The sequence below is a fragment of the Edaphosphingomonas fennica genome (assembly GCF_003034225.1).
GTDB lineage: Bacteria > Pseudomonadota > Alphaproteobacteria > Sphingomonadales > Sphingomonadaceae > Sphingomonas_E > Sphingomonas_E fennica.
Genome location: NZ_PHHF01000035.1, coordinates 57,291 through 111,831, shown reverse-complemented (window position 1 = coordinate 111,831; position 54,541 = coordinate 57,291). Strand labels below are relative to the sequence as shown.

Here is a 54,541-nt window from a genome sequence, read left to right as displayed (position 1 = left end):
CATGGCGGGGCGGTGTTCCTGGCGGGCGTCGCGCTGCTGCTGTTCACCTTCTACAGCTGGTGGTCGGACGTGATTCGCGAAGCGCATGCCGGTGATCACACGCCGGTCGTGCAGCTCCACCTGCGCTACGGCATGATCCTGTTCATCGCTTCGGAAGTGATGTTCTTCGTCGGCTGGTTCTGGGCGTGGTTCGATTTCGCGCTGTTCCCGGCGCCGGTGGAAGTGACCGACGGCGCGGTGAGCCTGGTCCAGACGGCGGGCGTGTGGCCGCCCAAGGGGCTGGAGGTGATCGATCCCTTCCACCTGCCGCTGCTCAACACGCTGATCCTGCTCTGCTCGGGCACCACCGTCACCTGGGCGCATCACGCGCTGCTGGAAGGCGACCGCAAGGGCCTGAAGACCGGCCTGTGGCTCACCATCCTGCTGGGCCTGCTGTTCAGCAGCATCCAGGCTTATGAATATGCCCATGCGCCCTTCGCCTTCAAAGGCCTGAACTATGGCGCCGCCTTCTACATGGCGACGGGCTTCCACGGCTTCCACGTGATCGTCGGCACGATCTTCCTGATCGTCTGCCTGATCCGCGCCTATCGCGGCGATTTCACGCCGAAGCAGCATTTCGGCTTCGAGGCGGCCGCCTGGTACTGGCACTTCGTGGACGTGGTGTGGCTGTTCCTGTTCGCCGCCGTCTATGTGTGGGGCGGCTGGGGCGCCCCGGTCCACGGCTGATGACGATCATCGCCGCCCTGGTGGATCGCGCCGGGGCGGCGCTGGCATGACCAGCCCGACACCCCTCGAATCCGGCCTTCGCGGCCTCTGCCCCCGCTGCGGCGCCAAGACGCTGTTCGCGGGGGCAGCCAGTTTTGCGCCTTCCTGCCGGGCATGCGGCCTTTCCTTCGCCAGCTTCAACGTGGGCGACGGGCCGGCGGCCTTCCTGACGCTGGGGGTGGGCGCCGCCGTCACCGCGATGGCGATCCTGTTCGAACTGGCCGTCCATCCGCCATTCTGGCTGCACCTGATCCTGTGGATACCGATCACCGCCGGCGCCGTGCTGGGATCGCTGCGCGTCGCCAAGGGCATGTTGCTGGCGCTGGAATATCGCAACGCCGCGCGCGAGGGCCGCATCGTCGAGGAAGCGGCACGGGACGAGCAGCCGTGAGGCGGCTGCCCTTCTGGCCGACCCTGTTCGTGCTGGCGATGGTGGCGCTGATGGTGGGGCTGGGCATCTGGCAGCTCCGCCGCGCCGAATGGAAGGAAGCGCTGCTGGCGCGTTACGCCGCCGCCGAAGGCCTGCCGCCCACAGCCTTTCCCGCCGTGCCGGTGCCGGACGAGAACCTCGTCTTCCGCAGGGCATCGGGCCATTGCCTGGAGGTGACGCACTGGGATGCGCGGGCAGGTCGCAACCGCAAGGGCGAGCAGGGCTGGCGCCACATCGCCTCCTGCCGCACGGGCGGCGGCGAGGGGCCGGGCATGGCGGTCGATTATGGCTGGTCGCGCAGCTCCGAAGCCCCCAAGGCTCCGGCGCTCGGCGGGCCGGTGAGCGGCTTGATCGATTTCGACCGCGACCGCGTGTTCATCCTCGTCGCCGACACGGCCGCGCCGGGGCTGGAGCCGAGCGAGAAGCCTTCACCCCTGAACGTGCCCAACAATCATCGCGCCTATGCCGTGCAATGGTTCCTGTTCGCCCTGGTCGCGCTGGTGATCTACGCCATCGCCGTCTGGCGCCGCCCGCCGGCCGGGCCGGGGGCGAAGCCGCAGGGTTGAACCGCAAGCTTCGGACAGAAGCGGGTTTCATCTGCTTTGGAATCACCGGCCGGTTCGGCAGCCCTCGCTCGGCCTGCACCGACATTGCGTGCCGCCTGATGGACTCTGAAACGAGTATTCCCTAGCGCCGCCGAACCGCCACTCTCCGCGTGGCAACCCGCCCTAATCCCTCACCCAGCGGGCGAAGATGGCGGTGGGAAGCAGCAGGCCGCGCGCTTCTTCCCGCACGGTCATCTCGCCGGCTTCGATCCGGCCGCCGAGATGGGCGGTGGCCTGGCGGAGCAGCTCCGCGATGGCGATCGCGGACATGCGCACCGCATAGACGGTGAGCACGAGGAATTTGGAGCGTTCGTCCAGCAGGTTCACGCAATGGGCGATGAGGCCGGGCAGATGCTCCTCCAGCCGCCACACCTCGCCATCCGGCCCGCGCCCGAACTTGGGCGGATCGAGCATGATGCCGTCGTAACGGCGGCCGCGACGCACCTCGCGCGCGGCGAATTTCACGGCATCGTCCACCATCCAGCGGATCGGGCGGTCCACCATGTCGGACAGCAGGGCATTGGCCTTGCCGGCCTCCACCGATTTCTTGGACGCATCGACATGGGTGACGCGCGCGCCCCTGGCCGCGAGCGCCAGCGTGCCGACGCCGGTATAGCCGAACAGGTTGAGCGCCTCGTCCCCCTCGGCGATGCGATCGCGCATCCATGCCCATTGCGGTGCCATGTCCGGGAAGAAGGCGAGGTGGCGGAAGGGGGTGTTCTGCGCGTTGAAGCGCACATCCTCCCATTTCAGGTGCCAGCCGCCGCGCGGCACTTCGCGATCGAGGTGCCACTTGCCGCCGCCATCCTCGTCCGACGCGGCGATGAAATCGCCGTCGGCGCTCCAGTTGGGATCGGCGGGCGCCCACATCGCCTGCGGTTCGGGGCGGATGAAGCGGAAACGGCCATAGCGTTCCAGCTTCCGGCCATGGCCGGAATCGACGAGGCCGTAATCGGCCCAGGGTTCGGTTACGAGGGTGATGAGATCGTTCATGCCGCCTTCGCCAGCTTGCCGCCCACGGTGGCGATCGCCCGTCCGCCGGAAAGCGCCCGTGCCCCGGCTTCGCGCGCCGCCGCCAGATCGACCGCGTCGAGCGCGGCCACGGTTTCCGCTACCGGCACGATGCGGCCGTGGACCTGGATCTGGCGGGCGAGATGATCGCAGCGCGCCGCCGGGCCTTCCAGCCCCATCAGCAGCCCGGCCTTGGCCTGGACGCGGGCGCGCTCCAGCTCCGCCTCGGTCAGCCCTTCGGCGGTGCGGACCAGCACTTCCTCCGCCAGCGCCAGCGCTTCCGCGCCCTGATCGCGCTGGGCCGCGCAATAGACGCCGAACAGGCCGGTCTCGGCATAGCTCTGCGCCCAGGCATAGACGCTGTAGGCCAGCCCGCGCTGCTCGCGCAGTTCCTGGAACAGGCGGGATGACATGCCGCCGCCCGCCGCCGTGGTGAACAGGCTGAGCGCGTGGACGGCGGGATCGCGATAGCCGACCCCCCGCCAGCCGAGCGCCAGATGGATCTGGTCGAAACGGCGCCGGTCATGCTTGGCGCCGGCCGCGAAGCTGGCGGCGGGCGGCGGGGCGGGCGCGCCGGGGGCCATGTCGCCGAAATGCGCCTCGGCAAGGCGGAGCAGCTCCGCCTCGTCCACCTTGCCGGCGGCGGCGAGGACGAGGCCGTCTGGGCGATATTGCCCCGCCACCCAGGCCCGGAGCGCATCGGCGTCGATCGCGGCGATGCTGGCTTCGTCGCCCAGCACGGGCCGGCCGAGCGGCTGGCGCGGAAAGGCGGCGAGCTGGAGGTGATCGAAGACGATATCGTCCGGCGTATCCCGCGCCTCGCCCAGTTCGGACAGGACGACGCCTTTCTCGCGCTCCAGCTCGTCGGCGTCGAAATGGGGCGCGCGGACGAGATCGGCGATCATGCCGACGCCCAGCGCCAGGTCGCCCGCCAGCAGGCGGCCGTGGAACACGGTGTGATCGCGCGCCGTCCAGGCGTTCAGCGATCCGCCGACATCCTCGATATCCTCGGCGATGGCGCGGGCGTCGCGATTGCCGGCGCCCTTGAACACCATATGTTCGACCATGTGGGCGAGGCCGCTCAGCCCCTCCGGCTCGGACCGCGCGCCGACATCCGCATAAAGGCCGACCGCCAGCGTCTCCACCCCGTCCATCGGCTCGATGGCGACGGTGATCCCGTTCGCCAGCCGGTGGAGGCTGGCGCTCATGCGGGGACGGCCGCCGTCGCGCGTTCGGCGATATGCGCCTCGATCGCCTCGAGCGTGGCGGGAAGGGTGGCATAGCGCTCCTCCCGCTCGAACAGGCCGCCGACGCGGGCGGGCAGGTTGGGGCGCTGGCCGGTGGCGCGCTCCACCGCATCGCGGAATTTGGCCGGATGCGCGGTGGCGAGCGTGACGATCGGGACCTGCGGATCGAGATCGGCGCCATGGGCGGCGGCAAGGCCGATCGCGGTGTGCGGATCGATCACCTGGCCGCTGCGCTCGGCGGCGTGGCGCATGGCCAGCGCCATGCCGTCCGCATCGATGCGCGCGCTGGTGAACAGGCGGGCGGCGTCGTCCCGCATGGCTGCGGGGATGGCCAGCCGTTTCGTCGCCTCGAATCCCGCCATCGTCCGCGCCAGCGCGGCGCCGTCGCGCCCGTGCAGGTCGAACAGCAGCCGTTCGAAGTTGGAGCTGACCTGGATGTCCATCGACGGCGCGGCGGTGGGCGTGACGGTGCCGACCGAATAATCGCCTTCCGCCAGCGCGCGGTGGAGGATGTCGTTCACGTTGGTCGCGACGATCAGCTTCGCCACCGGCAGGCCCATCCGCGCGGCGGCATAGCCGGCGAAGACGTCGCCGAAATTGCCGGTGGGCACCGAGAAGGCGACAGGCCGGTCCGGCGCGCCCAGCCGGACGGCGGCGTAGAAATAATAGACGATCTGGGCCATCAGCCTGGCCCAGTTGATCGAATTCACCGCGCTCAGGCGGAAGCGGCCGGCGAAATCGCGATCGGCGAACATCGCCTTCACCAGGGCCTGCGCATCATCGAAGCTGCCGTCGATGGCGATATTGTGGACGTTGGGGGCGAGCACCGTCGTCATCTGCCGGCGCTGGACGTCCGACACCCGGCCCAGCGGGTGGAGCATGAAGATGTCCACCTTGGCGCGGCCGGCCAGCGCGTCGATCGCCGCCGATCCGGTATCGCCCGAGGTGGCGCCCACCACGGTGAGGTGGGTATCGCGCTGCGACAGGAAGCGTTCGAACAGCAGGCCGAGAAGCTGGAGCGCCACATCCTTGAAGGCGAGCGTGGGGCCGTGGAACAGCTCCAGCAGCCAGTTGCGCCCGTCGAGCTGGACCAGCGGCGTCACCGCCTCATGATCGAAGCGGCCATAGGCTTCGGCGCAGAGCGCGCGCAGCTCGTCCCGGCCCAGCGCGTCGCCGACGAAGGGGGCCATCACCTCGACCGCCGTATCCACGTAGGAAAGGCCGGCCAGCGCGCGGATCGCTTCGGGCGTGAAGCGCGGCCAGCTTTCCGGCACATAGAGGCCGCCATCGGCCGCAAGGCCGGTGAGGGTGACGTTTTCGAAGTCGAGCGCGGGCGCCGTGCCCCGGGTGCTGATATAGCGCATAGTGCGCCGCGCTTAGCGGCGTGCGCGGCCCGGAGCAACTTTTGACATGAAAGGGCGTTCCGAAACGGTCAATATGTGCGCGAAAAACATGAGCCCGGGGTGCGCTTGCGAACATCGCGAAGCCCAGCGGCGGCGCCCGGCCGACAGGATGCCTGCATGACGGATGCCGAGGGCGCGGACTGGTGGAACGAAAGCGGGGATCGCCTGCGCGCCTATATCGAACATGCCCCGCGCAAGATGTGGGCGACCGACACGGTCGGCAGGGTGCGCTTCTTCAATCGCGAATGGCGCGATTATGCCGGCCTTGCCCCGATGACGGACATCAGCAACTGGAAGGATATCGTCCATCCCGACGATCAGGCCGATCTGGTGCGCATCCGCAACGAAGGCTTCGCGCGGGGCGCCCGATACGACATGCACGTGCGGCTGCGGCGCGCGTGCGACCTCATGTATCGCTGGCATAGCGTGAGCGTATCGCCGGTGCCGATCGACGGCAGGGTCGTGGGATGGATCGGCGCCGCCGGCGATATCCATGACGAGCGCGAATTGCAGGAACGCCAGCGGCTGATGGCGCAGGAGATCAGCCATCGCGTGAAGAACAGCCTTTCGCTGGTGGCGGCGCTGCTGTCGATGCAGGCGCGCGATGCCGAGGATGAGGCGAGCCGGAAGGTGCTGATGGATGCCTATTCGCGCGTCCAGACCATCGCCGACGTGCACGCCCATCTGTGGCGGCAGAGCGATTCGAGCATCACCAATATCGGGGCCTTCCTGGAGGAATTGTGCCTGCGCCTGGCCGAGACCGCACCGGAACATGAGATCAGCTTCGCCGGCGGGCGGATCATGGTGCCGACCGACCGGGCGATCCCGCTGGGGCTGATGCTGAACGAGCTTGTCACCAACGCGCTGAAATATGCCTATCCGGACGGGAAGGGCGGGCCGATCGCGGTGGTGCTGCATGATCGGACGGAGGGCGGGCCGGAGAGCGGCCGGGTGGTGCTGGAGGTGGCCGATCGCGGCGTGGGCCTGCCGGAGGGGTTCGACATCCACGCCCGTGGCCAGAGCCTGGGGATGCGGCTGATCGCCAATATAGCCCGCCAGCTGGATGCGACCGTGACCGTCGCGAGCGCCGATCCGGGCGCCCGCTTTTCCATCTCCATCCCCCGGCGCCCCGCTTGAAAGGGGCGTTTCCCGCGTCCTTGCCGCGCCTTGCCAGCGGACCGGCTTGGCTTATAATGAATCCTGTTCAGCGATGCGTGGCACGACCGGCGCCGACCGCCGGCGGGAAGCGACATCGCCTTTTGGGGGAGGCGAATAATGGCAAGCCACAGGCCGATCGGAACCGCTTTCATCACCGGCGCCAATGTCGGGCAGGGCAATCTGCTGGCCAAGCGGCTGGCCGACAGGGGCGTGCGCGTCTTTGCCGGCGTGCTGCCCGGCGCGCCCACCGATCTGGAAGGCGACAACCGCATCACGCTGGTCGAACAGGATGTTTCGGACGGCGAATCCGTGCGGAAGAGCGCGGAGATCGTCGATGCGGCCCTGAACGGGCAGGGCCTCGATCTGCTGCTGAACGTGGCGGGCGTGGCCAATATCGCCGTGGGCGTGATCGAGGGCGTGAAGATGGAGGAGGTGGAGCGCATCTTCCAGATCAATACCTTCGGCCAGCTCCGCGTTGTCCAGGCCTTCCTGCCGATGTTACGCCGGGCCAAGGCCGCGCGGATCGCCAATTACAGCTCCGGCGCGATCATCGCCAATCCGGTGGGCTCCGGCCCCTACAACATGACCAAGCACGCCATCCACGGCATGACGCTGACCTTGCGGCACGAACTGGCCGCCTTCGGCATTCAGGTGACGTCGATCCTGCCCGGCGGCGTGCTGACCGGCATGTCCGCCAATGCCCATGCCAACACGCTGAAGACCTGGCACGCCCAGCCGGATGCGGTGCTGGCCGTCTATGACAAGCCGCTGGGCAATACGGTGAAGCAGGTGCTGCCCGACATGCTGGAAAAGAGCGGCAGCACGCCCGACGAGGCGGTGGACCAGATGATGGCGATTCTGGACCAGCCGAAGTGGAAGCCGATCTCCTATGTCGGCAAGGACGTGAAGCCGATGGGGCTGATGCGCCGCCTGCTTTCGGACAGCCAGCTCGAAAAGGCGATCCGTTCGACCTTCAAGATCCCGACGGCGAAGATCCCCTCGCCGATCTGATCCCTTATTCCCGGCCGGCGCGCAGGGCCGCGCCGGCGGCGAAGGGGGCCAGCGCCACCAGGATCAGCGAGGCGGCGGCCAGCAGCTTGAGGCCGCCATTGTCCGCCGCGCCCAGCGATCCCGCGCCGAAGATCAGGATCGGCACGGCGAGCGGCAGCATGACGAGGCCGGCCAGCGCGCCCGCGCCGCGCAGGCCCAGGGTGAGCGCGCTCGTCATCAGGGTGAGCGCCGCGAGGCCGGGCGTGCCGAGCGCAAGGCCCATTTCCAGCCGGGCGAGCGTGGCGCCGTCCAGCTTGAGGAGCGCGGCGGCGGGCAGGGCCGCGATCAGCAGCGGCGGGCCGAAGGCGAGCCAGTGGGCCGCGAGCTTGGCCAGGGCGACCGCTTCCTCGCTGATCCCGCGCAGCGCCAGCTGATCGAGCACGCCGGCCTCCGCATCGGGCGCGAGCAGGCGATCCACCGGCAGCAGCGCCGCCAGCAGGGCCGCCATCCACAGCGCGCCGCCGCCGGTGGCGGCCAGCAGCCGGGCGTCCGGCCCGACCGCGAAGGGGAAGAGCGTGGCGACCAGCAGGAAGAAGATCAGCGGCAGCAGCACGCCGCCGCCGGCATAGGCACGGGCGAGGTCGCGGGCGGCGATGCGGGCGAGCGCGCTCATGGCGCCAGCCCGATCGCCTGCGCATCGGCGAGGCCCAGCGGCTGGTGGCTGGCGGCGAGGACGATGCCCCCGCCAGCGCGGTGCGCGGCCATCGCCCCCGCCAGCCGATCGAGCGAGGCGGCGTCGAGGCCGTTGCCGGGCTCGTCCAGCAGCCAGATCGCCGCGCCGCCCGCGATCAGGCGCGCCAGCCCGGCGCGCCGCGCCTGCCCGGTGGACAGCATCCGCACCGGCACTTCGGCGATGGCGGCAAGGCCGGTGGTATCGAGCGCCGCTGCGACGGCATCGGCCCCCCGCCCGTCGATCGCTGCCCAGAAAGCGAGCGCGCGGCCCAGCGGCAGGCGGGGATCGAGCGCGTGGCGCTCATCCGCCAGCGCGATCGCGCCCTCGCGCCGGATCGCGCCGGCCGCGGGCGCGAGCAGGCCGGCGGCAAGCCGCAGCAGGCTGGACTTGCCGGTGCCGTTGGGGCCGGTGACGAGCGCCGCCTCGCCGGGGCCGAGCGCGAAGCTCAACCCCTCGAACAGCAGCCGGTGTCCGCGCAGGCAGGCCACGCGATCGAATTCCAGCCGGGCCGCGCCCCCCGCCGCTGTCATCCGACGGCATCCTCCAGCGCGTGCATGTCATCATCCGAAAGGCCGAAATGATGGCCCACCTCGTGCACGACGACATGGGTGACCAGCGCTTCCAGGCTGACGCCGGTTTCGACCCATTCGTCCAGCAGCGGCCGGCGATAGAGGGTGATGCGATCGGGCATGGCGGCGACGTCGCTGATCGATTTCTGGCCGATCGGCGTGCCCTGGTAGAGGCCGGTCAGCTCGAACGGGTCCTCGAAGCCCATGGCATCGAGCGTCTCGTCGTCGGCGAAATCCTCCACGAACAGCGCGATGGTGCCCATATGGTCGCGGAACGGCTGCGGAATGCGCGCCAGCGCGCGGCGGGCGAGGGCCTCGATCTGTTCGGCGGTGGGGGCGAAGGTGCCGGTCATGTTCGTGGCATAGATGGGAAACGTGCGGCTTCCAATCGCCGGGCTGAACTTGTGCCCGCAAAAGCGCGCGCTAGGGTGCATCCCTGACAGTTTCTGGAGTGGACGATGATCGAGGCCCTGAACGAGACCGAGCGCGCCGATGCGCTGGAGGCGCTGGACGAGTGGGATTATGACGAGGGCCGCGACGCCATAACCCGCACCATCACCTTCGCCGATTTTTCCGAAGCCTTCGCCTTCATGACGCGCGTGGCGCTGCTGGCGGAGAAGATGGATCACCACCCCGAATGGTCCAACGTGTGGAACCGGGTGGAGATATTGCTGACGACCCACGATGCCGGCGGGCTTTCCACCCGCGATATCGTGCTGGCCGAGGCGATCGACGCGATGGTGGGCTGAAGCCGGGGCGGGTCGATCCCGGCTGGCTAATCCTTCCTTAACCATATCGGCGGCAGGAAGGCGCATCTGCCAGGGAAGGACCGTCCTTGACCGCGCCATATCTGAGAGGGACCGGATCGATCCGCGCCTCCGCCGACAAGGCGGCGGTGCGCGACGCGATCGGCCGCGCGGCGGAGCGGACGGGCGCGGACTTCACCTATCTGTTCAACCAGGCCAAGAGCGAGAGCGGGCTGGACCCCTATGCCAAGGCGAGCACGTCCTCGGCGGGCGGGCTTTACCAGTTCATCGACCAGAGCTGGCTCGGCGTGCTGAAGCAGCATGGCGGCACGCACGGCTATGGCTGGGCGGCGGATGCGATCTCGTGGAGCGGCGGACGCTGGCGGGTGGCGCCGGCCGCGCGCGAGGCGGTGTTCGCCCTGCGCAACGATCCGCAGGCATCGGCGCTGATGGCTGGCGAGTTCGCACAGGACAATGCCGATGGCCTGCGCGCCGCGCTGTGCCGGGAACCGAGCGCGGGCGACCTTTATTTCGCGCATTTCCTGGGGCTGGCGGGCGCCCGCAAATTCCTGAAGGCGGCGCAGGACAATCCCGATGCGCCCGCCGCCGCGATGTTCCCGCGCGAGGCGGCGGTGAACCGCACGATCTTCTACACCCGATCCGGCACCGCGCGGAGCCTGGACGAGGTCTATCGGCTGATGGCGCGCAAGGTGGAAACGCCGGGCGGCGGATCGGCGATGGAGCGGCCGGTGCGGATGGCGGCGCTGGAAGGGGCGGCGGACGTGGCCATGACGGCGACTCCGCTTACGGCCTCGCTGTCCGATGCGGTGCGGCTGGTGGACGTGCCGGCATCGACCGCGCGGCCCGCCGGAGACATGCCCGATACGATGCTGGCGCTGGCGGGGCGCACCGGTGGCGTCAACGTGCTGAAACCAAGCCCGCAATTCGCCACGCTCGCCTACCTGCTGGTGGCATCCCCCTTCGATCGCGACGAGGGCACGCGCGGCGATATCTGAGGCGCGCCGCGCCCGCCCGGAATACCCGCCCTGGCGATGTCGGGGCAGATACTTTTGCGCCAATTGACCCAAGGCCCCGTCCGGCGGCTTCCTGCGGCGTCGCCACACGGCGATACAGCTGGGGAAACTGTCATGCGTATGTTCAAGAGTTCAGTCGCGCTGCTGGCGCTGTCGCTGGCTTTGCCAGTGACGGCGAATGCGGCGATCGTCACGCTGACCTTCGAGGGGATCGGCAATCTCAACCCCGTCGGTGATTTCTATGCCGCGCAAGGCATCATATTTTCCGACGACACCTTGGCTGTGATCGATGCCGATGCCGGCGGGACCGGCAATATCGCCAACGAGCCATCGGCCAGCACCGTCATGTTCTTCCTCAATTCCAACAATGCGGTCCTGAACGTGGCGGCGGGCTTCGAAACCGGCTTCTCCTTCTTCTACAGCTCCTCGACGGCAGCCACGGTGAACGTGTGGTCTGAAGTCGGCGCCACCGGCACCTTGCTGGGATCGATCGACCTGACCGCCCAATTCTCCAACAATTGCACCGGCGATCCCAATGGCCAGTTCTGCAACTGGACGCCGATCGGCGTGGCCTTTGAAGGGCTGGCGAGATCGATCGATTTCGGCGGAACCGCGAACCAGACCGCCTTCGACAACATTACCTTCGGATCGGAACGGCCGACGCAGGGCGCCATTCCCGAGCCGGGAAGCTGGGCGATGATGATCGCGGGCTTCGGCCTGGTCGGGGCGACCGCGCGGCGGCGGCGCTATCGCGCGAGGATCGCCTTCGCCGATTGAAAAGGGGATGGGGGGCTGGCCCGAAAGCCGGCCCCCATAGCCGGGCGCCGCAGCGCCGCTTATCGGATGGTATCGAGGCGTCGTCCCCGATAAGCCGGTTCCATGCATATCAGGGCCACCGCGATCGTCTGCGCTGTCCTCGCCCATGGCGAGCATGGCACGGTCGCGCGGCTGATGACGCCCGATGACGGCCTGCAGCCGGGCTATGTGCGCGGCGGCCGATCGCGCGCGATCCGGCCGGTGCTGCTGCCGGGCAACCTGGTGGCGGCCGAGTTCCGCGCCCGCAGCGAGGAGCAGCTTGCCGGGCTGACCGTGGAGCTGGTGCGCAGCCGGGCGGGGCTGATGGGCGAGCCGCTGGCCGCCGCCGCGATCGGCTGGGCGACGGCGCTGACGGCCGCGGCCCTGCCCGAAGGCCAGCCCTTCCCGCAGCTCCATGCCGCGCTGGACGGCCTGCTGAACGCGATCGAGCTGGCGCCGTCGGCGCGGGGCTGGGGCGCGGCGCTGGCGCGATACGAGCTGCTGCTATTGAGCGAGCTGGGCTTCGGCCTCGATCTTTCGGCTTGCGCGGCGACCGGCGACGCTGCGGGCCTCGCTTTCGTCAGCCCCCGCAGCGGGCGGGCGGTGAGCCTGGCGGGGGCGACCGGATATGAGGACCGGCTGCTGCCCTTGCCATCCTTCCTGATCGCCGGCGGACAGGGGGAGGGATGGGGTGACATATTGGCCGGGTTGCGCATCACCGGCCATTTCCTGGCCCGCGACGTGATGACCGAGCGCCGGGCGGCGGTGCTGGCCGCGCGCGAGCGGCTGATCGAGCGGATCGGGCGGCTGGGCTGACGGCCCGCTTTGCGAATTTCCGAACGCCCTTTCGAAAGATTGCGCCGGCCCGTGCCTAGCCTATGCTCGCGTCAGATATAGCTGGGAGAATGGCGATGCCGCGTGCCTGGAACCTGATTGCCCGCCCGACCGGCCTGCCCGGCCCCGAATGCTTCAGCCTGGTCGAAACGCCCCCGGCGCCGCTGGCGGACGGCGAGGTGCGGGTGCGCAACACCTGGCTTTCGGTCGATCCCTATATGCGCGGCCGGATGAACGACGTGAAAAGCTACGTCCCGCCCTTCGGCCTCAATGAAGCGATGACCGGCGGCGCGGTGGGCGTGGTGGTGGAATCGCGGGCCGACGGCCTCAAGCCCGGCGACCGGGTGATGCACATGCTGGGCTGGCGCGACGAGGCGGTGGGCAAGCCGCCCGAATTCATGCCCCTGCCGGACCTGGGCGTGCCGGACCAGATGTTCCTCGGCCTGCTCGGCATCACCGGGCTGACCGCTTATTTCGGGCTGTTCGATGTGGCGGAAGCCAAGGCCGGCGACACGGTATTCGTATCGGCGGCGGCGGGCGCCGTGGGATCGGCCGTCGTCCAGTTCGCCAAGCTGAAGGGCATGACGGTGATCGGATCGGCGGGCGGCGCGGAGAAATGCGCGCTGGTCCGCGATCTCGGCGCCGATGCGGTGATCGATTACAAGGCGGACCGGCCGCTGGTGAAGCAGCTTGCCGAGGCCGCGCCGGACGGCATCGACGTCTATTTCGACAATGTCGGCGGCGAGCATCTGGATGCCGCGCTGGCGGTGGCGCGCAACCATGGCCGCTTCGCCATGTGCGGGATGATCGAAAGCTACAACACGGGCGCGCCGCTGTCGCTGCAATATGCCATACGGATCGTGGGGTTCCGCCTGCAGCTGCGCGGCTTCATCATCAGCGATTATATGCACCGGATGAGCGAGTTCTTCGCCGAGGTCGGCCCCTGGGCGGCGGCCGGCAAGCTCAAGAATATCGAGACGATCCGCGACGGGCTGGAAGGGGCGCCCGATGCGTTCCGCGAGCTGTTCAGCGGCGGCAACAAGGGCAAGATGGTGGTGCGGCTCTGATCCGCAGGCACGGTGCGATGATCCGGCGGATCGTGACGGGCAATGACGCGCAGGGGCGCTCCTATATCGTGAGCGACGAGAGGGTCGTGGGGGTGGAAGGAGCGCCCGACGGCGTGGTCTGGCGGGAAAGCGGGCGGCTGGAGCGCTGGCTGCCCTCCACCGCGCGGCATCTGGAGCCGGATGGGGGCAGCAGCCGCTGCTCCCGCGTTGTGCTGCCGCCATGGGCGGCGATGAAGGGCGATGTGGCGGCGGGCCGCTTTCCCGGCCTGGATGCGGATGGTTTCCACCGCACCGAGACGATCGACTATATCTTGATGCTGGAGGGCGAGGTGGATCTCGTGCTCGATCGCGATCGCACCACGATCCGCGCCGGGGACGTCGTGATCCAGCGCAACGCCAGCCACGCCTGGCAGAACATGACCGACCGGGATGCGGTGTTCTGGGGCGTGATGACCGCGCGGGCCGGCTGAGGGGAGGGGCTCAGGCTTCGTGCTTCGCGGGCGCCTCGGCCGCCGTGCGGAGCCGGCCCAGCATGTGCGCGGCATAGGCCGCATAGGGGCCGATCCAACGTTCGTGGATGCCGTGGATCGGCAGCGCATCCAGATGATTCCAGCGCTCGCGGCCGCGCCGTTCGGCCACGATCAGCCCGGCGGCTTCCAGCACGTCGAGATGCTGCATCACCGTGCAGCGATCGAGATCGGGGAAGCGGGCGCAGAGCGCTCCTGTGGTGAGCGGTCCTTCCGTCAGCGCGTCCAGCATCCGGCGGCGGGTGCGATGGCCGAGCGCCTTGAACAGCGCATCATCCTGATCGTCGATTGACATGTTATAATTCTACAACATATCATGGCCCGCGCAACAGAGATTGGAGGCGCGCGATGGACTTGAGGTTCACGATCGCGGGGCGCATCGCCAAGCCGGTGAGCGAGGTTTTCGAGGCCGTCGTCGATCCCGGCCGGCTATCGGAATATTTCACGACCGGCGGCGCGAAGGGACGGCTGGAGCCGGGGGCGGTGGTATCCTGGGACTTCCACGATTTTCCCGGCGCCTTTCCCGTCCATGTGACGGAGGTGGAAAAGGACAGTCGCATCGTCCTGCGATGGGATGCGGTGGACGGCACCGCCCCGCCCGATGCCACGGGCGCGCGGCTGACCACCGTGACCATGACCTTCGAGCCGCTGGAGGACGGGCGCACGCTGGTGCGGATCACCGAGGAAGGATGGTCCGAAACGCCGGCGGGGCTTGCCGCATCCTACGGCAATTGCGAGGGCTGGACGGGGATGCTCTGCGCGTTGAAGGCGTGGCTGGAAGACGGCGTGAGGCTGCGGCAGGGCTTCTACAAATAGGGTAGCCGGGATGGGTGGGCGAAGCCGCGCCGATCAGCCGGCTTCGCTGCTCGCCTTGTCCGGCGCGGCATCGCGCAGGCGGCGGCCGCGCAGCGGCGGCACGCGGGTGGTCTGCGCCATTTCCATGATCTTGGCGCGCAGCTCGGCCCTTTTTTCGTGGATGGACGCGATCACCGGCCCCATGGCGACGCCGAGATCGACCAGCACGGCTTCCGACAATTGCAGCGAGGATTCGAGCGTTTCGGGAACCGCGTCGGTGGCGCCGGCGCGATAGAGCTCGGCCGCATGGTTGGGATCGCGCGCGCGGGCGATGATGGCGAGATCGGGAAAAGCCGCGCGCACCCGCGCCACCGTGCGGACGATCTGGACGGGTTCGTCCATGGTGAGCACCAGCGCGCTGGCATTGGCGAGATCGAGCTTGTCGATCATCCCCGGCCGGGTGATATCGCCGAAGACGATATTGTAGCCGCGCCGCCGGGCATGGGCGATCGTATCGATATCGGCATCCAGCGCGACATAGGGCCGCTTGTGCGCATCCAGCATCTGCGCCACCAGCCGCCCGACCCGGCCGAAGCCGATGATGACGGTGCGGCCGGGCTTGGTTTCGATCGTGTCCAGCGCATCCTTGCCTTCGCGCCGCTCGACCCGGCTGGCGATATCGCGGCCGATGCGGGCCAGCAGCGGGGTGATGGTGAGGCCGATCGCGGTGACGATCTGCCAGAAGGCGGCGGTGGACGGCATGATGAGCTTGGCCTGCGCGGCGGCGGCCAGCACGATCAGCGTTGTTTCCGAGGGCGAGGCCATCAGCAGGCCGGTCTGGGTGGCGATGCCGCGATCGGCCCCGCTCAGCCGCAGGAGACCGGCGGTGACGATCGCCTTGGCGGCGACCACGCCCGCCACCGCCAGCACCAGCGCCTGCCAGTTGGCGAGGATGACGCGGACATCGAGGCTCATGCCGATGGTGATGAGGAACACGCCGAGCGCCAGCCCCTTGAAGGGGGCCATGATCACCTCGACCTCGGTATGATAGTCCGTCTCCGCGATCAGCAGGCCGGCGAGCAGGGCGCCGACGATCGGCGAGAGGCCGGCCGCCGTGGTGGCGATGCTCGACAGGATGACGACGAGCAGGCTGGCCGACAGGAACAGTTCGGGGCTTTTGGTGCGGGCGGCCTGCGCGAACAGCCTGGGCAGCAGGAAGCGGCCGAGCACCATCAGCCCGACGACGGTGAGCCCGCCGAGCATCACCGTGGAAAGCAGGCCTTCCCATCCTTCATCGGTGGCGGTGGGGGCGAGCGCGCCCAGGCCGAAGATGATCGGCACCAGGGCCAGATCCTCGAACAGCAGCATGGCGAAGGCGGCGCGGCCGACCCCCGATGTCGTGCCGACCATCGGCAGCACCAGCGCGGTCGAGGACAGGGCGAGCGCGAGGCCGAGGCCGATCGCGCCGGCCCAGCTCTGCCCGAGCAGGTGAAGCGCCAAACCGATGACGAGGCCCGACAGCACGAGTTCGGCGGCGCCCAGCCCGAACACCGCCCCGCGCATCGACCATAGCCGCTTGAACGACAGTTCGAGCCCGATCGAGAAGAGCAGCAGCACGATGCCGAATTCGGCGAAGGGCTCGATCGAATGCTTGTCGGTTATGGTGAAATGGTAGAGCCAGGGCACCCGATCGACCAGCGAGCCCAGGCCGGACGGGCCGACCAGCAGCCCGACCAGGATGAACCCGATCACCGGATTGACCCGGAAACGGGCGAAAGCCGGGATGATGAGGCCTGCGGCCCCGAGGATGACAAGCGAATCGCTGAAAGCGTCGGATTGGATCGGTAGCGGCATCGCCGCCGACTTTGGGGGCTGGAGTCACGAAATTCCAGCGCCGGCTTGCAATTTTACTTTTTGTTTCCGCCTCGCATAACGCATCATCCTTCCATAGCTTGGGGATCGACCGCCAACAGGGAGATCAGATCGCCGCATGCCCCATGTAACACCGCTCATCGGCACCATCGTCGCCGGCCTCGTGCTTGCCTTCATCCTTGGGCAGATCGCCTTCCGCCTGCGCCTGTCGCCGTTGATCGGTTATCTGCTGGCCGGGATCGCGGTGGGGCCCTTCACCCCCGGCTATGTCGCCGATCAGAGCCTGGCCAACGAACTGGCCGAGCTGGGCGTGATCCTGCTGATGTTCGGCGTCGGCCTGCATTTCTCGGTCAAGGACCTGATGGCTGTCCGCAAGATCGCGGTGCCCGGCGCCCTGGGGCAGATCGGCGTGGCGACGTTGCTGGGCATGGGGCTCGCCTGGCTGCTGGGCTGGAGCGTGGCCGGCGGCTTCGTGTTCGGCCTCGCGCTCTCGGTCGCTTCCACGGTGGTGCTGCTGCGCGCGTTGCAGGAACGCCGCATCCTCGACACCGAACGCGGGCAGATCGCCGTCGGCTGGCTGATCGTCGAGGATCTGGCGATGGTGCTGGCGCTGGTGCTGATCCCGGCGATCGCCGAGGGCGGGGGCGGCAGCGTCGCCACGGCGCTGGCGGTGACGGTGGGCAAGGTGGTGGCGTTCGTCGCCTTCATGCTGATCGTCGGCCGGCGCGCGGTGCCGTGGATGCTCCATTCCGTGGCGCATTCGGGATCGCGCGAGCTGTTCCGGCTGGCGGTGCTGGCGATCGCGCTGGGCGTGGCCTTCGGCGCGGCGCTGCTGTTCGGCGTGTCCTTCGCGCTCGGCGCCTTCTTCGCCGGCATGATCCTGGCGGAATCGCCGCTGAGCCAGCGCGCGGCCGAGGAGACGCTGCCGCTGCGCGACGCGTTCGCCGTGCTGTTCTTCGTATCGGTGGGCATGCTGTTCAACCCGGATATCCTGACGGACGAGCCGCTGGCCCTGCTGGCGACGGTGCTGATCATCATGTTCGGCAAGTCGATCGCCGCCTTCGGCATCGTCCGCGCCTTCGGCAAGTCCAACAAGACGGCGCTGACCATCGCGGCGAGCCTGGCCCAGATCGGCGAATTCTCCTTCATCCTGGCGACGCTGGGCTTTTCGCTGGAGCTGCTGCCGTCGGACGGGCGCGATCTTATCCTGGCGGGCGCGATCATCTCGATCATGCTGAACCCGCTGCTCTTCTCGCTGATCGACCGCTTCGCCGCGCGGGTGGCGGGCGGCGTGGAGCCCGAACATGCGATCGGCGGCCAGCCGCCGGCGCCGGTGCGCGGCCATGTCGTGATCGTGGGCCATGGCCGGGTGGGCAGCATCGTCGCCAAGGGGCTGACCGACGCGGGCGAGCGGGTGACGGTGATCGAGGCCCAGGCCGACAAGTCCGGCCTGCCCGCCCATGAGAAGGCCACCGTGCTGGCCGGCAACCCGGCGAGCGGGGCGCTGCTGCGCGAGGCGGGAATCGACAAGGCGCGCATGCTGTTCGTGGCTATCCCCGAGAGCTTCGAGGCGGGGCAGATCGTGGAGCAGGCCCGCGCGCTCAATCCCGCGCTGCGCATCGTCGCCAGGGCGCACAGCGATGCCGAGTCCGCCTATCTGGAAACGCATGGCGCCGACCGCGCGATCATGGGCGAGCGCGAGATCGCGCGCCGGATGATCGACGAGGCGCTGATCGGCCGCTAGGGCGAGGGGGAAGCGGCTGGAATCCCGGAGCGGCGGTTTCCGGCCGAACGGTCCTTCCGGGCCCACCGACGCAGGGCATCCCCCGCCTTTCCGGGGAGGGGAGGAAGAAGCGCCGAAGCGGGGAGGCGGCGCAAAGAATGCGTGGCGATCCGATCTATCCGGCTTGACCGGCGTCCCATAGTGGCGCCTTTTAAGGCAAGGTCAGCAGCGGGCGCAGGAATCACAAGGACATGGGCGGCGCCCATCATCACGATCATTCATCCCATGACCACGCGTCACATGACCATGTGTCTCAGGGGCACGCCGCGCATGCGGGCCACTCCCACGCCCACGGCCATGGCGGGCACGGGCATTCGCACGCGCCAACCAGCTTCGGCCGGGCCTTCGCGATCGGCATCGGCCTGAACCTGGCCTATACCGCCGTCGAGGCCTTCTATGGGCTGGCCACCGGATCGATGGCCCTGCTGGCCGATGCGGGCCACAATCTTTCCGACGTGGCGGGGCTGGCGATCGCCTGGGGCGCGTGGTTCGCCTCGCGCACCCGGCCGACGCCGCGCTTCACCTACGGCCTGCGCGGATCATCGATCCTGGCGGCGCTGGTGAATGCGGTGCTGCTGCTGATCGCCTGCGGGGCGATCGCGCTGGAGGCGATCCAGCGGTTCGCGGAGCCGGCGCCGGTGCCCGGCGGCACGATGATGATCGTGGCCGGGGTGGGCATCGTCATCAACCTGGGCACGGCGCTGCTGTTCGCGCGGGGCAGCGGGCACGACATCAATATCCGGGGTGCCTTCCTCCACATGGCGGCGGATGCCGCGGTTTCGGCGGGCGTGGTGATCGCCGGCCTGCTGACGCTGAAGACCGGGGCCGAATGGATCGATCCCGCCACCAGCCTGGTGATCGTGCTGGTGATCGTCGCCGGCACCTGGGGGCTGCTCCGGGAATCGCTCGCCATGGCGATGCAGGCGGTGCCGGGGCGGATCGATCCCGCCGCCGTCCAGCAGGCGCTGGCCGAGGTGAAGGGGGTCACGCGGGTCCACCATCTCCACATCTGGCCGACGAGCACGACGGAGACGGCGCTGACCGCGCATCTGGTGGTGCCGGGCGGGCATCCGGGCGACGCCTTCCTGGAACGGACGGCGGCGATGCTCCACGATCGCTTCGGCATCGGCCACGCCACCCTGCAGATCGAGCAGGGGGAAGGCGTGGGCGAGGGGCGGTGCGACATCGGCGGCTGCGCCTTCCACGGCGGTTAGGCCATCGGGAAGGGGGTTCCTCGGCGGCCGGGCTGGACGCGCAATCCTTCCTCCTCCATCATCCGCGAACGCGCCATGAGATGCGCGGGCGGCAGCGGAATGGAGAGAGATGGAGAAGATAATCTACGCATTGTGGCGATCCGACGCCGTGGATGCGGCCGCCTTCAAGCAGCGGCTTCTGGGCGAGGTGGCCGAGGCGCTGGGACCGCATGTGCTGGCGCTGCGCATCAACGTGGCGGACGAGGATGTCGGCGGCGGCACGGTGCCGCGCATCGCCAATATCCGGCCGCAGATGGATGCGGTGATCCAGCTTTGGGTGCATTGCTCGCACGATCCCTATCGCGCTGCGATCGACGAGATCGTCGGCCGCGCGGCGCCGCGCTTCGCCGCCTGGCTGGTGTGCGAATCCGTGCCGCTGCCGAACGAGCTTCACCCGCCGGTGAAGGGAAAGCGCACCGAGGGCTTCTCCCAGCTCGCCTTCATCGGCCAGCCGCCCAAGATGAGCCATGAGGAATTCGCCTATCAGTGGCGGCGGGTGCAGACGGCGGTGGCGATCGAGACGCAGAGCAATTTCGAATATCGCCAGAATCTGGTGGTGCGGCCGCTGACCTACGGCGCCCCGCCCTTCGTTGCGATCGTGGAGGAATGCTTCCCCGCCGCTGCCTTCCATGACGAGGCGGCTTATTATGACGGCCCCGGAGATCCGGCGAAGTGGCAGGAGAATAAGCGGCTGATGTTCGAAGCCTGCGCCCAGTTCATGGATTTCGAGCGGATCGACGTGATCCAGACCAGCCAGTTCGATCTCAGGCCGATAGGCGGATGAGCCAATAAGCTTGCATTGACGGTGCTTGCGTGAAAATATGTGACGAAATGCGTTGCGATAATGCGTTTTGACCAACGCAATTCGGCAAGATGGCCGGGCGGCCCCGTGGGCGGGAGCGGTTCCAGCGGAACCGCAGGTCCAAATGGACGGGTCGGCCATGGCGCCGCTTATGGTAGTTTCATCCCACGATAAGAGTCGCGGGTGCCCGGCCACGGGCGGAATATGCGGAGAGTGAAGATGGCGACGACGGCTGAATATGGCCTTGGCGAACAGACCTTCCCCAGGGGATGGTTCATGGTTGCCGACGCGGACGAGCTGGAGGGCACCAAGCCGCTGGCGGTGCGCTATTTCGGCCGCGACATGGTGCTGTATCGCGGCGAATCCGGCGCGCTTCACATGGTGGATGCCTATTGCCCGCACATGGGCGCGCATCTGGCCCGCAACACCACATCCTATGTGATCCGCGACGGCAAGCAGGTGGAAGGGGATTCGATCCGCTGCCCCTATCATGGCTGGCGCTTCGGCCCGGACGGCCGCTGCAACCAGATCCCCTATTCGCCCCAGAAGGTGCCGGGAGCGGCCAAGCTGGAAAGCTGGCTGGTCAAGGAACGCGCCGGCTGCATCTGGATGTGGTGGGACCCGGAAGGTGGCGAGCCCGAATATGACCTGCCGGAATTCGCCGAATATGGCGCGCCGCACTGGGTGAACTGGAAGATGGACCGGCTGGGGCTGCTGAACAGCCACCCCGTCGAGATCGTCGACAACATGGCCGATCGCGCCCATTTCGAGCCGATCCACGGCACGCAGGACGTGATCCTGTTCGAAAATGATTTCGAGGATCACAAGGTCGTGCAGCGCATGTCCTCCGGCCACCGCACGCTTTCGGCCGAAGGGGGCGAGCCGCTCTTCACCGACACCTGGTATACCGGGCCGGGCATCCTGATTTCGCAGATGGCGGGGCAGTTCCCGTCGATCATCCTCATCACCCACACGCCGGTGGACGACGGCGTCGTGAAGGTGTGGCACGGCCTGCTCGTGAAGGTGGCGGGCGCGGTGCCGAGCGAGGAGGAGATCGGCATGGCGCGGGCCTATCAGCAGGCCTCGTGCGATGCGTTCAGCCAGGATTTCGAGGTGTGGGCCAACAAGCGCCCCTGCTTCAACCCGATGGCGGTGCTCGGCGACGGCCCGATCGGCAAGCTGCGCATCTGGTATCGCCAATTCTACAACCCCCGCGCTCGCGCCCAGGAATTCCGGGCGCGCGTGAACGGGACGATCATCACGCGGGGCACGCTGAACGCGCCCTGGGACGACCAGCAGGTCGCCTGACGCCGCCTCCTCCCAAAAGAGGCGGATCGACATGGAAGGGGCGGGGCCGTGGGCTCCGCCCCTTTTGCTTGGCGACGGATTTTCGGCGCCTTTGCCGAAGAAATGACGGGGCCGGATGGCGGTCGGCAGGCGCGACCCTGTCGTTCGTCGAAGCCTCTTGTCGATTTGTCGAAAGATGGCGCGGCCGCCGGCGGCGCGTTGCATGCACCCGGAGGGTGCGAGATCCAGCGATGAACCGTGCGGATCGCGCGACATATCAATATTGAAATATTCCAGGCGCATGGCCGTGGCATAAGCCACCATGGCCGCCGGCAAGCCCATGAAGGGCGGGGCGGCGCGCAAATTGCGTATGGACCCGGGCGACTAGCGGAGCATGTTCTGAAGCTGATGCGACATATTCTTTTGCCAGCCTTGATGATTTCGCTCGCGTCCTGTGGCGCCGGCAAGAAAGAGGGCGACGCCCGCCAGGCCCCGCTGGTGACGGCGGCGACCGTCGCGTCCGCGCGCTTCATCGATCGGATCGAGGCCGTCGGCAGCGCGCGCGCCAATGAGCAGGTGACGCTTTCCGCGCCGGTGACGCAGCGGATCGACCGCATCAATTTCGAGGATGGCGGCTTCGTCGCGCAGGGGCAGGTGATCGCCGTGCTCGCCGCCGGGCAGCAGAACGCCCAGCTGGCCGATGCCCGCGCCCGCGCCCGCGAGGCGGAGCAGCAGCTCGCCCGCCTTTCGGCGCTGAAGGATCGGGGCTTCGCCACCAATGCCAGCGTCGATGCCCAGATCGCCGCCGCCGCCTCGGCCCGCGCGCAGGCGGCCGAGGCGATCGCGTCGATCGGCGACCGGGTGATCCGCGCGCCCTTTGCCGGCTATGCCTCGCTGCGCACGGTTTCGGCGGGCGCGGTGGTTTCGGCGGGAACCGAGATCGCGACGATCAGCGACATTTCCCGCATCAAGCTGGATTTCCCGGTGCCGGAGACGATGCTGTCGGCGGTGAAGCCCGGCCAGACGATCGAGGCGCGCGCCGCCGCCTACCCCGACCAGCCGTTTCGCGGCACGATCGCCACGATCGATCCCGTGGTCGATCCCGCGACGCGATCGGTGATGGTGCGCGCGGTGCTGCCCAATGGCGACCTCCGGCTGAAACCGGGGATGCTGCTGACCGTGGCGATCGAATCCGGCGCGCGCGTGGCGCCGGCCGTGCCCGAGCCCGCGATCATCGGCCAGGGGGCGGATCGCTTCGTCTTCCTGATCGGCGAGGACGACGTGGTCAAGCGGACGCCCGTGAAGGTGGGCGTGCGCCGCGACGGCATGATCGAGATCACCGAAGGGCTGAAGCCGGGGCAGAAGATCGTCGGCGAAGGCGTGGTGAAGGTGGCAGACGGCGCCAAGGTGCGCACCGCCGGCCCCGCGGCCGCCAAGCCCACGCAGCAGGCATCGGCGGAGTAAGGCGATGCTGCTTTCCGACGTTTCGGTGAAGCGCCCGGTCTTCGCGGCGGTGATGTCCATCCTGCTGACGATCATCGGCGCGGTCGCCTTCTTCGCGCTTTCGGTGCGCGAATATCCCGATGTCGATCCGCCGATCGTGTCGGTGGAGACGACCTATACGGGCGCCGCCGCCAACGTCGTCGAGAGCCGCGTCACCCAGTTGATCGAGGAACGGCTGGCCGGCATCGAGGGCATCCAGACGATCACCTCGCGATCGCGCGACGGCACCTCCGACATCTCCGTGGAGTTCAGCCCCGGCCGCAACATCGACGATGCCGCCAACGACGTGCGCGATCGCGTGGGCGGCGTGGCCGAGGATCTGCCCGACGATGCGTTGCCCCCCGAGATCCGCAAGGTGGACGCCGATGCGCAGCCGGTACTGTGGTTCACCTTCTCCGCGCCGCCGGGATGGTCGCGCGTCCAGCTTTCCGATTATGTCGACCGCACGCTGGTCGATCGCTTTTCCGCCATCGACGGCGTGGCGCGCGTGCAGATCGGCGGCGAGGCGCGGCCGGCGATGCGCGTGTGGTTGCAGCCCGAGCGGCTCGCCGCCTTCAGCCTGACGCCCGGCGATGTCGAGACCGCCCTGCGCACGCAGAATGTGGAGCTGCCGGCCGGCCGCATCGAGGCGCAGCGCCAGAATGTCACGGTGCGGGTGAACCGCCCCTTCGCGACGGCGGCGGAGTTCGCCCAGCTCGTCGTCGGACGCGGGCAGGGCGGCTATCTGGTGCGGCTGGGCGACGTCGCCCGCGTGGAGGAAGCGCCGGAGAATCTCTATTCCTCCTTCCGCGCCAACGGCCAGACCGGCGTGGGCATCGGCATCGTCCGCCAATCGGGCGCGAACACGCTGGCGGTGGCGGAAGCGGCCAAGAAAGTGGCCGACGAGGTGCGCCCCAACCTGCCCAAGGGCATGACGATGGAGATCGGCAGCGACAGCTCGCTGTTCATCTCCCGCGCGATCGATGCCGTCTATCACACGATGGGCGAGGCGGCGGTGCTGGTGGTGGCGGTGATCTTCCTGTTCCTGGGAAGCTGGCGCGCGACGCTGATCCCGGCCGTGACGGTGCCGATCTGCCTGCTGGCGACCTTCGCGGTGCTGTGGGTGTTCGGATTCTCCATCAACCTTTTGACCTTGCTGGCGCTGGTGCTGGCGATCGGCCTGGTGGTGGACGATGCGATCGTGGTGCTGGAGAATGTCTATCACCGCATAGAGCAGGGCGAGGACCCGCTGGCGGCGGCCTATCTCGGCACCCGGCAGGTCGGCTTCGCCGTCATCTCGACGACCGTGGTGGTGTGCGCGGTGTTCCTGCCGGTGATGTTCATCGCGGGCCAATCGGGCCTGCTGTTCCGCGAGCTGGCCGCCGCGATGATCGGCGCGGTCGCCTTTTCGGGCTTCCTCGCGCTCACGCTGGCGCCGATGCTCTGTTCCAAGCTGCTCAGGCACGAGGAACGCGGCCGGCTGGCGCAATGGGTGGACGATCGCTTCCGCCGGATCGAAAGCGCCTATTCGCGGACCCTGGCGAAGGCGATCGACCGGCCGGTGCTGGTGCTGGGCGCGGTGGCGCTGGTGCTGGCGGGCGCGGGCGCCCTCTACACCACGCTGCAGTCCGAACTGGCGCCGACCGAGGATACGGGCATCGTCCTCCTCCAGCTCAACACCGCGGAAGGCACGGGCTTCGACGAGCTCAACCGCCAGATGCAGGAAGTGGAGAAGCTGGTGCTGCCGCTGGTCGGCCAGGATGGCGGCGAAAGCGGCGGCGCGGTGCGCCGGGCCGTGACCCGCGTGCCCGGCAGCTTCGGCGCGACCGAGGATTTCAACAGCGGCGCGATGACCCTGTTCCTGCGCCCCTGGGAGGATCGCACCGTCACCACCCAGGACGTGATCAACGTGGTGAACGGCAAGCTGAGCGAACTGCCGGCGATGCGCGGCAATGCCAGCACGCCTTCGGCGCTGGGCCGCGGGCGCGGCCAGCCGCTGAACTTCGTGATCGCGGGCACGACCTATGAGGAGCTGGCCCGCGCGCGCGACCGGATATTGGCGGCGGCGGCGAACAACCCCGGCATCATCAACCTCGATTCCGATTATAAGGAAACCAAGCCGCAGCTGCTGATCGACGTGGATACCGCGCGCGCCGGCGACCTCGGCGTCTCGGTGGACGCGGTGAGCCAGGCATTGCAGACGCTGATGGGTTCGCGCCGCGTTTCCACCTATGTCGATCGCGGCGAGGAATATCGCGTGATCGTGCAGGCCGATCCTTCCGGCCGCAGCGTCGAGCAGGATCTGGGCCGGGTGCATGTGCGGTCCATGTCCGGCCAGCTCGTGCCGCTCGCCAACCTCGTCACCGTGCGCGACAGCGCCGATGCGCGCGAGCTGGGGCGGTTCAACAAGATGCGCGCCATCACCCTTTCGGGCGGGCTCGCCCCCGGCTATTCGCTGGGCGAGGCGCTCAGCTTCCTGGAGGAGCAGGCGGCCGCATCCCCCGAGGTGACGGCGGTCGGCTATCGCGGCGAAAGCCAGGCCTTCAAGGAAAGCGGCGGATCGATCCTGATCGTGTTCCTGATGACGATCGTGCTCGTCTACCTCGTGCTGGCCGCGCAGTTCGAAAGCTTCGTGCATCCGGGCGTGATCATCACCACCGTGCCGCTGGCAGTGGCGGGCGGCATCGTCGGGCTGGCGGTGATGGGCCAGACGCTCAATCTCTACAGCCAGGTCGGCATCGTCATGCTGGTGGGCCTGGCGGCGAAGAACGGCATCCTGATCGTGGAATTCGCCAACCAGTTGCGCGACGAGGGCGTCGCCTTCCTGGATGCGATCCGGCAGGCGGCGGTGCGCCGGCTGCGGCCGATCCTGATGACGTCGATCGCCACCGTCGCCGGCGCGGTGCCGCTGATGCTGGCGGGCGGCGCGGGCGCGGCGGCGCGGCGTTCCATCGGCGTGGTCGTCGTCTGGGGCGTCAGCATCGCGACGATCATCACCTTGTTCATGATCCCGGTGCTCTACGTGCTGATGGCGCGCCGCACCGGATCGCCGCTGGCGGTGACGCGTAAGCTGGAGGCGGCATTGGGCGGTGGGCAGGCGCATCCGGCCGAATAAGGCCGGGACGGCGCAAGTGACGGATTTCCAATTGCATGGCGCCGCGCGGGCGACTTTAATGCCGCGATTTCTGTAGCGCCCGTGATTCCCGCGGGCGCGGATCGCTCTGGGGGGAGCAGGGGACGGCATGGGGCAGATCGCGTCGCAAGGGCAGCTTCGCATGGCGTTCGTCCGCTGGGCGCTGGTGATGGTGCCGCTGGTGCTGCTGCTGGGCATCGCATCGGGCTGGCTGGCCAATTCCGGTTACGGCAATCCGTGGTTCGATGCGCTGCGCAAGCCGGCGATCATGCCGCCGGGCCGGGTGTTCGCCGTCGCCTGGACGATCCTCTACGTGCTGATGGGTTTCGCGCTGGCGCTGATCCTGTCCGCCCGCGGCGCGCGGGGCCGGGGCGCGGCGATCGCGCTTTTCGTGCTGCAGCTCGCGCTCAATCTCGCCTGGTCGCCCCTGTTTTTCGGGGCGCATCAGGTGACGGCGGCGCTGGGGCTGATCCTGGTCCTCATCCTGATCGTTGCCGTAACGATGTGGCGTTTCTGGGGAATTCGGAAGCTGGCGGGGCTGCTGCTGCTGCCCTATCTGGCCTGGCTGCTGTTCGCCGCGTTGCTGAACTTCCAGATCCTCCAGGCCAACCCGGACGCGGAATCGCTTGCGCCGGGGCGCGTTCGGACCCAGATCAGTCTATAATAATCCATTAAGCACACAGGAAACGCAGGGTCATGCAATCGGAAAACCGCATTTTCGACGATCTCGTGAAGATGCTGAACGGCGCGGCGGGCACGCTGGCGGGCATGGGCCGCGAGGCGGAAGCGGGCGCGCGCGCGCGCGCCAAGGAATGGATCGGCGGCCTCGATTTCGTGAGCCGTGACGAGTTCGAGGCGGTGAAGGCGATGGCCGCCGCCGCGCGCGACGAGGTGGACGCGCTGAAGGCCCGGCTGGACGCATTGGAGGGGGCGACCGGCAAGGCCAGGAGCGCAAAGGCGAAGTCCGGTGGCGAGCCGCCCGCAGCCTGAGGCCATCATCCACAATTTAATCGTGGTTAAGCGACCCGGTTGCCCACCCGGACGCTTGCGACGTTCCGCCGCCTTGTTCACCATGAGCGGCCAGCGCCCGTGGGGAGGGGCTTATGACCGTCGATGATTTCGAAAGCGGCCGGGATGCCAGCGCGCCGATCGAGATGCTCGAGCAATATTTCGCGGCCCATGGCTGGAATCACGAGCGCAACGGCGATGAGGAGATCGTCGCCACCTTCCAGGGAAGCTGGACGCAATATGAGCTGCGCGCGGTGTGGCGCGAGGAGGATCGCGTTCTCCAGTTCCTGGCCCTGCCCGACATCCGCGTGCCCACCGACAAGCGCGCGACGATCTACGAGACGATCGGCCTGATCAACGAGCAGCTGTGGATCGGCCATTTCGAAATGTGGGCGACGTCCGGCATGCTGCTGTTCCGCCATGCCGCGCTTCTGGAAAGCAACCAGGAATCGGTGCTGACGATCGAGCAGGCGGAAACGCTGGTGGAAGCCGCGATCGACGAGTGCGAGCGCTTCTACCCCGTCTTCCAGTTCGTGCTCTGGGCCGACAAGACCCCGCAGGAGGCGATTTCCGCCGCCCTGATCGAAACGCAGGGCGAAGCCTGAGAGACGGGTAGGCAAGGACCGCCGCACCCATTATCCGCGCATCGGACGATCAAGGGAGATGCGTGTGTCGAAGCTTCTCGAAGGGCCGCTATGGCTGGTGGGCGCCGGCAATATGGGCGGCGCGATGCTGCGCGGCTGGCTGGCGGCCGGCATGGACCCGGATCAGGTGATCGTGATCGATCCCGGCGCGAAGGACCTGCCCGAAGGCGTGATCGCCTGGCCCGCGCCCCCGCCCGATGGCGCGGCCCCGGCGGTGGTGGTGCTGGCGGTGAAGCCGCAATTGCTCGATACCGTGGCGCCCGCCATCGCACCCGCGCTGGAGCGGGAGACGCTGCTGATATCGATCCTGGCCGGCGTGGAGGTCGCCTCGCTCCGCCAGCGTTTCCCCGCGCCGGAAGGCGTGGTGCGGGTGATGCCGAACACGCCCGTCGCGATCGGCAAGGGCGTGATGGCGCTGCACGGCGCCGGCCTTTCGGACGGCGCCGCCGACCTCGCCGGGCGGCTGACTGCGCCGCTGGGGCTGGTGGAATGGATCGCGCGCGAGGACCAGTTCGATGCCGTGACCGCCCTTTCGGGCTGCGGGCCGGCCTTCCTGTTCCGTTTCATCGATGCGATGGCCGATGCCGGCACGGCGCTGGGCCTGCCCGCCGACCAGGCGGCGCGGCTCGCGCTGGCGACGGTGGAGGGCGCGGCGCTGCTCGCCGCCGGATCGGACGAGACGCCGGGCCAGCTTGCCGATCGCGTCGCCAGCCCCGGCGGCAGCACGCGCGAGGGCATGAACGTGCTCGACCATGATGGCGCGCTAAAGGAACTGATGGCGCGGACGCTGTCGGCTTCGGCGCGGCGCAATGCGGAGATGGCGGCCGCCGCGCGCGGATAGGACCGCGCCGTCCTTGACCTCCCGCCGGCCCGCGCCATGATCGCCGCGAGGGGCTGGGAGGGCGGCATGGCGGACGACGCGGTGGGCAAGGCGGGCAGGGCGGCGGCCGGCTTCGGCTGCCTGCTTGGGCTGGCCGCGCTCGCCCTCCAGGCCGGGCTCACCATTCCGGCGGGGATGGCGAACGGCCGGAGCCTCGGCGGCGCCATCCTCTTCTATCTCAGCTTCTTCACCATCCTGAGCAACGGCGTGCTGGCGGCGGTGCATCTCGCCACCGCGAGCCGCGCGCCGGCGCTGGCCGTCCTGCGGCGGCCGGCGGTGCGGGCGGGCATGATGGCGGCGATGCTGTTCGTGATGGCCTTCTACCATTTCGTGCTGGCGGCAAGCTGGGCGCCGGCCGGCTGGTTCAAGGTGGCGGACGTGGCGCTCCATTATGCCACGCCGCTTCATTATGCCGGCTGGTGGCTCATCTTTGCCCCGCATGGCCGGACGAGCTGGCGCTCGGCGGGCGCGATGGCGGCGTGGCCGTTCGCTTATGCGCTCTACGCGATCGCGCGCGGGGCCGTGGTGGGCGAATATCCCTATCCGGTGCTGGACGCTGCCGCGCTCGGCTATGGCCGGGTGGCGGCCAATGTGGCGGGGCTGCTCGCCCTTTTCCTGGTGCTGTGCCTCGCCGTCATCGCGGCGGATCGGCGGCTGGGGGCCGTTTCAAGGCGCTAGCGTGACGTTCCGGCCGGATCGTCCGTGGCAAGCGGATAGGTGCCGTGGCCCCGGCGCACCTTGCCTCCTTCGAACACCAGCACCTCGCTGACGCTGACGCCCTTCTGGTTGCGATACTGGATGACGAGCGTGTCCACGCCGGCGAAGATCCGCTCGACGGTGAAATGCAGGTCGGGGATGCGCTTCAGCCCTTCCGACCAATAGGCCCGGAGCGCGGCCTTGCCCCGGATCGTGCCGCCGGTTTCGGGAAAGAGGCTGGCCGCCACCGGCGAGGTGAACAGCACATCCTCGTGGAAATGATCGAGCACGCGATCGGGATCGTGGGCGTTCCAGCTTTCGCACCATTTGGCGGCAAAGGCCTGCCAGTCGATCGGGGGCATGGCGGCATCCCGGATGGTGAGGCGGAAACGAAAGGGGAGAGGCCGGCGCGCGGCCCCTCCCGCCGCCGATCAGTTCTTGGTCTTGTCGACCAGCTTGTTCTTGCCGATCCACGGCATCATCGCGCGCAGCTCGCTGCCGACCTTCTCGATCGGATGCTCGGCGGCGAGCTTGCGGCTGGCCTTCAGCTCCGGCTGGCCGGCGCGGTTGTCGAGGATGAAGTTCTTGACGAAGCGGCCCTGCTGGATGTCGGCCAGCACGCGCTTCATCTCGGCCTTGGTCTCATCGGTGATGATGCGCGGGCCGGTGGTGATGTCGCCATATTCGGCGGTGTTGGAGATCGAATAGCGCATGTTGGCGATGCCGCCCTCATACATCAGGTCGACGATCAGCTTCACCTCGTGGAGGCATTCGAAATAGGCCATTTCCGGGGCGTAGCCGGCCTCGACCAGCGTTTCGAAGCCCGCCTGGATCAGGTGGGAAAGGCCGCCGCACAGCACGGCCTGCTCGCCGAACAGGTCGGTTTCGCACTCTTCCTTGAAGGTCGTCTCGATCACGCCCGAACGGCCGCCGCCCACGGCGGAGGCGTAGGAGAGCGCCACATCATGCGCGTTGCCGCTCGCATCCTGCGCGATCGCGATCAGGCAGGGCACGCCGCCGCCGCGCTGATATTCGGAACGCACGGTGTGGCCGGGGCCCTTGGGCGCGATCATGAACACGTCGAGGTCGGCGCGCGGCTCGATCAGGCCGAAATGGACGTTCAGGCCGTGGGCGAAGGCGATGGCCGCGCCCTGCTTCAGATTGTCCTTCAGGTCGTTCTCGTAGATCGCGGCCTGATGCTCGTCGGGCGCGAGGATCATCACGATATCCGCCCACTTGGCGGCCTCGGCGTTGCTCAGCACCTTGAAGCCGGCATCTTCCGCCTTCTTCGCGGTGGCCGAACCGGGGCGCAGCGCGATCGCCACCTCGGTCACGCCGGAATCGCGCAGGTTCTGGGCATGGGCGTGGCCCTGGCTGCCATAGCCGACGATGGCGACCTTCTTGGTCTTGATCAGGCCGATATCGGCGTCCCGGTCGTAATAAACGCGCATCATATGCTCCTGTGGAGATGCTCCCGGCTCATGCCCGGAGGGATGGGATGAATGTGGATGGGGTTCAGGCGGGCTCGGCGCCCCTGGCGATGGCGGCGACGCCGGTGCGGGCGACTTCGACCAGGCCGACCTCGCGCATCAGCTCGAGGAACTTGTCGATCTTCTCAGACCCGCCCGTCACCTCGAACACGAAGCTGGAGATGGTCGCATCGACCACGCGGGCGCGATAGACCTCGGCCAGGCGCAGCGCCTCGATGCGATGATCGCCCGTGCCCTTCACCTTCACCAGCGCCAGCTCGCGCTCGACATGGGGGCCAAGCTCGGTCAGGTCGGTCACCTTGTGGACGTTCACCAGCCGGTCGAGCTGGGCGATGATCTGGTCGATCACCGCGCGCGGGCCGGAGGTGACGATGGTGATGCGGCTGATCGTCTCGTCCTCCGTCACCTCGGCGACGGTCAGGCTCTGGATATTGTAGCCGCGCGAGGAGAACAGGCCCGCGATCCGCGCGAGGATGCCCGCCTCGTTGTCGACGATGACGGAGAGCGTATGGCGCTCGACGGTTTCTTCCCTGATATGCATTCGTCTCTTCTCTCGTCATCCCGGCGCAGGCCGGGATCTCGTGCGGCAAATGTGCGGTTTGCGGAGTGAGGCCCCGGCCTTCGCCGGGGCTGCGGCGCCGGTTCCGCCTTCGGCTACACCAGCGCCTTGGCCTCGTCGTCCATCTCGCCCGATACCTCGTCCGCCTGCAGCAGCATGTCGGTATGGGCGGCGCCGCTCGGAATCATGGGGAAGCAGTTGGCGAGCTTCGCCACCCGGCAGTCCACCATCACCGGACCCGGCGTGCTCAACATCTGCTCGATGCCGGCATCCAGTTCCTGCGTGCCCTCGATGCGCAGGCCGGTCCAGCCATAAGCCTCGGCCAGCTTCACGAAATCGGGCAGGGCGGCCGAATAGCTTTCCGAATAACGGCCGCCATAGGTGAGGTCCTGCCACTGGCGGACCATCCCCATATATTCGTTGTTCAGGATGAACACCTTCACCGGCAGGCGATATTGCGCGGCGGTGGACATTTCCTGGATGTTCATCAGGATCGATGCCTCGCCGGCGATGTCGATCACCAGCGCGTTGGGATTGCCGACCTGCGCGCCGATCGCGGCCGGCAGGCCATAGCCCATCGTGCCCAGGCCGCCGCTGGTGAGCCACTTGTTCGGCCCTTCGAAGTGGAAATGCTGGGCGGCCCACATCTGGTGCTGGCCCACCTCCGTGGTGATGATCGGGTTCCGGTCGCGCGTGGCTTCCCACAGCCGCCGGATGGCGTGCTGGGGCATGATCTCCTTGATCGATTCCGGGTAGGCCAGGCACTGCTTCGCCCGCCACTGATCGATCCGCGCGAACCAGGGCTTCAGGTCCTGCGGCTGGTGCTGGCGCACCTTCCACAGCTTGACCATATCCTCCATCGCCCGGCCGACATCGCCGACGATGCCCAGGTCGACGCGGACGATCTTGTTGATCGACGATCGATCGATATCGACGTGGATCTTCCGGGAATGGGGGGCGAAGGCATCCAGCCGGCCGGTGACGCGATCGTCGAACCGCGCGCCCAGCGCCACGATCAGGTCCGCCTCGTTCATCGCCAGATTGGCTTCATAGGTGCCGTGCATGCCCAGCATGCCCAGCCATTGCGGGCTGGATGCCGGGAAGGCGCCGAGGCCCATCAGCGTGGAGGTGACGGGCGCGCCGGTGATGCGGGCCAGCTCGCGCAGCACCTGCGCGGCCGCCGGACCGGAATTGATGATGCCGCCGCCGGTGTAGAGCACCGGGCGCTCGGCCGCGGCCAGCATCTCGACCGCGGCCTCGATCGCGACCGGATCGGCCTTCACCTGCGGGCGATAGCCCTTGTGGAGCACGGCGCCGGGGGCGGGCTTGCGATAGGGCGCGGTTGCGACCTGCACGTCCTTCGGCAGATCGATGACGACCGGGCCGGGCCGGCCGGACGTGGCGATGTGGAACGCCTCGTGCACGATGTCGCCCAGCTTCGCGGGGTCCTTCACCAGATAATTATGCTTGGTGCAGTGCCGCGTGATGCCGACGGTATCGCATTCCTGGAAGGCATCGGTGCCGATCAGCGGCGTGCCGACCTGGCCGGTGATGACGACCATCGGGATGGAATCGAGCAGGGCATCGGCAATGCCGGTGACGGCATTGGTGGCGCCGGGGCCGGACGTGACGAGGACGACGCCGGGCTTGCCGGTGGAGCGGGCATAGCCTTCCGCCGCGTGCGCCGCGCCGCCTTCCTGGCGGACGAGGATGTGACGGATCTTCTTCTGCTTGAAGAGCGCGTCGTAAATGGGAAGCACCGCTCCGCCCGGATAGCCGAACACGATCTCGACGCCGAGATCGGTCAGCGCCTCGATCAGGATGTCCGCGCCGGAACGTTCGGCAGTCATCGCATTCGTCCTTTCGTCCATCAAACAAGCAGGCGGCATAACGCCATCGGCACCATGCCGAAACACCCGTTTCCCTTCGCGGCGCACAATGGCGCCAAAGATCGGGTTGCCTAGTGGCAAGAAACTAACCTGTCAACGCCTCATCGCGTAATAATCTTGCTAGATTCGCGATCATCGCGTTGTCGAGTTGCGCGTCCACCTTTCGCCATTGCGCGGGGGGCTGCTGGCGGAACCAGGTATATTGGCGCTTGGCATATTGGCGGGTGGCGGCGGTCGCGCGTTCGACCATGGCCGCGCGGTCGATTCGCCCGGCCAGGAAATCCGCGATTTCCGGCACGCCGATCGCCCGCATCACCGGCAGGCCGGGATCGAGCCGGCGGGCCAGCAGGGCCTCCACCTCGGCGATCGCGCCTTCATCCAGCATCGTTTCGAAGCGCGCGTTGCAGCGGGCGCGGAGCCAGTCGCGCGGCGGTAGCAGGATGGCGGGGACGATGCGCGCCGCATCGCCGATCCCGCCTTCGCGCGCGGCCTGCCAGGCGGCGATCGGCCGGCCGGTGGAGCGGATCACCTCCAGCGCGCGGGCGACGCGCGTGGTGTCGGCGGGGTGCAGGCGGGCGGCGGCCGCCGGGTCCTCGCCGATGAGCGCGGCATGAGCCTCGGCCACGGGCAGCGCGCGGACGGTGGCGCGGATGTCGGGATCGATATCGGGCACCGGGGCGATGCCGTCCAGCAGCGTGCGGATATAGAGCCCGGTGCCGCCGACGAGGATCGGCAGGCGGCCGGCGGCGTGCGCGGCGGCGATCTGCGCCTTCGCCTCATCGGCCCAGCGCGCGGCGGAGCAGCTTTCCGCGCCGTCGACATGGCCGAACAGGCGGTGGGGCGCGCGGGCTTCCTCTGCCGGGGAAGGGCGGGCGGAAAGGATGCGGAGGTCGCGATAGACCTGCGAGGCATCGGCGTTGATCACCACCCCGCCGGAAATTTCCGCCAGCGCCAGCGCCAATGCCGACTTGCCGCTGGCCGTCGACCCTGCGATGAGCGCCACCGCCGGCCTTACGGAGTCCGGCGATCCTCCGGCCTCGATTCCCAGGGAGTCCTTCGTGTTCATCGCCACGCTGATAGCAACGGACGGCAGCCTCGTGCCCGAAATTTCCGATCGCGCGCGGCTCGCGCTGGCGGAGGCGGGCTGCGCGCCCGTGGTGGGGCGCTGGATCGACGAGGGTTATGCGCTGGACCTCGCCTTCGCCGCCGATCCCGTGACGGCGCGGGCCGTGCTGGAACCGATGGCCGATGTGGTGGTGCAGCCGGAGGCGGGCCGGGCCAAGCGGCTGCTGGTGGCGGACATGGATTCGACCATGATCACCATCGAATGCATCGACGAGCTGGCCGATTATGCCGGGATCAAGGCCGAGATCGCCGAAGTCACCGAGCGCGCGATGCGCGGCGAGCTGGATTTCGAGGCGGCGCTGGATGCCCGCGTGGCTCTGCTCAAGGATCTCGACGCCGCCGCGATCGACCGCTGCCATGTCGAGCGCGTGCGGATCATGGCCGGAGCCAAGCCGCTGATCCGGACGATGAAGGCCCATGGCGCGCGCTGCGTGCTGGTGTCCGGCGGCTTCACCGTGTTCGCCGATCGGGTGGCGGCGGACATCGGCTTCGATCGCGCGCTTTCCAACATGCTGGGCGTGGCCGATGGAAAACTCACCGGCACTGTCGCCCGGCCGATCGTGGGCGCCGCCACCAAGCGCGAGACGCTGGTCGCCGAAGCCGCGGCGATGGGGATCGACCTTTCGGCGACGCTGGCGGTGGGCGACGGCGCCAACGACATTCCGATGATCCAGGCGGCGGGGCTGGGCGTCGCTTATCATGCCAAGCCCAGGACGGCCGCCGCAGCGGGCGCGCGGATCGATTGCGGCGACCTGACGGCGCTGCTTTATGCGCAGGGCTATGCGCGCAAGGATTGGGTGGAATAAGGCTGGCCCCCCTGCGGATGCGCCGGGGGCAGCTTACCCGACCAGCAAGGCGCCGTGATCCTGTCTTGGTTCGGGAGCGGCCTGTTCCCGACCGCTGCCGAGAGACTTTCACGCCCGTCGCCCGTCGCCGCCGCACGGCCCCGGTTCCAGCCCCGAGTGCGATGGAAAAGGAACGGCCGATCCCCGGCAGGCCCTGCAGGGCCACCTCCCGGAAAGGTCAATGGGGGCTGGCGTCGCCGCCAACCCCCATTGCGCCGGTTCATGGCTTGTCCGCGCCTTGCGGGCGGGTTCGCCTCCCTGGCGTTTGGCGGCGCATGGCCGGACCGGATGGCCCGTAACCGCTTCCGCCTGGCTCTGCCTTCGTGGTCCGGGCCGGGCGGTGGATGCCATATGGCATTCCGCTGGCTGGTGCCGTTCGGGCGTAAGCCCGCCTCGCCTTCTGCTTCCGTGATCCTCAGGCTTGGGGCCGGGATCTGGTCACGCGGCTTGGCATTGCGATCTAGTTGAAAAGACTGCCGTTTCCGGAGGGTCTATCTCTTTCGACCACGCATTGAGGCTCTCATGAACCGGCGAGTCGGCCAAGCGGAAATCGGGCGATACCCCCTGTGGATAACGGGGAAATCGGGGATGTATGCGATCCGAAATGAATCCCAGGTGCTTGGTGGGTTGGGGGAAGGAGGCTAGATGTAGGTTCCCCAAAGGACGTCAGCTTAGGCTTAGCTCCCCCCGATATGGGAGCCTAAGCTAAGTACCGCGTCTTAGAGGTAGCTAGCTGTTTCCATCCGCCCCGGATTCGCTCTAAAGCCGCCGACATGACCGAACTCGCCAAGACATTCGACCCCGCCGCCATCGAAGCCCGCTGGTATGCCCATTGGGAAGGGGAAGGGCGCTTCCGCCCCGAGCGGCCGGATGCGGAGCCTTATACCATCGTGATGCCGCCGCCCAACGTGACGGGCAGCCTGCATATCGGCCATGCGCTGGACAACAGCCTGCAGGACATCCTGATCCGCCATGCCCGCCTGCAGGGCAAGGATGCGCTGTGGGTGGCCGGCACCGATCATGCCGGCATCGCCACCCAGATGGTGGTCGAACGGCAGATGAACGCCAGGGGCGAAAAGCGCACCGATTACAGCCGCGAGGATTTCGTGGCGAAGGTGTGGGAGTGGAAGGCCGAGAGCGGCGGCCAGATCACCCGCCAGCTTCGCCGGCTGGGCGCGTCGTGCGACTGGGCGAACGAACGCTTCACGATGGACGAGGGCTTCAGCCGCGCCGTCATCAAGGTGTTCGTCGATCTCTACAATCAGGGCCTGCTCTATCGCGACAAAAGGCTGGTGAACTGGGATCCGGGCCTGAAGACGGCGATTTCGGACCTGGAGGTCGAGACCAGGGAGGTCAGCGGCAGGTTCTGGCACTTCGCCTATCCGCTGGAGGACGGTTCCGGCACCATCACGGTCGCCACCACCCGGCCGGAAACGATGCTGGCCGACATGGCCGTCGCCGTGAACCCGGAGGATGAGCGCTATATCGCGCTGATCGGCAAAAATGTGCGCCTGCCGATCACCGGCCGGCTGATCCCGATCGTCGCCGATGCCCATGCCGATCCCGAGCTGGGATCGGGCGCGGTGAAGATCACGCCCGGCCACGACTTCAACGATTTCGAGGTGGGCAAGCGCGCCGGCTTCCGCCCGGCGGACATGCTCAACATGCTCGATGCCGATGCGAAGGTGGTGCAGACGGCCGACGGGCTGATCCCGGACGAATTCCTCGGCCTGGACCGCTTCGATGCGCGCAAGCTGGTGATCGAGCGGCTGAAGCAGGACGGCGTCCTCATCCCCCACGTGGACAAGGACGGCAACGCGCATGACGGCGAGCCCCGGACGATCCAGACGCCTTATGGCGACCGTTCGGGCGTCGTCATCGAACCGTGGCTGACCGACCAATGGTATGTCGATGCCGAGACGCTGGCCAAGCCCGCGATCGCGGCGGTGCGCGACGGCGACATCCGCGTCGTGCCGGAAACCTGGAAGAAGACCTGGTTCAACTGGCTGGAGAATATCCAGCCCTGGTGCGTCAGCCGCCAGCTCTGGTGGGGCCACCAGATCCCGGCCTGGTATGACGAGGACGGCCAGGTCTATGTGGCCGAGGACGAGGCAGCGGCGCAGGCGCTGGCCGGCAACAAGGCGATCACGCGCGACAGCGACGTGCTCGATACCTGGTTCTCCTCCGCGCTGTGGCCGTTCGGCACGCTGGGCTGGCCGGAAGATACCGTGAAGCTCGCCAAGCATTATCCCAACGACGTGCTGATCTCCGGCTTCGACATCCTGTTCTTCTGGGATGCGCGCATGGCGATGCAGGGGCTGCACTTCATGAAGGAAGTGCCGTGGAAGACGCTCTACCTCCATGGCCTCGTCCGCGATGCCCAGGGGCAGAAGATGTCCAAGTCCAAGGGCAACACGGTCGATCCGCTGGGCCTGATCGACAAATATGGCGCGGATGCGCTGCGCTTCACGCTGGCGGCGATGGAGAGCCAGGGGCGCGACATCAAGCTGGATGAGAAGCGGGTCGAAGGCTATCGCAACTTCGCGACCAAGCTGTGGAACGCCGCGCGCTTCTGCCAGTCGAACGGGATCGGCGCATCGGCCACGCTGGAGCCGCCGGCGGCCGACCTCGCCGTCAACCGCTGGATCATCGCCGAGACGGTGAAGACGGTGCAGGCGCTGGATATCGCGCTGGCCGACCTGCGCTTCGACGAAAGCGCCAACAGCATCTACCAGTTCGTCTGGGCGACCTTCTGCGACTGGTATCTGGAGCTGATCAAGCCGCTGTTCGCCGAGGAGGGCGTGGCCGCTGCCGAGACCCGCGCGGTCGCCGGCTGGGTGCTGGACCAGATATTGGTGATGCTCCACCCGTTCATGCCCTTCATCACCGAGGAGCTGTGGCACGCGCTGGGCGATCGGCCCTATGACCTGATCGTCGCCCGCTGGCCGATGGCGGATGCGCGCGCGCTCGATCCGGCGGCGCAGAAGGAGATCGACTGGCTGATCCGGCTGGTGGGCGAGGTGCGCGCGGCGCGCTCCGAGCTGAACGTGCCGCCGGGCGCGCGGCTGGAGGCCCATGTCCACGATGCCGGCGCGGAAACGCTGGCCCGGATCGATCGGCAGGCGGCGGCGATCGCGCGGCTGGCGCGCATCACCGTGAGCAACGATCCCGCACCCGCCGGCGGCGCCGCGCAGGTGGTGGTGGACGAGGCCACCTTCGTGCTGCCGCTGGAAGGCGTGATCGATATCGCCGCCGAGAAAGCCCGCCTCGCCAAGGCGATCGCGGCGGCGGAGAAGGAGCGCGACGCGCTGGCCAAGCGGCTGGAATCGCCGGGCTTCGCCGAGAAGGCCAAACCCGAGGCCGTCGCCAAGGCGCGGACCGACCATGCCGAACGTTCCGCCGAGGCGGAACGGCTGGGCGCGGCGCTCAAGCGGCTGGGATAAGGGAGGCGCAACGCCTCCCTCCTCCCGCATCGTCAGCATGACGGGCGTGGAGTCAGCTTCGCCGAAACACGACTGTAAGGTTGTTCGCCGGCATTTCGGCCACCGCCTCACGGGCGAAGCCCGCATCCGCAGCCACGGCGCCGATTTCGGCAAGGTCGCGCAGCCCCCATTCGGGGTTGCGGGCCTTGAGGTCGGCATCGAAGGCGCGGTTGCCGGGCGCGGTCTCGATCTCGGCGCGGAAATAGGGGCCGTAAAGGACCAGCGGCGCGCCCGGCGGCAGGATGCGGGCGGCGCCTGCGAACAGGCCCAGCGTTGCGGCCCATGGGCTGATGTGGACCATGTTGATGCAGACGAGCGCGTCGGCACGGTCGATCGGCCAGTCCGTGGCCGTCGCATCGAGCGCGATCGGCGGACGGAGATTGGCGAGGCCGGCCTCGGCCGCCCAGCCGGCGATCGAGGCGCGGGCCTGCGGATCGGGATCGCTCGGTTGCCAGACAAGGCCGGGCAGGGCCGCGGCGAAGTGGACGGCATGTTCGCCCGTGCCGCTCGCCACCTCCAGCACCAGCCCGGCGGAGGGCAGGACATCGCGGAGCACCGCGAGGATCGGATCGCGATTGCGGGCGGTGGCAGGCGCGTGGCGGCGGGCGGGATCGGTCATGGCCTGCTTATTCGGCATGATCGGGCGGGCCGCAAGCGGAGGACGCCAAGCGCTCTTCCGCCATTCGGGTCCATGCAATAGGCTCGTCCCCATGCCCGATCCGATGTCGCCGCCTTCCGATTATCCTGCCGTGGTCGATGCCACCATTCCGCCGCTGGGGCGGTTCCTGGCCGAAGGATCGGCGCTGGTGACATGGCCCTTCACCGCCCGGACAGCGCGGCGGATCGCCGCGGCCCGGCGCGGCGACGGGCGCGCGGTGATGGTGATCCCCGGCTTCCTGGCCGGCGATCCGATGACCAGCCGGTTGCGGCGAATGCTGCGTATCGCCGGCTATGCGCCCCATGGCTGGGGGCTGGGCATGAACCGGGGCGTGACGCCCGACCTGCTCGACCGGCTGGCGGCGCGGCTGGAGGCGATCGCGCAAGCGGAAGGCACCCCCGTCTCGCTGGTCGGCTGGAGCCTCGGCGGGCTTTATGCGCGCGAACTCGCCAAGCGGCGCCCCGATCTGGTCGATCGCGTCATCACGCTGGGCAGCCCCTTTTCGGGCGACCCGCGCGCCAACCGGGCATGGAAGCTCTATGAACGGATCAACGGTCATCTCGTCGATCGGCCGCCGATAGACGTGGATCTGCCCGCCAAGCCGCCGATGCGCACCATCGCACTGTGGTCCGCCGAGGACGGGATCGTCGCGCCCGCCTGCGCGCGCGGCCTGCCGCACGAGGCCGACAGCGCGGTGCGGGTGGCCTGCCGGCACATGGATTTCGTCACCGCCCCGGCTGCGCTTGCCGCGATCCTCGACGCGCTCGAAGCCTGAGCCTGTGGCGGGATATAATCCTCCTCCGCCCCTCAGCCGATGAAGGGTGCGGCCACCTCCGCCGGCACGCGGATGGGCCGGCCGCTCGCCTTGTCGATGATCGCCCAGGTGGTGCGGGCGCGGACATGGGGCTTGCCGTCCGCGTCGACGAACTCGACCATCCGGTCGAACCGCGCGCCCTTGGGGCCGTCCGGTATCCAGGTGCGTGCCGTCACCGTCCCGCCGGGGCCGAGCGCGCGCAGATAATCGATCTCGTGCCGGGTCACGACCCAGATATAGGCGGCGACATGGGCGGGATCGGCCACCGCCTGCCAGTGCGCGGTGGCGACATCCTGTATCCACCGCACCCAGACGGCATTGTTGACGTGGCCCAGCTCGTCAATGTCCTCCGGCCGGGCGGTGAAGGCGAGGGTGAAGGCCGGGGCGGAAGACATGGTTCCGATCCTATCCGTTCAGGCCCGGCATAGTCGAGCGGTGTGACGCGGCTGTTGCAGCCGGCCGGCCTTCCCCGTTCGCGCCGGGAACGAGCGGGGAAGGCGACGTTCTCACGCCATCTGCGTCAGGATGAAGGCATAGGCCTCCGCATCCTCGCGCAGGGAATCGAAGCGGCCGGACTTGCCGCCATGGCCCGCGCCCATATTGGTCTTGAGCAGCAGGACGTTGGCGTCCGTCTTGGTCGCCCGCAGGCGCGCCGCCCATTTGGCTGGCTCCCAATAAGTGACGCGGGGATCGTTGAGCCCGCCGGTGATCAGCATCGGCGGATAGGGCTGCGCCGACACATTGTCGTAGGGGCTGTAGCTCCGGATCAGATCGAACGCCGCCGGATCGGTGATCGGGTTGCCCCATTCGGGCCACTCGCCGGGGGTGAGGGGCAGGCTGTCGTCCAGCATGGTGTTGAGCACGTCGACGAAGGGCACGTCCGCCACCACCGCGCCCCACAGGCCGGGATCGGTGTTGGCCACCACGCCCATCAGCTCGCCGCCCGCCGATCCGCCGTTGATGGCGATGCGGCCGGCGCGGGTGAAGCCCGCGGCGATCAGCCCCTTCGCGGCATCGACGAAATCGTGGAAGGTGTTCCAGCGCTTCTCGGCCTTGCCGTCCAGATACCAGCGATAGCCGAGATCGTCGCCGCCCCGGATATGGGCGATGGCGACCGCGAAGCCGCGATCGAGCAGGCTGAGCCGCAGGGTGGAGAAGGCCGGCGGATAGGCGAAGCCGTAGGCGCCATAGGCATAGAGGAACAGCTTGCCCTGCCCGTCCTTCACGAAATCGCGACGGTAGACGACCGACACCGGCACGCGGGTGCCGTCCCGCGCCTCGATCATCAGCCGTTCGGTCGCGTAGAGCGCGGGATCGTAGCCGGACGGGATTTCCTGCACCTTGAGCGTGGTGAGGCCGCCTTCCACCGGATCGAAATCGAACACGGTGTTGGGCGTCACCATCGATGTGTAGGCCAGCCGGTAGGCCGGCGGATCATATTCCGGGTTGGAGCCGAGCGAGGCGGTGTAGCTCGCCTCGGGGAAGGGGATGCGGCTTTCGTGGCCGCCATAGGTGCGCAGGCGGATCTGATCCAGCCCGTCCACCCGCTCGCTGATGACGAGGTGCTTCGCGAAGCTCGTCACCCCGCGCAGATAATGGCGGTCGGACCCGGCGATCACCGTCGTCCATTCCGCCGGCCGGGCGGGATCGGCCTCCGCCAGGCGGAAGTTCACATGATCGTCGTTGGTGAGGATCCACAGCCGGCCCTGCGCCGAATCCACCGAATATTGCCGCTTGGGCTGGCGGGGCGAGACGAGGAGGGGAGCGGCCGCCGGATCGGCGGTGGGAAGCAGGCGCACCTCGCTGGTTTCATGATCGCCGGTGGCGAGCACGATCCATTGCCGGTCCTGCGTGCGGCCGAGCGCGACGCGGAAGCCCTCGTCCGCTTCCTCATAGAGGGTGACGTCGCCGGCCGGATCGGTGCCGAGGCGGTGGAGGCGCGCGCGATAGGTGCGCCAATTGTCGTTGACCTCGGTATAGGCGACGGCGGTGGAATCGGCGCTCCACACCACCGCCCCGTTGGCGACGGCGGTGATCGTCTCGATATCCTTGCCGGTGGCGAGATCGCGGATGCGCAGCGTGAAGCGTTCCGATCCGTTGTCGTCCGCCGACCAGGCGGCGAGCCGCCCGTCGGGGCTCACCTCCAGCACCTGCAGGCGGAAATATTCCTTGCCCTCGGCCTCGGCCGGCTCGTCGAGCAGGAGCCGGGCCTCGCCGCCCGCCACGGGCTTGCGATACCAGAGCCGATATTGCCCGCCCGGCTGGAAGGCCCACCAGTAGAGCCAGTCGCCGTCCTTCTGTGGCACGCCGGCATCGTCCTCCTTGATGCGGCCCTTCATCTCCTGGAACAAGGTTTCGACCAGATCGGCCTGCGGCGCCATCTGCGCTTCGAAATAGGCGTTCTCCGCCTTCAGATAGTCCAGGATCTCCGGATCGTTGACCGTGGGGTAGGACGGGTCCTTCAGCCAGGCATAGGGATCCTCGACTGTCCGGCCGTGGCGGGTGTAGCTGTGCGGTTTCCTCGCGGCGGCCGGGGGCGTGGCGGTCATCGACATCCTCTTAACTGGCAATAGGCCCGGCAAGGGCTTATCTAGGCGCAGCGAAAATAGAAGGCCGGGTTTTGATGTCCACCTACGAAGATCGGTTGAAGGCACTGCGCGAGGAATTGGCGAAGCGGAAGCTGGACGGCTTCGTCGTGCCGCTGACCGACGAGCATATGAGCGAATATGTCGGCGCCTATGCCCAGCGGCTGGCCTGGCTCACGGGTTTCCAGGGATCGGCCGGGTCGGCCGTGGTGCTGCCGGCGGAAGCCGCGATCTTCGTCGATGGCCGCTACACCCTGCAGGTGCGCGAGCAGGTGGACGGCACGCACTGGAGCTATCAGTCGGTTCCCCAGACCAGCATCGCCGAATGGCTGAAGGCGCACGCGCCGGAAGGTGGGCGGATCGGCTATGATCCCTGGCTGCACACGCGCGGCTGGGTGAAGGCGGCGCGTGCCGCGCTGCGGGAAAAGGGCGCGGAACTGGTGGCGGTGGACACCAACCCGGTGGACGCCGTGTGGCCCGACCGGCCGGAGCCTTCCAAGGCGCGCCTGATCGCCCATGGCGACGACCTGGCCGGCAAGTCTTCGGCCGAGAAGCGGCAGGACGTGGCGGACTGGCTGGCGGCGCGCAAGGCCGACGCCGTCGTCGTCTCCGCGCTCGATTCGATCGCCTGGCTGCTCAACGTGCGGGGGCAGGATGTGGAGCGGACGCCCGTGGCGCTCGCTTATGCCGTCGTGCAGGCGGACGGGACGGCCGACCTGTTCGTGGCGCCCGAGAAGCTGGGCGAGGACGTGCGCAAGCATCTGGGCAACGCCGTGCGCATCCATCCGCGCGATGCCTTTGCCGGCTATCTGGCGGAGCAGGGCGGGCGCGTGATCGCCGTCGATCCGGAGCGCGCCGTGGCCGCGATCTTCGAGGCGCTGGAAGCCGCCGGCGCGAAGACGGTGGAAGCGCGCGATCCCACCGTGCTGGCCAAGGCGATCAAGAATCCGGCGGAGATTGCCGGGCACAAGGCGGCGCAGGCGCGCGACGGCGCGGCGCTGACCCGCTTCCTCCACTGGCTTTCGGTGGAAGCGCCCAAGGGCGGGCTGACCGAGCTCGATGCCTCGGACAAGCTGGAGGAGTTCCGCCGCGGCACCGGCAAGCTGCGCGACCTTTCCTTTGATACGATATCGGGTGCCGGCCCCAACGGCGCCGTCGTCCATTATCGGGTGACGGAGACGACCAACCGGCCGATCGAGCCGGGTTCGCTGTTCCTGATCGATTCGGGCGGCCAGTATGAGGACGGCACGACCGACGTGACCCGCACCGTCGCCATCGGCACGCCGACGGCGGAGATGAAGGATCGCTTCACCCGCGTGCTCAAGGGGCATATCGCGCTGGCCCGCGCTATTTTCCCGGCGGGCACGCGCGGCGGCCAGCTCGACGTGCTGGCGCGGCAATATCTGTGGGAGGCGGGGCTGGATTATGCCCATGGCACCGGCCATGGCGTGGGCGCCTATCTTTCCGTCCACGAAGGGCCGCAGCGCATCGCCACCTTCGGCGGCGGGGACGAGCCGCTCCAGGCCGGCATGTTCCTCTCGAACGAGCCGGGCTATTACAAGTCCGGCGAATATGGCATCCGTATCGAGAATCTTGTTCTGGTAGAGACGCGTGAGATAGCGGGCGCGGAACGCGAGATGCTGGGCTTCGAAACGCTCACCTTCGCTCCGATCGACCGCGAGCTGATCGACGCGGGCGCGCTTTCGCCCGCGGAGCGCGCATGGCTGGATGCTTATCATGCCCGCGTGCGCGACCTGATCGGCCCGCAGCTCGATGGCGAGGGGAAGGCCTGGCTCGACGACGTGACCCGCCCGCTGTGAGGAAGGGGCTTGGCGTGATGCACAAGAAATGGACCTTGGGTGGGGCGGCGGCGATCGCGATCGGCGCCATGGCGGCGGTGGGCTATGCCCAGTTCCCCAGCGTGCCCGATACGCCGCCGATGGCGGCGGCCGAGGCGCAGAAGCACACCGCCTGGGATTTCGACCTGACGGCGATCGACGGCGCGCCGCTGCCGATGAGGAAGTTCAAGGGCGAGGTGGTGCTGCTGGTGAACACCGCCAGCATGTGCGGCTTCACCCCGCAATATGAAGGCCTGCAGAAGGTGCAGGATACCTATGCCAGGCGCGGCTTCACCATCGTCGGCGTGCCTTCCGGCAACTTCAAGAATCAGGAATATGGCTCCAACAGCGAAATCGCCGCCTTCTGCAAGACCAAGGCGGTGAAGTTCCCGCTGGCCGAGAAATCCGACGTGGTCGGCCCTAATGCGCTGCCCATCTATCGCTGGGCGGCCGCCAAGCTCGGGCCGCAGAACACGCCCAAGTGGAACTTCCACAAATATCTGATCGGGCGCGACGGCAAGCTGATCGCCGCCTTCGGCACCCGCACCGATCCCACCGATCCCAAGGTGACGGGCGCGATCGAGGCCGCCCTCAAGGCCAAGGGCTGATCGCCGGTCCGCGCCGGCGCGGAATCAGCCGGCGTGCGATCCTTCATCTTCCGCGAAATCCCGGGGCACGGGCGGCGCATCGTCCCGCGCGCGGGCCTGCGCCTTCCGCTTGCGGAGGTTCTCGCGCAGCGCCTCCGCCAGCCTGCGGGCGCGTTCCGGATCGTCTTTCGCCATCTTTTTCCTGTGAAGGCGAATATCGCGCGCGGCAAGCCTTGACGCGGCCGCCAGCATTCTCCATAGGCGCGCCTCTAACGCGGTTCCGAACCGTAGTGCTGCCGTAGCTCAGTGGTAGAGCGCATCCTTGGTAAGGCTGAGGTCGGGAGTTCAATCCTCCCCGGCAGCACCATTTTCTCCCCGAGAATCTGGAAACTAAACCGGCTTCCCACCGGCACGCGCATGGTCGCTCGGCGCCCGTGCGGAAGCGCCGGATCGGTGAGGTTCCACCGGCCCGGCGCCTTGTCCCTGCCATGCCGGGCGGGCCTTACAGCACCTCGAACAGGCCGGCCGCGCCCATGCCGCCGCCGACGCACATGGTGACGACGACATGCTTCACCCCGCGCCGCTTGCCCTCGATCAGGGCGTGGCCGACCATGCGGGCGCCCGACATGCCATAGGGGTGGCCGATCGAGATCGCGCCGCCGTTCACGTTCATGAGGTCGTTGGGGATGCCCAGCGTGTCGCGGCAGTAGATCACCTGCACGGCGAAGGCCTCGTTCAGCTCCCACAGGCCGATATCGGCCATGCGCAGGTCGAAGCGTTCGAGCAGCTTGGGGATGGCGAAGACGGGGCCGATGCCCATCTCGTCGGGCTTGGTGCCCGCTACCGCCATGCCGACGAAGCGGCCGAGCGGCGCGAGGTTGCGGGCTTCCGCCAGGCCGCGCTCCATCACCACGCAGGCCGATGCGCCGTCGGATAGCTGGCTGGCATTGCCGGCGGTGATGAAGCCCTGCGGGCCGACGACGGGCTGGAGCGAGGCCAGCCCTTCCAGCGTGGTTTCCGGGCGGTTGCCTTCGTCCTTGGCCAGCGTGACCTGCCTTTGCGAAACCTCGCCCGTGGCCTTGTCCGTCACCGTCATCGTCGCGGTGACGGGGATGATCTCCGCATCGAAGCGTCCGGCGGCCTGGGCGGCGGCGGTGCGCTGCTGCGACTGGAGGGCATATTCGTCCTGCGCCGCGCGGCTGATGCCGTAGCGGTTGGCGACGACCTCCGCCGTCTGCAGCATCGGCATGTAGACATCGTCGTGCATGGCGATCAGTTCCGGATCGAAGCCGACGCGCATGTCCCTGGTCTGCACCAGCGAGATGGATTCGACGCCGCCGGCCACGACGACATCCTCCTTGTCGACGACCACCTTGCGCGCGGCGATGGCGATGGCTTCCAGTCCCGAGGCGCATTGCCGGTCCACCGACATGCCGGCGACGGTAACGGGCAGGCCCGCGCGCAGCGCCGCGGTGCGGCCGATGGTGGCCTGCACGCCCTGCTGGAGCGCCGCGCCCATCACCACGTCGTCGACTTCCGCCGGATCGAGCCGGGCGCGCTCCACCGCCGCACGGATCGCGTGCGCGGCCAGCGTGGGGGAGGGGGTGGCGTTGAAGGCACCGCGATAGGCACGGCCGATCGGCGTGCGGGCGGTGGAAACGATCACGGCATCACGCATCGGATTATCCTTTCCGTTCCGGCAGGGCTGCGGGTGTCACACGAAGATCTGGGCGATCCATTCGGCGATGAGCGCCGGCTTGTCCTTGCCTTCGATCTCGACGGAAAGCTCGGCCGTCTCCTGGTAGCGGCCCGGCCCCTTCTCCGCGAATTCCAGCAGCTTGAAATGGCCGCGCACGCGCGATCCGGAAGGCACGGGGGTGAGGAAGCGCACCTTGTTGCCGCCGTAGTTGAGGCCCATCTTCAGCCCTTCGATCGTGGGCACGTCGCTCTTTTCCCGCATCACCGGCAGCAGCGAGAGGGTGAGGAAGCCGTGGGCGATGGTGCCGCCGAACGGCGTCTGCTTCGCGCGTTCGGGATCGACGTGGATGAACTGGTGGTCGCCCGTCGCATCGGCGAAGCGATCGATCATCGCCTGGTCGATCAATATCCATTCCGACGAGCCGACCGTCTCGCCGACCTTCGCCTAATAATCCGCCACGCTGATCGTGCCCATCATCCCCTCCATTCTTGTCGGGCGAAGTTTGTGGGCAGTGCTGACGTTAACGTCAAGTGGCGGCGGGCGAGGCGTCGTGTCCGGCCGGTTCGGGATAGGGCATCACCATGCGGCCGTCCGGGGCGGCGGTAAACGTCGTCTGGGTGGGATAGGCGAAATCCACGCCCTCGGCATTGAACTGGGTGAGGATGGCGATCAGCACGCGGTGGTTGGTGGCGAACACCTCCTCATAATCGGTCGATCGGATGTCATATTGCAGCTCGAAATCGAGGCTGGAGGCGCCGAGGCCGACCATGCCGCAGCGCAGGAATTCGGTCTTGGGCTCCGCTTCCACGATGGCGCGGACCTTTGCGGGGATGGATGCCAGCACGTCGGGCGCCGTCTGGTAGATCACGCCGAAGCGGTGGATCATCCGTCGCCGCTTGAGGCGGGTGAAGTTCCGCAGCTCCTTGTTGAGGAGGTTGGCGTTGGAGATGACGATCTCCTCCCCCGTGGCCGAACGGATGCGTGTGGACTTGAGGCCGATCGCCTCCACCGATCCGCTGGTCGTATCGTAGCTGATCCCTTCGCCGCGCTGGAACGGTTTGTCGAACAGGATCGAAAGCGCCGCGAACAGATCCTGGAAGATGCCCTGCGCGGCGAGGCCGATGGCGATGCCGCCGATGCCGAGGCCGGCGATCAGGCCGGTGACGTTGACGCCGAGATTGTCGAGGATGACGATCGCGGCGATCGCGAACACCGCGATGGTGACGAGCAGCCGGATGATCCCCATCGCGCTGCCGAGGCTGCTGGCATTGGCGGCCCCGCCCGCGCGGTGGGCGATCAGGCCGAGGATCAGCACCCGCGCCCACACCGCCACCTGCAATACGGAGGCAACCGTGAAGAAGAAGGCGATCGTGCGGCCGAGATAGACGGGGGCGTCCGCATAGGTGGCCACGAGCTGCGCCGCGACGGCGACCATGAACCACAGCCGCGTCTTTCCGAGCGCCTGGCCGATGATGAACGGCCATTCGTTGCGGTTGGTGTGGTTGCGGCAGAGGCGGAGGCCGAAGCGCTTGAGCGCCACCAGCAGCAGCACGATGATGGCCGCGCCGATCCCCGCCGCGATGATCTGGAGGCCGTGCTGCGTCGTCCAGGCCAGCGCGTCCGTCCACAGCCGATGGATCTGGGCGTCGAAGGGTTCCCCGCCCGCCGGCCAGGGGGCGGTGCTGTTGCTGGCTGTCGTCATCAGGCTGCCTTCGATATGGTTTCGGGCGGATCGGCGAGATTGTCCAGAAAGGCTATCAGGCCGCGTTCCAGTGACGAGAGATATTTCGTGCGACGGGGCAGCTTCAACCCCGCGAGGGGCGAATCTCCCCGATTTCCCGCCAGTTCGATCAGGGCGGGGTGGACATAGGATTTGCGCGCGATCGCGGGGGTGTTGCCCAGCGCCTCGGCGACGGGCGCCAGCATCGCCTTCAGCGATATGTGGCCGCCGGCCGCGACCAGCGCGCCGAAGGCGATGACGCTGGCGCCCCAGGTGCGGAAATGCTTGGCGGTGAAATCGCCGCCGCTCACCCGGCGCAGATAATCATTCACGTCGCCCGAGGTGACGGGGCAGGGCGTGCCATCGGCGTCGAGATATTGGAACAGATGCTGGCCGGGCAGGTCCTGGCAGCGCCGCACCAGCCGGCTGAGCCGTGCATCCCGGATGGAGAGCCGCCGAAGCTTCCCGGATTTCCCCATATATTCCAGGTGAATGCTGTGGCCGCGCACATTGGCGTGGCGATGGCGCAGGGTGGTGGCGCCGAAGCTGCGATTGGCTTTCGCATAGGCTTCGTTGCCGACGCGGACGCGGCCGAGGTCGAGCAGGCGGACGACGGCCGCGACCACGCGATCCCGGCCCAGCGTGGGCCGGGCGAGATCGCGTTCCACGGCGGCGCGGATCGCGGGAAGCGCGCGGCCGAAATCGGCGCAGCGATCATATTTGGCGGCATCGCGCGCCGCGCGGAAATCGGGGTGATAGCGATATTGCTTGCGCCCCCGTTCGTCCCAGCCGATCGCCTGGATATGGCCGTTCGGCCGGGGGCAGAACCAGGCATCGACATAGGCCGGCGGCAGCGCGATGGCGTTCAGCCGGTCGATTTCCGCCCGCCGGGTGATGCGGCGGCCCCTGGCGTCGAAATAGGCCCATCTGGTCTGCGCTCCATCCGGCCCGATCCGCTGGCGGGTAATGCCGGGGTCGGTATCATCGACATAATGGAGCATAAGCGGCGGGATTCTCCCTGGCGAAGCGCGCCGGTCGAACGCGCGGCTTGCGCGCTTCGTTCCTGCGGGGCATGTCTGGCACAAGGGGGCGTTAAGCATTGCCGTTTACGCGTTTCCCATCAACAGTTCGCAGGCGGACGCGGTGAGCGGATCAAGCTGGGTGGCCCGCGCGGGGGCGCGGATCGAAACATGGCCGGTGGCCGGGATGGCCGCATGGATGCTGGCGGGCGCGACGGCGTTCTTCTGCTGGGCGATCCCCGACATGACGGTATGGCTGTGGCTGAAGGGCCTCGGGCTGCCGGCGGGTGCGGATGCCCGCACCGCCTTCATCATTATCCCCGCGCTGGCGACCGGAGCGTCGACCTGGGCGATATTCCGCGGGCTCGACGCGCGCGCCGCGCGCCGCGCCAGGATCGAGGATGAGGGGGACGATCAGGAGGACTGGCTGACCCCGCCGGCCCGCCGGGTCAAGGAGCCGCTGATCGTGAAGCCCGAACCCGTGGTGGTGAGGCCGCTGATCCTGGATGCGATAGCCGATTTTCCGGTCGATACGGCCGGGCCGGTGGAAGGGCCGGCGGCATTCCCGCCCACCCCCTGCTTCTCCCCGCCGGAATCGGATGAACTGCTGCTCGACGAGATGATCGACGATGAGCCGGAGCCCGCGCGATCCGGCATGGACGTGCCGATTGCCGAACTGATGGAAAAGCTTGCGGCCGAAATGGGCACGCTGGCGCCGCCCGCCTTGCGGCCGCGCGATGCGGAAGGCCATCGGCCGCTTCCCCGCCACGGGAATGCGCCCCCGGCGGCAGCGGCCGTGCCCGATGAGGATGCACTGCGCGCCGCGATCCTGGACCTGCAGAGGCTGGCGGCGCGCCGGGGCTGAAAGGCGGGCGCGGCCTCCGCGCTTCAGGCGTCGACGAGGGTGAGAGCCTCGATATCGAGCAGGACGGCGCCGTCGCCGGCGGTGATGCCCGCCAGCAGGATATCGGCGGCGACATGGCCGGCCATGGGCAGATCGGCCTCGGCCAGATCCTCCGCCAGCCCGGGCGGCAGCGGCGCGGCGGTGGCGATCCGCAGCCGGATATCGTGGCGCTGGCCGACGAAGGTGGCGCTCGCCCAGTCGGCCGTCCGATGATCGATCAGTTCCACCGGCCCGATGGGGCCTAGCCATGCCGCCAGCGCGGCGGCGAGCTGCTTCGTCGCGGCCACGGTCATGCGCCGGCCTGTTCCCGGTGCATGGCGATATAGGCCAGCACCCGATCCCGCGTGGCCGCGCGCGGCTCCCGCCCCCGGCGCAGATCGAGCACGAAGCGCGGATCGTTCACCGCCTCGCGCCCGAAGCGCGTCGGGGGCACTCCGTTGCGGCGGAGGTGCCGTTCGATCGTGGACAAGAGGTGCATCGCCATCTCCATCTTCCGTCCCGCGAGTCGCGAGCGATGTTCGCCATATGTTCTCGTAGGGAAGATCCTACTTGTCTAGGAATTTTCCTATCTGTAGGGTGCAGGCATGTCCGATGGCGATCCCCGCGCGGTGCTGGATGCGCTCATACGCGAGCGCGGGGAGGATTATACCTCGCTTTCCCGGCTGATCGGCCGCAACCCCGCTTATATCCAGCAGTTCATCAAGCGCGGCGTGCCCCGCAAGCTGGACGAGGAAGATCGCGCGACGCTGGCGCGCTATCTGGGCGTGGAGGAGGCGCTGCTCGGCGGGCCGGAACGGCAGTCCGCGCCGCGCATCGCGCCGGCGGCGAAGGGGGCGGCGCGGCGCGATGCCGATTTCGTGGCGGTGCCCCGGCTGGCGGTGCGGGCATCGGCGGGGCCGGGGGCGGTCTCCGCGGAAGGGGAGATCGGTCAGCCCTTCCTGTTCGACGCCGCCTGGCTGCGGGCCGTGGCGACGGCGGGCACGGCGGGCCTCTCCCTGATCCGCGCATCGGGCGATTCCATGCTGCCGACCCTGGCCGATGGCGACGACATATTGGTCGATCGCGGCGACGGGCCGGATCGGCTGCGCGACGGCATCTATGTGCTGCGGATGGACGAGGTGCTGCTGGTCAAGCGGCTGCTGGTGGACCCGGCTGCGCGGCGGGTGACGATCGCCAGCGACAATCCGGCCTATCCACCAATCCCCGATTGCGCGCTGGATGATATCGGGGTGGTCGGCCGGGTGATCTGGGGCGGCCGGCGGTTCCGTTGAAGCGGGCCGTGGCCGGAAAGCTACTTTCCTATCCCTTGAAGCAGGACCGTCATTCCCGTCGCTTCGGCATCCATGGGGCTGCTCGGGCCGTGCGCGTGATCTGGAGAAATGGTCCCTGAAGCAGGCTCGGAGGCGATGAAGGCCGAAATCGGGCTTCGGATCGTGCGGAAGGACCGCCTTCGCGGAGTCGCGGACAAAGCGCCAGAGCGCCGTGGCCCTCCACTCAAACGAAAAGGGCGGCCCCCCACAGGCCGCCCCTTTCTCGTCCGGCCCGAGCGAGGGCCGGTATCGCAGTGCCGCGCTTACTTGTTGTGCGTGGCGGCCGCGGCGCGGAGGATATCGAGGATCTTGTCCTGCGCGGCGGGTTCGTCGGTCTGTTCCATCGCCGCCAGCTCGCGGGCGAGGCGGCTGGTGGCCGCTTCGAAGATCTGGCGTTCGGAATAGCTCTGTTCCGGCTGGTCGTCGGCCCGGAACAGATCGCGCACCACCTCGGCGATCGAGACGAGATCGCCCGAATTGATCTTCGCCTCATATTCCTGGGCGCGGCGCGACCACATGGTGCGCTTGATCTTGGGCTTGCCCTTCAGCGTCTGCAGCGCTTCCTGCAGCGTCACGCTGGACGACAGCTTGCGCATGCCGACGGCTTCCGCCTTGTTGGTGGGCACGCGGAGCGTCATCCGCTCCTTCTCGAAACGGAGAACGTAGAGTTCGAGCTTGGCGCCAGCAATCTCCTGGCTCTGAAGTTCGATCACACGACCCACGCCGTGCTTGGGGTACACAACATAATCGCCGACAACGAAGCTCAGCGCCTTGGCAGCCATCAATTTCGACCCTTCCTTGGAATTGTCGCCGCGCCCTGCGCGGTCAGGCCATCCATATGGGTAGCCTTGCCGGCAGCAGCAAGCGACGACGAATCAATGCGTCCCGAACGGTGCGATCAACGTTACTTATGTTACGCACGCACCCAACCCGCGAACTGTAACAGATTCGCAGGAAAAAGGCCAGCACCGTGGACAACGGTGTCAGCAGGCTTTTGTTCCAAGGGGTTGCGCGGGGTAAAAAGCCGTCAGCCGGCTATAGCGCTATCAGTCGCCCTGGCCGGGTTCGGGCGAGAAATATTTCTCATACTTGCCTTCCTCGCCCTTATGCTCGTCGGCATCGGCCGGCTGCTCGCCCTTGCGGGTGAGGTTGGGCCACTGGGCGGAGAAGGTGGCGTTGACCTCCAGCCACTTTTCCAGGTCGCTTTCGGTATCGGGAAGGATCGCCTCGGCGGGGCATTCGGGCTCGCACACGCCGCAATCGATGCACTCGTTCGGGTTGATGACGAGCATGTTCTCGCCTTCATAGAAGCAGTCGACCGGGCAAACTTCGACGCAATCCATATACTTGCAGCGGATGCAGGCATCGGTGACGACGTATGTCATGGTCGCTTCTCTCTCCTCGAACGCCGCTCTGCTATGGTGCCACGGCAGGCGCGTCAATATTTGCCTTATTTCTGCGAGACGTTCGCAGGGGCGGTGTTGGCGCGGTGCCACGCCGAGCGGGGGCGGCGGGCCGGGGTCTCATGCCTGTCCGCCGGGATCGGCGTCGCGGCGATCCCCTTCCGGCATGGGCGCCGGCGACAGATCGGTATAGCAGGCGCGCGCTTCCATGGCGGGGCCGCGGCGGGTCGGGATCATCTCCACCCGGATCACCCTTACCCGACCGTGCAGCGGAAAGGTGAGGACGTCGCCCACCCGGACGGCGGCATGCGCCCGTTCCACGATGCGGCCGGTGACGCGCATCCGGCCGGCGGCGACGATATCCTGCGCCAGGCCGCGGGTCCGCGCGAGCCGGATGAACCACAGGAATTTGTCGATCCTGATCGTCTCACTCATGGGGCCGCATGGTGGCGAGCACGGCGAAGGCGTTGCCGGGCCGCGTGCGCTCCGCGCGGCGCGGGCGGCGGGCGCCATGCCATTTCCAATGGGGCCGCGCACCGTCCTCCGCCTCGGTCGGGCGGAAGCCGAGCGCGAGCATGAGCTGGGCGAAGCTTGGCGGTCTCAGCCCCAGCGACGTGGCGAGGGCCGGGTCCGGCGCGAAGGCCGCGCGGCCCGATCGGCCCTCGCTCAGCCGCCGGTCGTGGGCGATGCGGGCAAGCCGCTCGGCAAGGTCGATCCGCAGCATCTGCGCGCCGAGCGGGCGATAGCCGGCGCGGGCGAAGGCGGCGAATATCTCGCCGTCCGCCGGCGTCTGCAGCGCGGCCGCGCCGGGGGCGGGAAGCGGCGGCATGACGCCATTGTCGAACGCGGCGGCAAGCGCGAGGCGCCAGCGCATCGGTTCGGGCTTCAGCAGCGCGGGGATGTAGACGTCGAGCGTGCCGAGCTTGATGCCGGCCTTGGCCGCCGCCTGGCGCATGTCGCGATCGATGCCGGCGATCGCGGCTTCCAGCGGCTGGCGGGAGGCGATGCCGCCGGCTTCGGCGAGCGGCGCGTAGAGACCGCGCAGCGCCGGTGGCACATCCCTGT

The 54,541-nt window shown here is 68.2% G+C and carries 56 protein-coding genes, 1 tRNA gene and 1 pseudogene (2 of these 58 only partly in view); 31 read left to right on the top strand and 27 right to left on the bottom strand.

The window, feature by feature from the left end; translation table 11 throughout:
* The 3 genes in view from CV103_RS08345 to CV103_RS08335 are tightly spaced (at most 46 nt apart) and all read left to right on the top strand, a layout consistent with a single transcriptional unit that may run on beyond the window.
* Window positions 1–726, top strand: partial view of a cytochrome c oxidase subunit 3 gene (locus tag CV103_RS08345; RefSeq protein ID WP_015459550.1) — the 3' portion only. The gene continues 120 nt to the left of window position 1, outside the view; 726 of the gene's 846 nt are visible here — the last part of the coding sequence; its start codon lies off the left edge, out of view; it ends in the stop codon at window positions 724–726.
* A 46-nt stretch (window positions 727–772) separates the two neighbouring features.
* Window positions 773–1,156, top strand: a complete 384-nt coding sequence (locus CV103_RS08340; RefSeq protein ID WP_015459551.1) for a DUF983 domain-containing protein — start codon at window positions 773–775, stop codon at window positions 1,154–1,156.
* Window positions 1,153–1,761, top strand: coding sequence for an SURF1 family protein (locus CV103_RS08335; RefSeq protein WP_107394618.1), 609 nt, complete (start codon window positions 1,153–1,155; stop codon window positions 1,759–1,761). The genes CV103_RS08340 and CV103_RS08335 overlap by 4 nt, the downstream gene beginning before the upstream one ends.
* Window positions 1,762–1,923: 162 nt before the next feature.
* Here CV103_RS08335 and CV103_RS08330 read toward each other — a convergent pair whose 3' ends face one another.
* From CV103_RS08330 to thrC, 3 genes are read right to left on the bottom strand one after another with little or no spacing between them, the layout of a single operon-like run.
* Entirely contained in the window at window positions 1,924–2,793 is an 870-nt protein-coding gene (locus CV103_RS08330; RefSeq protein WP_015459553.1) for a class I SAM-dependent rRNA methyltransferase, read from the bottom strand.
* Complete coding sequence (locus CV103_RS08325; protein ID WP_107394617.1) at window positions 2,790–4,019, bottom strand: M16 family metallopeptidase; 1,230 nt, start codon at window positions 4,017–4,019, stop codon at window positions 2,790–2,792. Before CV103_RS08325 ends, CV103_RS08330 begins: the two co-directional genes overlap by 4 nt.
* Window positions 4,016–5,422 carry a threonine synthase gene (gene thrC, locus CV103_RS08320; RefSeq protein WP_107394616.1) on the bottom strand — a complete coding sequence of 469 codons (1,407 nt, stop codon included), beginning with the start codon at window positions 5,420–5,422 and terminating at the stop codon, window positions 4,016–4,018. Before thrC ends, CV103_RS08325 begins: the two co-directional genes overlap by 4 nt.
* A 156-nt stretch (window positions 5,423–5,578) precedes the next feature.
* Here thrC and CV103_RS08315 point away from each other — a divergent pair, with 156 nt between their 5' ends.
* Both CV103_RS08315 and CV103_RS08310 read left to right on the top strand, forming a co-directional pair.
* Window positions 5,579–6,598: a sensor histidine kinase gene (locus CV103_RS08315; RefSeq protein ID WP_015459556.1), complete on the top strand. Its 1,020-nt coding sequence runs from the start codon at window positions 5,579–5,581 to the stop codon at window positions 6,596–6,598.
* Window positions 6,599–6,736: 138 nt separating this feature from the next.
* Window positions 6,737–7,630 carry an SDR family NAD(P)-dependent oxidoreductase gene (locus CV103_RS08310; RefSeq protein ID WP_107394615.1) on the top strand — a complete coding sequence of 298 codons (894 nt, stop codon included), beginning with the start codon at window positions 6,737–6,739 and terminating at the stop codon, window positions 7,628–7,630.
* Window positions 7,631–7,634: 4 nt separating this feature from the next.
* Here the strand turns inward: CV103_RS08310 and CV103_RS08305 are convergent, their stop codons facing one another.
* From CV103_RS08305 to CV103_RS08295, 3 genes are read right to left on the bottom strand one after another with little or no spacing between them, the layout of a single operon-like run.
* Window positions 7,635–8,282 (bottom strand): heme exporter protein CcmB, encoded by a 648-nt coding sequence (locus tag CV103_RS08305; RefSeq protein WP_107394614.1) that lies wholly within the window; start codon window positions 8,280–8,282, stop codon window positions 7,635–7,637.
* Entirely contained in the window at window positions 8,279–8,872 is a 594-nt protein-coding gene (gene ccmA / locus CV103_RS08300; RefSeq protein WP_107394613.1) for a heme ABC exporter ATP-binding protein CcmA, read from the bottom strand. The genes CV103_RS08305 and ccmA overlap by 4 nt, the downstream gene beginning before the upstream one ends.
* Window positions 8,869–9,264 carry a metallopeptidase family protein gene (locus CV103_RS08295; RefSeq protein WP_041864936.1) on the bottom strand — a complete coding sequence of 132 codons (396 nt, stop codon included), beginning with the start codon at window positions 9,262–9,264 and terminating at the stop codon, window positions 8,869–8,871. Before CV103_RS08295 ends, ccmA begins: the two co-directional genes overlap by 4 nt.
* A gap of 105 nt (window positions 9,265–9,369) precedes the next feature.
* Here CV103_RS08295 and CV103_RS08290 point away from each other — a divergent pair, with 105 nt between their 5' ends.
* From CV103_RS08290 to CV103_RS08265, 6 genes are all read left to right on the top strand, one after another.
* Window positions 9,370–9,660 carry a 4a-hydroxytetrahydrobiopterin dehydratase gene (locus CV103_RS08290; RefSeq protein ID WP_107394612.1) on the top strand — a complete coding sequence of 97 codons (291 nt, stop codon included), beginning with the start codon at window positions 9,370–9,372 and terminating at the stop codon, window positions 9,658–9,660.
* Window positions 9,661–9,746: 86 nt separating this feature from the next.
* Complete coding sequence (locus tag CV103_RS08285; protein WP_107394611.1) at window positions 9,747–10,673, top strand: hypothetical protein; 927 nt, start codon at window positions 9,747–9,749, stop codon at window positions 10,671–10,673.
* A 138-nt stretch (window positions 10,674–10,811) separates the two neighbouring features.
* Window positions 10,812–11,468 (top strand): PEPxxWA-CTERM sorting domain-containing protein, encoded by a 657-nt coding sequence (locus tag CV103_RS08280; protein ID WP_015459563.1) that lies wholly within the window; start codon window positions 10,812–10,814, stop codon window positions 11,466–11,468.
* A gap of 102 nt (window positions 11,469–11,570) precedes the next feature.
* Entirely contained in the window at window positions 11,571–12,302 is a 732-nt protein-coding gene (gene recO, locus CV103_RS08275) for a DNA repair protein RecO (protein ID WP_107394610.1), read from the top strand.
* Window positions 12,303–12,397: 95 nt separating this feature from the next.
* A complete protein-coding gene (locus CV103_RS08270; RefSeq protein WP_107394654.1) occupies window positions 12,398–13,387 on the top strand; it encodes an NADP-dependent oxidoreductase in 990 nt (329 codons plus the stop codon).
* Between the two features lie 17 nt (window positions 13,388–13,404).
* Window positions 13,405–13,857 carry a cupin domain-containing protein gene (locus CV103_RS08265; RefSeq protein WP_107394609.1) on the top strand — a complete coding sequence of 151 codons (453 nt, stop codon included), beginning with the start codon at window positions 13,405–13,407 and terminating at the stop codon, window positions 13,855–13,857.
* Window positions 13,858–13,867: 10 nt separating this feature from the next.
* Here the strand turns inward: CV103_RS08265 and CV103_RS08260 are convergent, their stop codons facing one another.
* A complete protein-coding gene (locus tag CV103_RS08260) occupies window positions 13,868–14,209 on the bottom strand; it encodes an ArsR/SmtB family transcription factor (RefSeq protein WP_107394608.1) in 342 nt (113 codons plus the stop codon).
* 53 nt (window positions 14,210–14,262) lie between these two features.
* Between CV103_RS08260 and CV103_RS08255 the strand changes: the two genes are divergently transcribed.
* Entirely contained in the window at window positions 14,263–14,730 is a 468-nt protein-coding gene (locus CV103_RS08255) for an SRPBCC family protein (protein WP_015459568.1), read from the top strand.
* A 33-nt stretch (window positions 14,731–14,763) separates the two neighbouring features.
* Here the strand turns inward: CV103_RS08255 and CV103_RS08250 are convergent, their stop codons facing one another.
* The gene (locus CV103_RS08250; RefSeq protein WP_015459569.1) at window positions 14,764–16,563 is read right to left on the bottom strand and encodes a cation:proton antiporter domain-containing protein; all 1,800 of its coding nucleotides are present in this window, start codon (window positions 16,561–16,563) and stop codon (window positions 14,764–14,766) included.
* 136 nt (window positions 16,564–16,699) lie between these two features.
* Between CV103_RS08250 and ybaL the strand changes: the two genes are divergently transcribed.
* The 11 genes from ybaL (at window position 16,700) to CV103_RS08195 (ending at window position 29,531) form a co-directional block, all read left to right on the top strand.
* The gene (gene ybaL, locus CV103_RS08245; protein ID WP_107394607.1) at window positions 16,700–18,325 is read left to right on the top strand and encodes a YbaL family putative K(+) efflux transporter; all 1,626 of its coding nucleotides are present in this window, start codon (window positions 16,700–16,702) and stop codon (window positions 18,323–18,325) included.
* Between the two features lie 230 nt (window positions 18,326–18,555).
* The gene (locus tag CV103_RS08240; protein WP_107394606.1) at window positions 18,556–19,578 is read left to right on the top strand and encodes a cation diffusion facilitator family transporter; all 1,023 of its coding nucleotides are present in this window, start codon (window positions 18,556–18,558) and stop codon (window positions 19,576–19,578) included.
* 109 nt (window positions 19,579–19,687) lie between these two features.
* Window positions 19,688–20,401: an EthD domain-containing protein gene (locus CV103_RS08235; RefSeq protein WP_107394605.1), complete on the top strand. Its 714-nt coding sequence runs from the start codon at window positions 19,688–19,690 to the stop codon at window positions 20,399–20,401.
* 237 nt (window positions 20,402–20,638) lie between these two features.
* Entirely contained in the window at window positions 20,639–21,727 is a 1,089-nt protein-coding gene (locus tag CV103_RS08230) for a 3-ketosteroid-9-alpha-monooxygenase, oxygenase component (RefSeq protein WP_015459573.1), read from the top strand.
* Between the two features lie 414 nt (window positions 21,728–22,141).
* Complete coding sequence (locus CV103_RS08225) at window positions 22,142–23,170, top strand: efflux RND transporter periplasmic adaptor subunit (RefSeq protein WP_015459574.1); 1,029 nt, start codon at window positions 22,142–22,144, stop codon at window positions 23,168–23,170.
* A gap of 4 nt (window positions 23,171–23,174) precedes the next feature.
* Window positions 23,175–26,303, top strand: a complete 3,129-nt coding sequence (locus CV103_RS08220) for an efflux RND transporter permease subunit (protein WP_015459575.1) — start codon at window positions 23,175–23,177, stop codon at window positions 26,301–26,303.
* Window positions 26,304–26,430: 127 nt separating this feature from the next.
* Window positions 26,431–26,985 carry a TspO/MBR family protein gene (locus CV103_RS08215; RefSeq protein ID WP_107394604.1) on the top strand — a complete coding sequence of 185 codons (555 nt, stop codon included), beginning with the start codon at window positions 26,431–26,433 and terminating at the stop codon, window positions 26,983–26,985.
* Window positions 26,986–27,017: 32 nt separating this feature from the next.
* A complete protein-coding gene (locus CV103_RS08210) occupies window positions 27,018–27,311 on the top strand; it encodes an accessory factor UbiK family protein (protein ID WP_015459577.1) in 294 nt (97 codons plus the stop codon).
* Between the two features lie 113 nt (window positions 27,312–27,424).
* Complete coding sequence (locus CV103_RS08205; protein WP_015459578.1) at window positions 27,425–27,934, top strand: type III secretion system chaperone family protein; 510 nt, start codon at window positions 27,425–27,427, stop codon at window positions 27,932–27,934.
* A 58-nt stretch (window positions 27,935–27,992) separates the two neighbouring features.
* Window positions 27,993–28,814 carry a pyrroline-5-carboxylate reductase gene (gene proC / locus CV103_RS08200; RefSeq protein WP_107394603.1) on the top strand — a complete coding sequence of 274 codons (822 nt, stop codon included), beginning with the start codon at window positions 27,993–27,995 and terminating at the stop codon, window positions 28,812–28,814.
* A 66-nt stretch (window positions 28,815–28,880) separates the two neighbouring features.
* On the top strand, window positions 28,881–29,531 hold the full coding sequence (locus CV103_RS08195; RefSeq protein ID WP_170112592.1) for a Pr6Pr family membrane protein: 651 nt from the start codon (window positions 28,881–28,883) through the stop codon (window positions 29,529–29,531).
* On the opposite strand, the gene CV103_RS08190 is transcribed toward CV103_RS08195, so the two are convergent.
* The 5 genes from CV103_RS08190 to miaA all read right to left on the bottom strand — a co-directional run bounded on the left by CV103_RS08190 (window position 29,528) and on the right by miaA (window position 34,553).
* Entirely contained in the window at window positions 29,528–29,911 is a 384-nt protein-coding gene (locus tag CV103_RS08190; protein WP_107394601.1) for a nuclear transport factor 2 family protein, read from the bottom strand. The two genes, CV103_RS08195 and CV103_RS08190, sit on opposite strands and share 4 nt — an antisense overlap.
* Before the next feature lie 69 nt (window positions 29,912–29,980).
* On the bottom strand, window positions 29,981–31,000 hold the full coding sequence (gene ilvC / locus CV103_RS08185; RefSeq protein ID WP_015459581.1) for a ketol-acid reductoisomerase: 1,020 nt from the start codon (window positions 30,998–31,000) through the stop codon (window positions 29,981–29,983).
* A gap of 64 nt (window positions 31,001–31,064) precedes the next feature.
* Window positions 31,065–31,580, bottom strand: a complete 516-nt coding sequence (gene ilvN / locus CV103_RS08180) for an acetolactate synthase small subunit (RefSeq protein WP_015459582.1) — start codon at window positions 31,578–31,580, stop codon at window positions 31,065–31,067.
* A gap of 113 nt (window positions 31,581–31,693) precedes the next feature.
* Entirely contained in the window at window positions 31,694–33,448 is a 1,755-nt protein-coding gene (locus tag CV103_RS08175; RefSeq protein WP_070935506.1) for an acetolactate synthase 3 large subunit, read from the bottom strand.
* A gap of 124 nt (window positions 33,449–33,572) precedes the next feature.
* Complete coding sequence (gene miaA / locus CV103_RS08170) at window positions 33,573–34,553, bottom strand: tRNA (adenosine(37)-N6)-dimethylallyltransferase MiaA (RefSeq protein WP_107394653.1); 981 nt, start codon at window positions 34,551–34,553, stop codon at window positions 33,573–33,575.
* On the opposite strand from miaA, the gene serB reads away from it, so the two are divergent.
* A complete protein-coding gene (serB, locus tag CV103_RS08165) occupies window positions 34,546–35,418 on the top strand; it encodes a phosphoserine phosphatase SerB (RefSeq protein WP_107394652.1) in 873 nt (290 codons plus the stop codon). The genes miaA and serB overlap by 8 nt on opposite strands.
* 812 nt (window positions 35,419–36,230) lie before the next feature.
* A complete protein-coding gene (locus CV103_RS08160) occupies window positions 36,231–38,900 on the top strand; it encodes a valine--tRNA ligase (protein WP_107394600.1) in 2,670 nt (889 codons plus the stop codon).
* A gap of 52 nt (window positions 38,901–38,952) precedes the next feature.
* Here the strand turns inward: CV103_RS08160 and CV103_RS08155 are convergent, their stop codons facing one another.
* Complete coding sequence (locus CV103_RS08155; RefSeq protein ID WP_107394599.1) at window positions 38,953–39,558, bottom strand: DUF938 domain-containing protein; 606 nt, start codon at window positions 39,556–39,558, stop codon at window positions 38,953–38,955.
* 91 nt (window positions 39,559–39,649) lie between these two features.
* Between CV103_RS08155 and CV103_RS08150 the strand changes: the two genes are divergently transcribed.
* Entirely contained in the window at window positions 39,650–40,372 is a 723-nt protein-coding gene (locus CV103_RS08150) for an esterase/lipase family protein (RefSeq protein ID WP_107394598.1), read from the top strand.
* A 32-nt stretch (window positions 40,373–40,404) separates the two neighbouring features.
* On the opposite strand, the gene CV103_RS08145 is transcribed toward CV103_RS08150, so the two are convergent.
* Both CV103_RS08145 and CV103_RS08140 read right to left on the bottom strand, forming a co-directional pair.
* Window positions 40,405–40,806, bottom strand: a complete 402-nt coding sequence (locus CV103_RS08145; RefSeq protein ID WP_015459589.1) for an acyl-CoA thioesterase — start codon at window positions 40,804–40,806, stop codon at window positions 40,405–40,407.
* Window positions 40,807–40,917: 111 nt separating this feature from the next.
* The gene (locus tag CV103_RS08140; RefSeq protein WP_170112591.1) at window positions 40,918–42,966 is read right to left on the bottom strand and encodes a S9 family peptidase; all 2,049 of its coding nucleotides are present in this window, start codon (window positions 42,964–42,966) and stop codon (window positions 40,918–40,920) included.
* Window positions 42,967–43,034: 68 nt separating this feature from the next.
* On the opposite strand from CV103_RS08140, the gene CV103_RS08135 reads away from it, so the two are divergent.
* Both CV103_RS08135 and CV103_RS08130 read left to right on the top strand, forming a co-directional pair.
* On the top strand, window positions 43,035–44,816 hold the full coding sequence (locus tag CV103_RS08135) for an aminopeptidase P family protein (protein ID WP_107394597.1): 1,782 nt from the start codon (window positions 43,035–43,037) through the stop codon (window positions 44,814–44,816).
* A 17-nt stretch (window positions 44,817–44,833) separates the two neighbouring features.
* Window positions 44,834–45,442, top strand: coding sequence for a glutathione peroxidase (locus CV103_RS08130; RefSeq protein WP_107394596.1), 609 nt, complete (start codon window positions 44,834–44,836; stop codon window positions 45,440–45,442).
* A 24-nt stretch (window positions 45,443–45,466) separates the two neighbouring features.
* Here the strand turns inward: CV103_RS08130 and CV103_RS22385 are convergent, their stop codons facing one another.
* Window positions 45,467–45,616, bottom strand: a complete 150-nt coding sequence (locus tag CV103_RS22385; RefSeq protein ID WP_170112590.1) for a hypothetical protein — start codon at window positions 45,614–45,616, stop codon at window positions 45,467–45,469.
* Window positions 45,617–45,713: 97 nt separating this feature from the next.
* On the opposite strand from CV103_RS22385, the gene CV103_RS08125 reads away from it, so the two are divergent.
* Window positions 45,714–45,788: transfer RNA gene (locus CV103_RS08125), tRNA-Thr, on the top strand.
* A gap of 135 nt (window positions 45,789–45,923) precedes the next feature.
* Here CV103_RS08125 and CV103_RS08120 read toward each other — a convergent pair.
* The 4 genes and pseudogenes from CV103_RS08120 to CV103_RS08105 all read right to left on the bottom strand — a co-directional run bounded on the left by CV103_RS08120 (window position 45,924) and on the right by CV103_RS08105 (window position 49,841).
* The gene (locus CV103_RS08120; RefSeq protein ID WP_107394595.1) at window positions 45,924–47,099 is read right to left on the bottom strand and encodes an acetyl-CoA C-acyltransferase; all 1,176 of its coding nucleotides are present in this window, start codon (window positions 47,097–47,099) and stop codon (window positions 45,924–45,926) included.
* 36 nt (window positions 47,100–47,135) lie between these two features.
* Window positions 47,136–47,594 (bottom strand): annotated as a pseudogene (locus CV103_RS08115) (MaoC family dehydratase).
* A 52-nt stretch (window positions 47,595–47,646) separates the two neighbouring features.
* Entirely contained in the window at window positions 47,647–48,822 is a 1,176-nt protein-coding gene (locus CV103_RS08110) for a mechanosensitive ion channel family protein (protein ID WP_107394593.1), read from the bottom strand.
* A complete protein-coding gene (locus tag CV103_RS08105; RefSeq protein WP_107394592.1) occupies window positions 48,822–49,841 on the bottom strand; it encodes a DNA topoisomerase IB in 1,020 nt (339 codons plus the stop codon). Before CV103_RS08105 ends, CV103_RS08110 begins: the two co-directional genes overlap by 1 nt.
* Before the next feature lie 142 nt (window positions 49,842–49,983).
* Between CV103_RS08105 and CV103_RS08100 the strand changes: the two genes are divergently transcribed.
* A complete protein-coding gene (locus CV103_RS08100) occupies window positions 49,984–50,724 on the top strand; it encodes a hypothetical protein (RefSeq protein WP_146163403.1) in 741 nt (246 codons plus the stop codon).
* 23 nt (window positions 50,725–50,747) lie between these two features.
* On the opposite strand, the gene CV103_RS08095 is transcribed toward CV103_RS08100, so the two are convergent.
* Entirely contained in the window at window positions 50,748–51,056 is a 309-nt protein-coding gene (locus CV103_RS08095) for a hypothetical protein (RefSeq protein ID WP_015459598.1), read from the bottom strand.
* Window positions 51,053–51,241 (bottom strand): hypothetical protein, encoded by a 189-nt coding sequence (locus CV103_RS08090; protein WP_107394650.1) that lies wholly within the window; start codon window positions 51,239–51,241, stop codon window positions 51,053–51,055. The genes CV103_RS08095 and CV103_RS08090 overlap by 4 nt, the downstream gene beginning before the upstream one ends.
* 106 nt (window positions 51,242–51,347) lie before the next feature.
* On the opposite strand from CV103_RS08090, the gene CV103_RS08085 reads away from it, so the two are divergent.
* Entirely contained in the window at window positions 51,348–52,034 is a 687-nt protein-coding gene (locus CV103_RS08085) for a S24 family peptidase (RefSeq protein WP_107394590.1), read from the top strand.
* A 302-nt stretch (window positions 52,035–52,336) separates the two neighbouring features.
* Here the strand turns inward: CV103_RS08085 and CV103_RS08080 are convergent, their stop codons facing one another.
* The 4 genes from CV103_RS08080 to CV103_RS08065 form a co-directional block, all read right to left on the bottom strand.
* Entirely contained in the window at window positions 52,337–52,855 is a 519-nt protein-coding gene (locus tag CV103_RS08080; RefSeq protein WP_015459601.1) for a CarD family transcriptional regulator, read from the bottom strand.
* A gap of 264 nt (window positions 52,856–53,119) precedes the next feature.
* The gene (gene fdxA, locus CV103_RS08075; protein WP_107394589.1) at window positions 53,120–53,458 is read right to left on the bottom strand and encodes a ferredoxin FdxA; all 339 of its coding nucleotides are present in this window, start codon (window positions 53,456–53,458) and stop codon (window positions 53,120–53,122) included.
* Between the two features lie 138 nt (window positions 53,459–53,596).
* Window positions 53,597–53,911 carry an RNA-binding S4 domain-containing protein gene (locus CV103_RS08070; RefSeq protein WP_170112589.1) on the bottom strand — a complete coding sequence of 105 codons (315 nt, stop codon included), beginning with the start codon at window positions 53,909–53,911 and terminating at the stop codon, window positions 53,597–53,599.
* Window positions 53,904–54,541 carry the final stretch of a helicase-related protein gene (locus CV103_RS08065; protein WP_107394588.1) on the bottom strand. Its footprint extends 1,906 nt past the window's final position, so the window shows 638 of its 2,544 coding nt (coding positions 1,907–2,544); the start codon falls outside the window, past its right edge; its stop codon occupies window positions 53,904–53,906. Before CV103_RS08065 ends, CV103_RS08070 begins: the two co-directional genes overlap by 8 nt.

Excerpts from the sequence above, each read along its gene's own strand:
- CV103_RS08235 (WP_107394605.1), top strand. The coding sequence starts at position 19,688 with ATGGAGAAGATAATCTACGCATTGTGGCGATCCGACGCCGTGGATGCG.
- recO (WP_107394610.1), top strand. The coding sequence starts at position 11,571 with ATGCATATCAGGGCCACCGCGATCGTCTGCGCTGTCCTCGCCCATGGC.
- CV103_RS08070 (WP_170112589.1), bottom strand. The coding sequence starts at position 53,911 with ATGAGTGAGACGATCAGGATCGACAAATTCCTGTGGTTCATCCGGCTC.
- CV103_RS08215 (WP_107394604.1), top strand. The coding sequence starts at position 26,431 with ATGGGGCAGATCGCGTCGCAAGGGCAGCTTCGCATGGCGTTCGTCCGC.
- miaA (WP_107394653.1), bottom strand. The coding sequence starts at position 34,553 with ATGAACACGAAGGACTCCCTGGGAATCGAGGCCGGAGGATCGCCGGAC.
- CV103_RS08110 (WP_107394593.1), bottom strand. The coding sequence starts at position 48,822 with ATGACGACAGCCAGCAACAGCACCGCCCCCTGGCCGGCGGGCGGGGAA.
- CV103_RS08205 (WP_015459578.1), top strand. The coding sequence starts at position 27,425 with ATGACCGTCGATGATTTCGAAAGCGGCCGGGATGCCAGCGCGCCGATC.
- CV103_RS08225 (WP_015459574.1), top strand. The coding sequence starts at position 22,142 with ATGATTTCGCTCGCGTCCTGTGGCGCCGGCAAGAAAGAGGGCGACGCC.
- CV103_RS08105 (WP_107394592.1), bottom strand. The coding sequence starts at position 49,841 with ATGCTCCATTATGTCGATGATACCGACCCCGGCATTACCCGCCAGCGG.
- CV103_RS08160 (WP_107394600.1), top strand. The coding sequence starts at position 36,231 with ATGACCGAACTCGCCAAGACATTCGACCCCGCCGCCATCGAAGCCCGC.
- CV103_RS08315 (WP_015459556.1), top strand. The coding sequence starts at position 5,579 with ATGACGGATGCCGAGGGCGCGGACTGGTGGAACGAAAGCGGGGATCGC.
- CV103_RS08085 (WP_107394590.1), top strand. The coding sequence starts at position 51,348 with ATGTCCGATGGCGATCCCCGCGCGGTGCTGGATGCGCTCATACGCGAG.
- fdxA (WP_107394589.1), bottom strand. The coding sequence starts at position 53,458 with ATGACATACGTCGTCACCGATGCCTGCATCCGCTGCAAGTATATGGAT.
- CV103_RS08330 (WP_015459553.1), bottom strand. The coding sequence starts at position 2,793 with ATGAACGATCTCATCACCCTCGTAACCGAACCCTGGGCCGATTACGGC.
- CV103_RS08150 (WP_107394598.1), top strand. The coding sequence starts at position 39,650 with ATGCCCGATCCGATGTCGCCGCCTTCCGATTATCCTGCCGTGGTCGAT.
- CV103_RS08240 (WP_107394606.1), top strand. The coding sequence starts at position 18,556 with ATGGGCGGCGCCCATCATCACGATCATTCATCCCATGACCACGCGTCA.
- CV103_RS08220 (WP_015459575.1), top strand. The coding sequence starts at position 23,175 with ATGCTGCTTTCCGACGTTTCGGTGAAGCGCCCGGTCTTCGCGGCGGTG.
- CV103_RS08210 (WP_015459577.1), top strand. The coding sequence starts at position 27,018 with ATGCAATCGGAAAACCGCATTTTCGACGATCTCGTGAAGATGCTGAAC.
- CV103_RS08270 (WP_107394654.1), top strand. The coding sequence starts at position 12,398 with ATGCCGCGTGCCTGGAACCTGATTGCCCGCCCGACCGGCCTGCCCGGC.
- CV103_RS08290 (WP_107394612.1), top strand. The coding sequence starts at position 9,370 with ATGATCGAGGCCCTGAACGAGACCGAGCGCGCCGATGCGCTGGAGGCG.
- CV103_RS22385 (WP_170112590.1), bottom strand. The coding sequence starts at position 45,616 with ATGGCGAAAGACGATCCGGAACGCGCCCGCAGGCTGGCGGAGGCGCTG.
- CV103_RS08265 (WP_107394609.1), top strand. The coding sequence starts at position 13,405 with ATGATCCGGCGGATCGTGACGGGCAATGACGCGCAGGGGCGCTCCTAT.
- CV103_RS08255 (WP_015459568.1), top strand. The coding sequence starts at position 14,263 with ATGGACTTGAGGTTCACGATCGCGGGGCGCATCGCCAAGCCGGTGAGC.
- CV103_RS08230 (WP_015459573.1), top strand. The coding sequence starts at position 20,639 with ATGGCGACGACGGCTGAATATGGCCTTGGCGAACAGACCTTCCCCAGG.
- thrC (WP_107394616.1), bottom strand. The coding sequence starts at position 5,422 with ATGCGCTATATCAGCACCCGGGGCACGGCGCCCGCGCTCGACTTCGAA.
- CV103_RS08310 (WP_107394615.1), top strand. The coding sequence starts at position 6,737 with ATGGCAAGCCACAGGCCGATCGGAACCGCTTTCATCACCGGCGCCAAT.
- CV103_RS08280 (WP_015459563.1), top strand. The coding sequence starts at position 10,812 with ATGTTCAAGAGTTCAGTCGCGCTGCTGGCGCTGTCGCTGGCTTTGCCA.
- CV103_RS08340 (WP_015459551.1), top strand. The coding sequence starts at position 773 with ATGACCAGCCCGACACCCCTCGAATCCGGCCTTCGCGGCCTCTGCCCC.
- CV103_RS08295 (WP_041864936.1), bottom strand. The coding sequence starts at position 9,264 with ATGACCGGCACCTTCGCCCCCACCGCCGAACAGATCGAGGCCCTCGCC.
- CV103_RS08145 (WP_015459589.1), bottom strand. The coding sequence starts at position 40,806 with ATGTCTTCCGCCCCGGCCTTCACCCTCGCCTTCACCGCCCGGCCGGAG.
- CV103_RS08175 (WP_070935506.1), bottom strand. The coding sequence starts at position 33,448 with ATGACTGCCGAACGTTCCGGCGCGGACATCCTGATCGAGGCGCTGACC.
- CV103_RS08090 (WP_107394650.1), bottom strand. The coding sequence starts at position 51,241 with ATGCACCTCTTGTCCACGATCGAACGGCACCTCCGCCGCAACGGAGTG.
- CV103_RS08140 (WP_170112591.1), bottom strand. The coding sequence starts at position 42,966 with ATGTCGATGACCGCCACGCCCCCGGCCGCCGCGAGGAAACCGCACAGC.
- CV103_RS08195 (WP_170112592.1), top strand. The coding sequence starts at position 28,881 with ATGGCGGACGACGCGGTGGGCAAGGCGGGCAGGGCGGCGGCCGGCTTC.
- CV103_RS08130 (WP_107394596.1), top strand. The coding sequence starts at position 44,834 with ATGCACAAGAAATGGACCTTGGGTGGGGCGGCGGCGATCGCGATCGGC.
- ccmA (WP_107394613.1), bottom strand. The coding sequence starts at position 8,872 with ATGACAGCGGCGGGGGGCGCGGCCCGGCTGGAATTCGATCGCGTGGCC.
- CV103_RS08325 (WP_107394617.1), bottom strand. The coding sequence starts at position 4,019 with ATGAGCGCCAGCCTCCACCGGCTGGCGAACGGGATCACCGTCGCCATC.
- proC (WP_107394603.1), top strand. The coding sequence starts at position 27,993 with ATGCGTGTGTCGAAGCTTCTCGAAGGGCCGCTATGGCTGGTGGGCGCC.
- ilvC (WP_015459581.1), bottom strand. The coding sequence starts at position 31,000 with ATGCGCGTTTATTACGACCGGGACGCCGATATCGGCCTGATCAAGACC.
- CV103_RS08190 (WP_107394601.1), bottom strand. The coding sequence starts at position 29,911 with ATGCCCCCGATCGACTGGCAGGCCTTTGCCGCCAAATGGTGCGAAAGC.
- CV103_RS08135 (WP_107394597.1), top strand. The coding sequence starts at position 43,035 with ATGTCCACCTACGAAGATCGGTTGAAGGCACTGCGCGAGGAATTGGCG.
- CV103_RS08155 (WP_107394599.1), bottom strand. The coding sequence starts at position 39,558 with ATGACCGATCCCGCCCGCCGCCACGCGCCTGCCACCGCCCGCAATCGC.
- CV103_RS08305 (WP_107394614.1), bottom strand. The coding sequence starts at position 8,282 with ATGAGCGCGCTCGCCCGCATCGCCGCCCGCGACCTCGCCCGTGCCTAT.
- CV103_RS08080 (WP_015459601.1), bottom strand. The coding sequence starts at position 52,855 with ATGGCTGCCAAGGCGCTGAGCTTCGTTGTCGGCGATTATGTTGTGTAC.
- CV103_RS08260 (WP_107394608.1), bottom strand. The coding sequence starts at position 14,209 with ATGTCAATCGACGATCAGGATGATGCGCTGTTCAAGGCGCTCGGCCAT.
- CV103_RS08120 (WP_107394595.1), bottom strand. The coding sequence starts at position 47,099 with ATGCGTGATGCCGTGATCGTTTCCACCGCCCGCACGCCGATCGGCCGT.
- ilvN (WP_015459582.1), bottom strand. The coding sequence starts at position 31,580 with ATGCATATCAGGGAAGAAACCGTCGAGCGCCATACGCTCTCCGTCATC.
- CV103_RS08250 (WP_015459569.1), bottom strand. The coding sequence starts at position 16,563 with ATGCCGCTACCGATCCAATCCGACGCTTTCAGCGATTCGCTTGTCATC.
- ybaL (WP_107394607.1), top strand. The coding sequence starts at position 16,700 with ATGCCCCATGTAACACCGCTCATCGGCACCATCGTCGCCGGCCTCGTG.
- CV103_RS08095 (WP_015459598.1), bottom strand. The coding sequence starts at position 51,056 with ATGACCGTGGCCGCGACGAAGCAGCTCGCCGCCGCGCTGGCGGCATGG.